This window comes from Citrobacter sp. GW821-FHT07H02 (assembly GCF_059418505.1).
On sequence record NZ_JBWKPZ010000018.1, the window covers coordinates 57,672 to 106,119 of the forward strand.

The 48,448-nt window shown below is 51.6% G+C and carries 52 protein-coding genes, 5 tRNA genes and 5 pseudogenes (1 of these 62 running past the window's edge); 30 read left to right on the top strand and 32 right to left on the bottom strand.

Features of this window, described 5'->3' with window-relative positions:
* The 8 genes from AC07NP_RS16895 to uvrY form a co-directional block, all read right to left on the bottom strand.
* Positions 1-345, bottom strand: partial view of a restriction endonuclease subunit S gene (locus tag AC07NP_RS16895; RefSeq protein WP_494661161.1) — the 5' portion only. Its footprint begins 903 nt before the window's first position; only the first 345 of its 1,248 coding nucleotides appear in the window; the start codon lies at positions 343-345; its stop codon lies beyond the left edge, outside the window.
* Positions 335-1,858 carry a type I restriction-modification system subunit M gene (locus AC07NP_RS16900; RefSeq protein ID WP_494661162.1) on the bottom strand — a complete coding sequence of 508 codons (1,524 nt, stop codon included), beginning with the start codon at positions 1,856-1,858 and terminating at the stop codon, positions 335-337. The genes AC07NP_RS16895 and AC07NP_RS16900 overlap by 11 nt, the downstream gene beginning before the upstream one ends.
* A 263-nt stretch (positions 1,859-2,121) precedes the next feature.
* Positions 2,122-2,208 (bottom strand) — tRNA-Leu (locus tag AC07NP_RS16905).
* Positions 2,209-2,220: 12 nt separating this feature from the next.
* Positions 2,221-2,294, bottom strand: a tRNA-Cys gene (locus tag AC07NP_RS16910).
* A gap of 52 nt (positions 2,295-2,346) precedes the next feature.
* A tRNA-Gly gene (locus AC07NP_RS16915) sits at positions 2,347-2,422 on the bottom strand.
* A gap of 151 nt (positions 2,423-2,573) precedes the next feature.
* Entirely contained in the window at positions 2,574-3,122 is a 549-nt protein-coding gene (gene pgsA, locus AC07NP_RS16920) for a CDP-diacylglycerol--glycerol-3-phosphate 3-phosphatidyltransferase (protein ID WP_192612565.1), read from the bottom strand.
* 56 nt (positions 3,123-3,178) lie between these two features.
* The gene (gene uvrC, locus AC07NP_RS16925) at positions 3,179-5,011 is read right to left on the bottom strand and encodes an excinuclease ABC subunit UvrC (protein WP_494661163.1); all 1,833 of its coding nucleotides are present in this window, start codon (positions 5,009-5,011) and stop codon (positions 3,179-3,181) included.
* Positions 5,008-5,664: a UvrY/SirA/GacA family response regulator transcription factor gene (uvrY, locus tag AC07NP_RS16930; protein WP_203360851.1), complete on the bottom strand. Its 657-nt coding sequence runs from the start codon at positions 5,662-5,664 to the stop codon at positions 5,008-5,010. The genes uvrC and uvrY overlap by 4 nt, the downstream gene beginning before the upstream one ends.
* Positions 5,665-6,019: 355 nt before the next feature.
* Between uvrY and yecU the strand changes: the two are divergent.
* Positions 6,020-6,139: pseudogene (gene yecU / locus AC07NP_RS16935) on the top strand (protein YecU); the annotation flags it as partial.
* A complete protein-coding gene (locus AC07NP_RS16940) occupies positions 6,126-6,350 on the top strand; it encodes a DUF2594 family protein (protein ID WP_203360850.1) in 225 nt (74 codons plus the stop codon). The pseudogene yecU and the gene AC07NP_RS16940, both read left to right, overlap by 14 nt.
* Positions 6,351-6,411: 61 nt before the next feature.
* Here the strand turns inward: AC07NP_RS16940 and sdiA are convergent, their stop codons facing one another.
* The 8 genes from sdiA to AC07NP_RS16980 form a co-directional block, all read right to left on the bottom strand.
* A complete protein-coding gene (gene sdiA, locus AC07NP_RS16945; protein WP_203360849.1) occupies positions 6,412-7,134 on the bottom strand; it encodes a quorum-sensing transcriptional regulator SdiA in 723 nt (240 codons plus the stop codon).
* Positions 7,135-7,368: 234 nt separating this feature from the next.
* The gene (gene tcyN, locus AC07NP_RS16950) at positions 7,369-8,121 is read right to left on the bottom strand and encodes an L-cystine ABC transporter ATP-binding protein TcyN (protein ID WP_203360848.1); all 753 of its coding nucleotides are present in this window, start codon (positions 8,119-8,121) and stop codon (positions 7,369-7,371) included.
* Entirely contained in the window at positions 8,118-8,786 is a 669-nt protein-coding gene (tcyL, locus tag AC07NP_RS16955) for a cystine ABC transporter permease (protein ID WP_192612571.1), read from the bottom strand. The genes tcyN and tcyL overlap by 4 nt, the downstream gene beginning before the upstream one ends.
* Before the next feature lie 21 nt (positions 8,787-8,807).
* Positions 8,808-9,794 carry a D-cysteine desulfhydrase gene (gene dcyD / locus AC07NP_RS16960; protein WP_203360847.1) on the bottom strand — a complete coding sequence of 329 codons (987 nt, stop codon included), beginning with the start codon at positions 9,792-9,794 and terminating at the stop codon, positions 8,808-8,810.
* A 110-nt stretch (positions 9,795-9,904) separates the two neighbouring features.
* Positions 9,905-10,705 carry a cystine ABC transporter substrate-binding protein gene (gene tcyJ / locus AC07NP_RS16965; protein WP_192612573.1) on the bottom strand — a complete coding sequence of 267 codons (801 nt, stop codon included), beginning with the start codon at positions 10,703-10,705 and terminating at the stop codon, positions 9,905-9,907.
* Positions 10,706-10,792: 87 nt separating this feature from the next.
* A complete protein-coding gene (gene fliZ / locus AC07NP_RS16970; protein ID WP_203360846.1) occupies positions 10,793-11,344 on the bottom strand; it encodes a flagella biosynthesis regulatory protein FliZ in 552 nt (183 codons plus the stop codon).
* A gap of 59 nt (positions 11,345-11,403) precedes the next feature.
* Positions 11,404-12,123: an RNA polymerase sigma factor FliA gene (locus AC07NP_RS16975; RefSeq protein WP_192612575.1), complete on the bottom strand. Its 720-nt coding sequence runs from the start codon at positions 12,121-12,123 to the stop codon at positions 11,404-11,406.
* Between the two features lie 163 nt (positions 12,124-12,286).
* A complete protein-coding gene (locus AC07NP_RS16980) occupies positions 12,287-13,804 on the bottom strand; it encodes a flagellin N-terminal helical domain-containing protein (protein ID WP_494661164.1) in 1,518 nt (505 codons plus the stop codon).
* Positions 13,805-14,064: 260 nt separating this feature from the next.
* Here AC07NP_RS16980 and fliD point away from each other — a divergent pair, with 260 nt between their 5' ends.
* The 4 genes from fliD to amyA all read left to right on the top strand — a co-directional run bounded on the left by fliD (position 14,065) and on the right by amyA (position 17,821).
* Entirely contained in the window at positions 14,065-15,471 is a 1,407-nt protein-coding gene (gene fliD / locus AC07NP_RS16985) for a flagellar filament capping protein FliD (protein ID WP_494661165.1), read from the top strand.
* A 15-nt stretch (positions 15,472-15,486) separates the two neighbouring features.
* Positions 15,487-15,894 (top strand): flagellar export chaperone FliS, encoded by a 408-nt coding sequence (fliS, locus tag AC07NP_RS16990; RefSeq protein WP_192612578.1) that lies wholly within the window; start codon positions 15,487-15,489, stop codon positions 15,892-15,894.
* Entirely contained in the window at positions 15,894-16,265 is a 372-nt protein-coding gene (fliT, locus tag AC07NP_RS16995) for a flagella biosynthesis regulatory protein FliT (protein WP_203360843.1), read from the top strand. Before fliS ends, fliT begins: the two co-directional genes overlap by 1 nt.
* A 68-nt stretch (positions 16,266-16,333) precedes the next feature.
* Positions 16,334-17,821 (top strand): alpha-amylase, encoded by a 1,488-nt coding sequence (gene amyA / locus AC07NP_RS17000; protein WP_494661166.1) that lies wholly within the window; start codon positions 16,334-16,336, stop codon positions 17,819-17,821.
* Positions 17,822-17,861: 40 nt separating this feature from the next.
* On the opposite strand, the gene yedD is transcribed toward amyA, so the two are convergent.
* Positions 17,862-18,275, bottom strand: coding sequence for a lipoprotein YedD (yedD, locus tag AC07NP_RS17005; protein ID WP_494661167.1), 414 nt, complete (start codon positions 18,273-18,275; stop codon positions 17,862-17,864).
* 184 nt (positions 18,276-18,459) lie between these two features.
* Between yedD and yedE the strand changes: the two genes are divergently transcribed.
* Positions 18,460-19,665, top strand: a complete 1,206-nt coding sequence (yedE, locus tag AC07NP_RS17010) for a selenium metabolism membrane protein YedE/FdhT (RefSeq protein WP_494661168.1) — start codon at positions 18,460-18,462, stop codon at positions 19,663-19,665.
* Positions 19,662-19,895 (top strand): sulfurtransferase-like selenium metabolism protein YedF, encoded by a 234-nt coding sequence (yedF, locus tag AC07NP_RS17015; RefSeq protein ID WP_203360840.1) that lies wholly within the window; start codon positions 19,662-19,664, stop codon positions 19,893-19,895. Before yedE ends, yedF begins: the two co-directional genes overlap by 4 nt.
* 47 nt (positions 19,896-19,942) lie before the next feature.
* Here the strand turns inward: yedF and AC07NP_RS17020 are convergent, their stop codons facing one another.
* The 3 genes from AC07NP_RS17020 to fliE all read right to left on the bottom strand — a co-directional run bounded on the left by AC07NP_RS17020 (position 19,943) and on the right by fliE (position 22,190).
* Positions 19,943-20,644 (bottom strand): methyltransferase family protein, encoded by a 702-nt coding sequence (locus AC07NP_RS17020; protein WP_494661169.1) that lies wholly within the window; start codon positions 20,642-20,644, stop codon positions 19,943-19,945.
* Positions 20,641-21,363 carry a carboxy-S-adenosyl-L-methionine synthase CmoA gene (gene cmoA / locus AC07NP_RS17025; RefSeq protein WP_494661170.1) on the bottom strand — a complete coding sequence of 241 codons (723 nt, stop codon included), beginning with the start codon at positions 21,361-21,363 and terminating at the stop codon, positions 20,641-20,643. The genes AC07NP_RS17020 and cmoA overlap by 4 nt, the downstream gene beginning before the upstream one ends.
* A gap of 512 nt (positions 21,364-21,875) precedes the next feature.
* Positions 21,876-22,190 carry a flagellar hook-basal body complex protein FliE gene (gene fliE / locus AC07NP_RS17030; protein ID WP_494661171.1) on the bottom strand — a complete coding sequence of 105 codons (315 nt, stop codon included), beginning with the start codon at positions 22,188-22,190 and terminating at the stop codon, positions 21,876-21,878.
* A gap of 216 nt (positions 22,191-22,406) precedes the next feature.
* Between fliE and fliF the strand changes: the two genes are divergently transcribed.
* The 14 genes and pseudogenes from fliF to rcsA all read left to right on the top strand — a co-directional run bounded on the left by fliF (position 22,407) and on the right by rcsA (position 33,915).
* On the top strand, positions 22,407-24,080 hold the full coding sequence (fliF, locus tag AC07NP_RS17035) for a flagellar basal-body MS-ring/collar protein FliF (protein WP_494661172.1): 1,674 nt from the start codon (positions 22,407-22,409) through the stop codon (positions 24,078-24,080).
* Positions 24,073-25,071, top strand: a complete 999-nt coding sequence (gene fliG / locus AC07NP_RS17040; protein WP_203360835.1) for a flagellar motor switch protein FliG — start codon at positions 24,073-24,075, stop codon at positions 25,069-25,071. The genes fliF and fliG overlap by 8 nt, the downstream gene beginning before the upstream one ends.
* Positions 25,064-25,774, top strand: a complete 711-nt coding sequence (gene fliH, locus AC07NP_RS17045; protein WP_203360834.1) for a flagellar assembly protein FliH — start codon at positions 25,064-25,066, stop codon at positions 25,772-25,774. Before fliG ends, fliH begins: the two co-directional genes overlap by 8 nt.
* Positions 25,774-27,144, top strand: coding sequence for a flagellar protein export ATPase FliI (gene fliI, locus AC07NP_RS17050; RefSeq protein ID WP_494661173.1), 1,371 nt, complete (start codon positions 25,774-25,776; stop codon positions 27,142-27,144). The genes fliH and fliI overlap by 1 nt, the downstream gene beginning before the upstream one ends.
* 21 nt (positions 27,145-27,165) lie before the next feature.
* Complete coding sequence (gene fliJ / locus AC07NP_RS17055) at positions 27,166-27,609, top strand: flagellar export protein FliJ (protein ID WP_192612591.1); 444 nt, start codon at positions 27,166-27,168, stop codon at positions 27,607-27,609.
* Positions 27,606-28,823 carry a flagellar hook length control protein FliK gene (fliK, locus tag AC07NP_RS17060; RefSeq protein ID WP_494661174.1) on the top strand — a complete coding sequence of 406 codons (1,218 nt, stop codon included), beginning with the start codon at positions 27,606-27,608 and terminating at the stop codon, positions 28,821-28,823. Before fliJ ends, fliK begins: the two co-directional genes overlap by 4 nt.
* 104 nt (positions 28,824-28,927) lie before the next feature.
* A complete protein-coding gene (fliL, locus tag AC07NP_RS17065; protein WP_494661175.1) occupies positions 28,928-29,395 on the top strand; it encodes a flagellar basal body-associated protein FliL in 468 nt (155 codons plus the stop codon).
* Positions 29,396-29,399: 4 nt separating this feature from the next.
* Complete coding sequence (gene fliM / locus AC07NP_RS17070) at positions 29,400-30,404, top strand: flagellar motor switch protein FliM (protein WP_494661176.1); 1,005 nt, start codon at positions 29,400-29,402, stop codon at positions 30,402-30,404.
* Positions 30,401-30,814 (top strand): flagellar motor switch protein FliN, encoded by a 414-nt coding sequence (fliN, locus tag AC07NP_RS17075; RefSeq protein WP_192612595.1) that lies wholly within the window; start codon positions 30,401-30,403, stop codon positions 30,812-30,814. The genes fliM and fliN overlap by 4 nt, the downstream gene beginning before the upstream one ends.
* Positions 30,814-31,191, top strand: coding sequence for a flagellar biosynthetic protein FliO (gene fliO / locus AC07NP_RS17080; protein ID WP_494661191.1), 378 nt, complete (start codon positions 30,814-30,816; stop codon positions 31,189-31,191). Before fliN ends, fliO begins: the two co-directional genes overlap by 1 nt.
* Positions 31,191-31,928: a flagellar type III secretion system pore protein FliP gene (gene fliP / locus AC07NP_RS17085; protein ID WP_494661177.1), complete on the top strand. Its 738-nt coding sequence runs from the start codon at positions 31,191-31,193 to the stop codon at positions 31,926-31,928. The genes fliO and fliP overlap by 1 nt, the downstream gene beginning before the upstream one ends.
* A gap of 8 nt (positions 31,929-31,936) precedes the next feature.
* On the top strand, positions 31,937-32,206 hold the full coding sequence (gene fliQ, locus AC07NP_RS17090) for a flagellar biosynthesis protein FliQ (RefSeq protein WP_162383191.1): 270 nt from the start codon (positions 31,937-31,939) through the stop codon (positions 32,204-32,206).
* 8 nt (positions 32,207-32,214) lie between these two features.
* Positions 32,215-32,991: pseudogene (gene fliR / locus AC07NP_RS17095) on the top strand (flagellar biosynthetic protein FliR); the annotation flags it as partial.
* A gap of 300 nt (positions 32,992-33,291) precedes the next feature.
* Positions 33,292-33,915 (top strand): transcriptional regulator RcsA, encoded by a 624-nt coding sequence (rcsA, locus tag AC07NP_RS17100; protein ID WP_203360828.1) that lies wholly within the window; start codon positions 33,292-33,294, stop codon positions 33,913-33,915.
* Between the two features lie 57 nt (positions 33,916-33,972).
* On the opposite strand, the gene dsrB is transcribed toward rcsA, so the two are convergent.
* Positions 33,973-34,161, bottom strand: a complete 189-nt coding sequence (gene dsrB, locus AC07NP_RS17105; protein ID WP_176167543.1) for a protein DsrB — start codon at positions 34,159-34,161, stop codon at positions 33,973-33,975.
* A 129-nt stretch (positions 34,162-34,290) separates the two neighbouring features.
* On the opposite strand from dsrB, the gene yodD reads away from it, so the two are divergent.
* Positions 34,291-34,518 carry a YodD family peroxide/acid resistance protein gene (gene yodD / locus AC07NP_RS17110; protein WP_494661178.1) on the top strand — a complete coding sequence of 76 codons (228 nt, stop codon included), beginning with the start codon at positions 34,291-34,293 and terminating at the stop codon, positions 34,516-34,518.
* 311 nt (positions 34,519-34,829) lie between these two features.
* The gene (locus AC07NP_RS17115; protein WP_494661179.1) at positions 34,830-35,645 is read left to right on the top strand and encodes a mannosyl-3-phosphoglycerate phosphatase-related protein; all 816 of its coding nucleotides are present in this window, start codon (positions 34,830-34,832) and stop codon (positions 35,643-35,645) included.
* Here AC07NP_RS17115 and dgcQ read toward each other — a convergent pair.
* From dgcQ to AC07NP_RS17130, 3 genes are all read right to left on the bottom strand, one after another.
* The gene (gene dgcQ, locus AC07NP_RS17120) at positions 35,624-37,336 is read right to left on the bottom strand and encodes a cellulose biosynthesis regulator diguanylate cyclase DgcQ (RefSeq protein ID WP_494661180.1); all 1,713 of its coding nucleotides are present in this window, start codon (positions 37,334-37,336) and stop codon (positions 35,624-35,626) included. The genes AC07NP_RS17115 and dgcQ overlap by 22 nt on opposite strands.
* A 124-nt stretch (positions 37,337-37,460) precedes the next feature.
* Positions 37,461-37,643, bottom strand: coding sequence for a YodC family protein (locus AC07NP_RS17125; protein WP_203360824.1), 183 nt, complete (start codon positions 37,641-37,643; stop codon positions 37,461-37,463).
* Between the two features lie 76 nt (positions 37,644-37,719).
* Positions 37,720-38,637, bottom strand: a complete 918-nt coding sequence (locus AC07NP_RS17130) for a DUF808 domain-containing protein (RefSeq protein WP_494661192.1) — start codon at positions 38,635-38,637, stop codon at positions 37,720-37,722.
* Positions 38,638-38,808: 171 nt separating this feature from the next.
* Between AC07NP_RS17130 and yedA the strand changes: the two genes are divergently transcribed.
* Positions 38,809-39,729 carry a drug/metabolite exporter YedA gene (yedA, locus tag AC07NP_RS17135; protein ID WP_494661181.1) on the top strand — a complete coding sequence of 307 codons (921 nt, stop codon included), beginning with the start codon at positions 38,809-38,811 and terminating at the stop codon, positions 39,727-39,729.
* Here yedA and AC07NP_RS17140 read toward each other — a convergent pair.
* From AC07NP_RS17140 to drpB, 4 genes are all read right to left on the bottom strand, one after another.
* On the bottom strand, positions 39,721-40,188 hold the full coding sequence (locus AC07NP_RS17140) for a very short patch repair endonuclease (RefSeq protein WP_494661182.1): 468 nt from the start codon (positions 40,186-40,188) through the stop codon (positions 39,721-39,723). The two genes, yedA and AC07NP_RS17140, sit on opposite strands and share 9 nt — an antisense overlap.
* Positions 40,169-41,599 carry a DNA cytosine methyltransferase gene (locus AC07NP_RS17145; RefSeq protein WP_494661183.1) on the bottom strand — a complete coding sequence of 477 codons (1,431 nt, stop codon included), beginning with the start codon at positions 41,597-41,599 and terminating at the stop codon, positions 40,169-40,171. Before AC07NP_RS17145 ends, AC07NP_RS17140 begins: the two co-directional genes overlap by 20 nt.
* A gap of 76 nt (positions 41,600-41,675) precedes the next feature.
* Positions 41,676-42,368, bottom strand: a complete 693-nt coding sequence (locus AC07NP_RS17150; protein WP_494661184.1) for a phosphohydrolase — start codon at positions 42,366-42,368, stop codon at positions 41,676-41,678.
* 29 nt (positions 42,369-42,397) lie between these two features.
* Complete coding sequence (gene drpB, locus AC07NP_RS17155) at positions 42,398-42,688, bottom strand: cell division protein DrpB (RefSeq protein ID WP_494661193.1); 291 nt, start codon at positions 42,686-42,688, stop codon at positions 42,398-42,400.
* A 637-nt stretch (positions 42,689-43,325) separates the two neighbouring features.
* On the opposite strand from drpB, the gene ompC reads away from it, so the two are divergent.
* Positions 43,326-44,504, top strand: coding sequence for a porin OmpC (ompC, locus tag AC07NP_RS17160; protein WP_494661185.1), 1,179 nt, complete (start codon positions 43,326-43,328; stop codon positions 44,502-44,504).
* A gap of 205 nt (positions 44,505-44,709) precedes the next feature.
* On the opposite strand, the pseudogene AC07NP_RS17165 reads toward ompC, so the two are convergent.
* Positions 44,710-45,012, bottom strand: a pseudogene (locus AC07NP_RS17165) (DNA cytosine methyltransferase); the annotation flags it as partial.
* A 112-nt stretch (positions 45,013-45,124) separates the two neighbouring features.
* Between AC07NP_RS17165 and AC07NP_RS17170 the strand changes: the two are divergent.
* Positions 45,125-45,385: a YdgH/BhsA/McbA-like domain containing protein gene (locus tag AC07NP_RS17170; protein WP_203360818.1), complete on the top strand. Its 261-nt coding sequence runs from the start codon at positions 45,125-45,127 to the stop codon at positions 45,383-45,385.
* 106 nt (positions 45,386-45,491) lie between these two features.
* Here AC07NP_RS17170 and AC07NP_RS17175 read toward each other — a convergent pair whose 3' ends face one another.
* Positions 45,492-45,623, bottom strand: a complete 132-nt coding sequence (locus AC07NP_RS17175; RefSeq protein WP_301697522.1) for a hypothetical protein — start codon at positions 45,621-45,623, stop codon at positions 45,492-45,494.
* Positions 45,624-45,709: 86 nt separating this feature from the next.
* Between AC07NP_RS17175 and AC07NP_RS17180 the strand changes: the two are divergent.
* Positions 45,710-46,168, top strand: a pseudogene (locus AC07NP_RS17180) (tyrosine-type recombinase/integrase); the annotation flags it as partial.
* Positions 46,169-46,234: 66 nt separating this feature from the next.
* On the opposite strand, the gene AC07NP_RS17185 reads toward AC07NP_RS17180, so the two are convergent.
* Positions 46,235-46,324 (bottom strand) — tRNA-Ser (locus AC07NP_RS17185).
* Between the two features lie 93 nt (positions 46,325-46,417).
* On the opposite strand from AC07NP_RS17185, the gene mtfA reads away from it, so the two are divergent.
* Together mtfA and AC07NP_RS17195 are read left to right on the top strand one after the other, a co-directional pair.
* The gene (gene mtfA / locus AC07NP_RS17190) at positions 46,418-47,215 is read left to right on the top strand and encodes a DgsA anti-repressor MtfA (protein ID WP_494661186.1); all 798 of its coding nucleotides are present in this window, start codon (positions 46,418-46,420) and stop codon (positions 47,213-47,215) included.
* Positions 47,216-47,315: 100 nt separating this feature from the next.
* Positions 47,316-47,391: transfer RNA gene (locus AC07NP_RS17195), tRNA-Asn, on the top strand.
* A gap of 470 nt (positions 47,392-47,861) precedes the next feature.
* Here the strand turns inward: AC07NP_RS17195 and AC07NP_RS17200 are convergent.
* Positions 47,862-48,135, bottom strand: a pseudogene (locus tag AC07NP_RS17200) (hypothetical protein).
* Positions 48,136-48,448 lie beyond the last annotated feature (313 nt).

The window sequence follows — 48,448 nt, forward strand, 5'->3', positions numbered from 1 at the left end:
AAAAGAAAGAAAAAGCCCATCAATGTTTTTATTGGGTACCAACGCTTTTAGGTCTTGGTTAAATGCAACCTCTCTAATAGCGAAACCTACAGGAAAATCTTTGAGCAAAGTCATTCCTCGCACAAGAATAAGTGATGCTCCTGCAGGTGCACGTTTAGCGATTTGGAAGCCTTCATCTGTCAGAGTATCAATACTCGTTTCAATAAAGTGTGTTTTTAAGTCTTTACCTGATATCCACGGCTTATCCCCCCCCCAGAAATTTGCATTCTGTTTGCTTGGAGTTCCCCCAGAGGAAAATTTTGCGATATCGCCAATCTGTGTGGCGACCCACCCCTTAGGCACCATAACCCAGCTCCTTCAAATACCCTGCCATCTCCGTTTCCAACTTCGCTAGTTCCGCTTTCAATTCCTCCCGCTCAGCGCGAACGGCCAGCAAATCGATTTCTTCCTCTTCTTCAAAGGTATCGACATAGCGCGGAATATTAAGGTTGTAATCGTTGTCCTGAATCTCTTTCAGGCTGGCAAGGTAGGCATATTTCTCGACGTTATCGCCTTCTTGATAGGTTTTAACGATCTTCTGGATATTTTCTGCGCTGAGCTGGTTCTGGTTTTTACCCGTCTTAAATTCACGACTGGCATCGATAAACAGCACCTTGTCATCCACTTTCTGTTTTTTGAAAATCAGAATCGCTGCTGGAATACCCGTACCGTAGAACAGTTTTTCAGGCAGGCCAATCACCGCATCCAGCAGGTTTTCATCAATCAGCTTCTGGCGAATTTTGCCTTCGCTTGAGCCACGGAACAGCACACCGTGTGGCACCACTACGCCCATACGACCCGTCCCCGGTTTCAGGGTTTCGATCATATGCGAGATAAAGGCGTAATCTCCTTTAGTCTTCGGCGGTACACCGCGACGGAAACGACCAAACTTATCGTTCTCGGCCTCGTCATGGCCCCACTTATCCAGGCTGAACGGCGGGTTAGCGGTCACGATATCAAACAGCATCAGGTCGCCATTTTTATCGAGCAGCTTCGGGTTACGAATAGTATCGCCCCACTCGATTTTGTGGTTGTCTTCGCCGTGCAGGAACATGTTCATTTTGGCCAGCGACCAGGTAGAGCCAATGGCTTCCTGACCAAACAACGCATAGTTGCGGCTGTCATGCCCGGAGACAATTTTACGTCCGCACTTCATTAGCAACGAACCGGAACCACAGGCCGGATCGCAGATGGTATCACCCGGTTGCGGATCGAGCAGTTCAGCGATCAGGTCTGAAACTTCTGGTGGGGTATAGAATTCCCCGGCTTTCTGCCCACCGCTGGCAGCAAAGTTTTTGATCAGATATTCGTAGGCATTACCGATAACGTCCAGCGTACCTACACGGCTCGGCTTCAGGTTGAGATCTTCACCAGCAAAGTCTTCCAGCAACTGACGCAGGATGGTGTTCTTCTGTTTTTCTTCGCCCAGACGGTCAGTGTTAAACGAGATATCCTGGAAGACACTTTTCCCGGCATCTTTCAGTTTGGTGCCGTTGGCTTCTTCAATGGAATGCAATGCCTGATCGATACGTTCACCGTTGCCCGGCTCATGACGGCGCTCATACAGCGCATAGAAACTGGCGCTTTTCGGCAGCACAAAACGTTCATTCGCCATCATCGCTTCAATCAGCTCGGGCGTATCGCCATATTGTTCCTTATATTCGTCATAGTGATCCTGCCAGACATCCGAAATGTACTTAAGGAACAGCATGGTAAGGATAAAGTCTTTATAGGTATCAGCACTAATGGTGCCACGGAAGGTGTCACACGCGGCCCACAGGGCTTTGTTGATCGTGTCCTGACTGATTTTGTCGTTCATGAATCATCCTGGTATAAAGAAAACCAATCTGGTCTTTTAGAGAATACGGGGAAAATAGAGTTGCAATGATACCCGAAAATAGGCTTTCGGACACGTCATGGCGTTGCGCATTAACTCAATAGAAGCATCATGACGGGTGACTTTTAATCGGAAATGAAAGGGGAAAGATTTTTAAGGTTGGTATTAAATCGCAGGCACAAAAAAACCACCCGTAGGTGGTTTCACGACACTGCTTATTGCTTTGATTATACTTGTCTTTCCCATGGTGCCCGGAGCGAGACTTGAACTCGCACAGCGCGTACGCCGAGGGATTTTAAATCCCTTGTGTCTACCGATTCCACCATCCGGGCTCGGGAAGAAAGTGGAGGCGCGTTCCGGAGTCGAACCGGACTAGACGGATTTGCAATCCGCTACATAACCGCTTTGCTAACGCGCCAAATTCTTCAGGCTTTTCAGCCAGACACCCGCAATTGCCGATGTCTTTAAACTGGAGCGGGAAACGAGACTCGAACTCGCGACCCCGACCTTGGCAAGGTCGTGCTCTACCAACTGAGCTATTCCCGCATCACCAAGTAACTTTGTTAATCACTTGATTTTGTTATCGTCTGGCAATCTGTGCTGCCGTTCGATGCGTTGCATTCTACTTACCTGACGCACTGAGTCAACGATATTTTTCGTCACTCACGATCGTTTGCTGAAATTTGCGGCGAAACGATCACTGATCAAGCAAATCCCCGCGTGCAGCGCTCAAATACTGCAGCATCGACCACAGCGTCAGTATGGCTGCGACAAAGAATAACGCGATCCCGGCATACTCCACCCAAATGTTTGGACGCCATAATAACCATGCCAGTGCCGCCATTTGTGATGTTGTTTTGACTTTCCCGATCCAGGAGACGGCCACGCTGCTGCGTTTACCGAGTTCCGCCATCCATTCGCGCAATGCGGAAATAATGATTTCACGGGCGATCATCGTTGCGGCGGGTAATGTCACCCACCAGCTATGGTAGTGTTCTGTCACCAGGACCATTGCGATAGCGACCAGCACTTTATCTGCCACCGGGTCAAGAAACGCGCCAAAGCGGGTACTTTGATTCCAGCGACGCGCCAGATAACCATCAAACCAGTCAGTTACGGCTGCAATACAGAAGATGAGCGCACACACAAACGGTGCCCAACTGAATGGCAGATAAAACGCCAGTACAAAGAAGGGAATCAGTATGACGCGAAACAGCGTGAGCAATGTAGGAATATTAAATTGCATAGTGACGGGTAACTATCTGTTGTCAGAGAATTTACCCCTATGTTGCTACAGAGACCTCAATGTTTCAACGAGTAGAAGATCTTTTCTGCCAGACCTTGCGAAATACCCGGCACTTTTGCAATTTCCTCTACGCTGGCGTTACGTAATCCTTGCAAACCACCCATATATTTCAACAGCATTTGCCGACGTTTAGGGCCAACGCCTTCAATGGTTTCCAGCGTGCTGGTGTTTTTGACTTTCGCCCGTTTTTTACGGTGCCCGCCGATCGCATGGTCGTGAGACTCATCGCGGATATGCTGGATAACGTGTAACACCGGAGAATCCGGGGGCAAACTGAACCCCTCACCTTCCGGTTCGAAGAACAGTGTTTCCAGACCCGCCTTACGATCGGCGCCCTTCGCCACCCCGAGTAGCAATGGATGCTGTTTGTCCCAGGGAACATCCAGTTCAGCAAAGACCGCTTTAGCCTGCCCAAGCTGCCCTTTTCCGCCATCTATCAGAATAACGTCCGGGATCTTACTTTCTTCAATCGCTTTGCCATAACGTCGACGCAGCACCTGATTCATCGCAGCATAATCATCGCCAGGCGTAATGCCGGTGATGTTGTAACGACGATATTCAGCACGCAGTGGTCCGTTGGCGTCAAAGACCACGCAGGAGGCGACCGTCTGTTCACCCATAGTGTGACTAATATCGAAACATTCCATGCGTTTTACCGCCGGCAGTTTCAACACCGTCGCCAGCGCCGTCAAACGTTGGGTAATGGTGGACTGTTGAGAAAGCTTCGTCGTCAGCGCTGTCGCAGCATTGGTTCGCGCCAGCTTGAGATACCTTGCGCGATCGCCGCGTGGTTTCGTCTGCACATTGACCCGACGTCCGGCCAGTTCCGACAGCGAGTCCGCCAACAACGTTTTGTCACTCAGATTAAAATCCAGCAGGATTTCACCCGGCAGCGTTCGCATCTGACTGCCTTGCAAATAGAACTGCCCGACAAATGTCTCCACGACTTCGCCCATTTCGGTCCCACCGGGCACCTTAGGGAAATAGCTGCGGCTGCCCAGCACTTTGCCCTGGCGTATAAAAAGCACGTGCAGACAGGCCATTCCTGCGTCGAAAGCTACCCCGATAACATCAAGATCGTCGCCTGTGTTCGACACAAACTGTTTTTCGGTGACACGACGCACAGCCTGTATTTGATCGCGAATGCGCGCGGCTTCTTCAAATTCCAGATTGCGGCTGGCGTTTTCCATCCGCGCGATCAACTGCGTCAAAACCTGATCGTCTTTCCCGGATAAAAACAGGCGTACATACTCGACCTGCTGGGCATATTCTTCCTCGCTGACCAGGCCCGCCACGCAGGGACCAAGGCAACGTCCAATCTGATATTGCAGACAGGGGCGCGAGCGGTTGCGGTAAACGCTGTTTTCACACTGACGAATCGGAAAGATTTTTTGCAGTAGCGCCAGCGTTTCGCGCACGGCATAGCCGTTTGGGAACGGGCCGAAATACTCGCCTTTGGCATGTTTGGCGCCACGGTGCATCGCCAGACGCGGATGCGTATCGCCACTCAGAAAAATAAAAGGATAGGATTTGTCGTCACGCAACAGCACGTTATAACGGGGCTGATACAGCTTGATGTAGTTATGCTCAAGCAGTAACGCCTCGGTTTCCGTATGGGTGACCGTCACATCAATTTGCTGAATGTGCGCGACCAACGCTTCGGTCTTCCGCGAAGCAAGGTTGCTGCGGAAATAACTGGAAAGCCGTTTTTTCAGGTCCTTCGCTTTACCGACATAAATAACCGTACCACCAGCATCATACATACGATAAACGCCGGGCTGGCTGGTAACGGTTTTTAAAAACGCTTTCGCGTCAAACTGAAGGCTCACTGACTTGTTAACGTCTCCGCATTACACAGGCCATGACGAATTGCCAGGTGAGTCAGCTCTACATCACCATGAATGTTTAGTTTACTGAACATTCGATAGCGATAACTGTTCACCGTTTTAGGACTGAGATTCAGCTGTTCTGAGATCTCATTCACCTTCTGGCCTTTGGTGATCATCAGCATAATCTGCAACTCGCGTTCAGACAAACTGGCAAACGGGGTTTCCGTTTTTTCTGGCTCGATCTGGCTAAGGGCCATCTGCTGTGCAATGTCGGAAGCAATATAACGTTGCCCGGAGAACACGGAACGAATCGCACTCACCACTTCCTGCGGAGCCGCACCTTTGCTCAGATACCCTGCTGCACCCGCCTGCATGACTTTGGCGGGCAACGGATTTTCCGTATGGACCGTCAACATGATCACTTTAATGTCAGCCGTTGAACGCGCAATTTTACGCGTCGCTTCAAGACCGCCAATTCCGGGCATGTTCATGTCCATCAACACGACGTCAGCGGTATTTGTGCGACACCATTTAACAGCATCCTCACCGCAACATGCTTCGCCGACGACTTTTATGCCCTTTATATCTTCCAGAATGCGTCGTATCCCTGCGCGCACCAGTTCGTGGTCATCAACAAGAAGAACGTTGATCAAAGGAATATCTCCAGAATAGGGATAACGCTACTGATAGTTACTCGGCCATATATTAGCGGGTTTTATCTCAACTTTGAAACGCAAAAAACACCGCCCCTTAGATTTTGTTCTCGTTTTTGGAAATTAGATTGTACGGAATGTGGAAACTTTCCCCGAAAAACAGCCATTCCCATCGACTATATCTCTCTTGAAGTTTCAGAATAGTGACAAAAAATTCACGCCCTTCGGCTTAAATGATAAATAGGAAGCAACTTTGTAACAATAATTAACGAGTAAAATACGCGTCATAAACAATGGGTGAAGAAAATATATCCACTGCAAGACGTTGTTTATTTTAATGGCTCAGGCTGAAGTTTCGACGAAAAAACAACCACTGCTATTTTTAGCGCGGCTTATGGTATACTCCGCCGCCTTAACATTTGCCATCGCACTTTTTCACTGTAACAGAACGAGGAAAATAAATGAGTACGCCTGATTTTTCCACTGCCGAGAATAATCAAGAACTGGCTAACGAAGTCACCTGCCTGAAAGCCATGTTAACGCTGATGCTGCAGGCAGTGGGACAAGCCGACGCAGGGCGCGTGATTCTTAAAATGGAAAAACAGATCGCGCTGATTGAAGACAAATCACAAGCAGCGGTATTTTCCAACACTGTTAAGCAAATTAAACAAGCTTACCGACAATAAGATGAAACCGGCTGAGAGCAGCGCTTTCGGCCGGTTTTGCGTCAGAACACAAAAATTACATTTAAATCAAACCGATAGCCGCTGCATAGCAGGCAATCTGCGTCTTGTTTGGTGCGTTAAACTTCTTTTGCATATTCTTCTGATGAAAATTGACGGTGTTCTCCGAAATCGACAGGATCATGGCGATTTCAGACGACGTTTTCCCTTCAGCCGTCCACTTTAAGATTTCCTTTTCTCGCTTGCTAAAACGCATCTCCGGCGTCGTGACCATGTCATTTTCCAGCCGCGTAAGCACGGAGAGGCTCTCACGCACCAGTAGTTGCAGTTTCAGCTCGACTTCATCAGAGGCAAAGGGCACATTGCGTACGTTCGACCGTGAGACGGAAAGGAACCCCAGCGCACGATTTGGTAGCATACAGCACTGGGTGATCCCCTTTCGCAATCCGTGGGAGCGTGCCGCATCCCACAGTGTCTGGGTATCACTGAATAATGCGTCATTCCAGGGTAAATGTCCCTGTTTGAAGTTTTCCGGTTTCAGCACCGGATCAATAGCAAAATAGTTTTCAGACTGATAGTGGGTAATCCACGCCTGAGGATATGTCGTTTGAAGAGAGATTTTTGGTCGTGTAAACGGGACCGGATGACGAACGCATAATGCGTAATAATCGAACTCCAGTTGACACGTCTGGTGCTGTAATTCCCGATAAACATCTTCTGCCGTCGCCATTTCCTGAAAGCGTATCAGCATACTCCGTCGCCAGGTGAAGAAATCATTTTCCTGCATATCAGGGGATACCACCTCTGAGATTGATTATCATTTTAAATGAGTAAACACGCTACCACATAAATGGAGTTTATATGAATAAAATATCGGTCAGGAAGAGGATTACTTGAACTTTATTTCAATATACCCATCAATATTAGGGTGAAAATGCATTAACCAGGCGGGATGGCGTCATATTTATTCAAATATACTCGCCCAGAAGAGGATTATTTCGGGCGAGTATCGCAAGACCATTTATTTCATCAGAAACTTCTCAAGAAACTGGCGAGTGCGTGGGTGCTGCGGATGGCTAAATAACGATTTTGCAGGACCCTGTTCCACAATTCGTCCCTGATCCATGAATATCGCCCGGTCAGCAACGTCGCGAGCAAAACTCATCTCGTGCGTCACAATCACCATGGTCCGTTTTTCCTGTGCCAGCTGGCGGATAGTATTGAGTACCTCCCCCACCAGCTCAGGATCGAGCGCAGAGGTCGGTTCATCAAACAAAATGACCTCCGGGCGCATGGCCAGCGCACGCGCGATCGCCACACGTTGCTGCTGCCCGCCGGATAAGCGCCGCGGGTAGCTGGTCTCCTTCCCGGTCAGCCCTACCTTTGCCAGCAGCTCATGCGCACGGGCCGTTGCTTCCGCTTTTGATTCACCTTTGACAATCACCGGGCCTTCAATGATGTTCTCCACCACCGTACGATGCGGAAACAAATTGAAGTTCTGGAATACAAAACCCACATGCTGACGCAACTGGCGAATCAATCCCTTCTGCTGATTTAAAGAGCGGGCGGTATCAATGGTGATATCCCCCACTTTGATCGTGCCGGCTTCCGGCACTTCCAGAAGATTGATGCTGCGCAGTAAGGTGGTTTTGCCCGAACCGCTCGGCCCAATAATGGCGACAACCTCACCCGGTTTGACCTCGAGATCGATGCCGTGCAGCACCGTCTGCCCATGGAATTTTTTCACCAGGTTTTTGACTTCGATGGCACTCATTTCGGATCTTTCTCCTGGCGGTTAAGCTGGTCTTCAAAGTAGTTCTGCAATGCCGATAGCACCGTCGCCATCACCCAGTAGATCAACGAGGCGGCCAGATACATGGTGAAGACTTCCAGCGTACGCGACGTGATCAACTGCGCCTGACGGAACAGTTCTGGCACCTGAATCGTCGCCGCCAGCGAGGTATCTTTCACCAGGCTGATAAAACTGTTGCTCAGCGGCGGCAAAGCCACACGGGCAGCCTGTGGTAAGATGGCGCGGCGCAGCGTTTGCCACGGCGTCATGCCGATACTCGCCGCCGCCTCCCACTGACCTTTGTCAATGGAGGAGATCGCCGCACGCAGCGTTTCAGAGGTGTACGCAGCCGTATTGAGCGACAAACCGATCATCGCCGCCGGGATGGGGTCCAGCTCAATACCAAACTGCGGCAGACCGTAGTAGATCATAAACAGTTGGGCGATCAGCGGCGTCCCCCGGAAAATAGAGATATAAAAGCGTGCCAGCCACCGGACAGGCAACAGCGGCGACATACGCATCAGCGCCAGAATAAATCCCAGCAGCAGACCAAAAAACATCCCGCCAATACTCAGTTGCAGCGTGAACACCGCCCCTTTGAGCAGATACGGCAGAGAATCAATCACCAGTTGGATACTTTCTTGCATTCGCGTTTTTCGACCTGGTTGTTATACGTGAGGATGGTAGGCAAACAACGCAGGTGCGCCACCGGTATGAATAAACAGAATTGGCCCTTCGTCTTTGAAGCGTTTCTGGCTGATGCCATCAATCAGGCCCGCCATCGCTTTCCCCGTATAAACAGGGTCCAGCAAAATGCCCTCCAGACGCGCCAGCAGTTTCACCGCCTCCATCCCCTCATCATTCGGCATACCGTAGCCCGGCGCAAAATAGTCATCCCACAGCAGGATCTCCGCCGACGCGGTCAGCTCTAATTCTTTGGCAATCGCCTGTTGCAGGGCGACCACTTTAGGCTGCTGGTCGGCAACTTTACGCGAAACGGTCACCCCTACCAGGTCAACCTCCGGCATCAGTTGTTCCAGCCCCACCGCCAGCCCCGCATGCGTCCCGGCGCTGCCTGACGCCACCACCACGGAAGAAAGTTGTACCGCGCCTTCACACTGCTGGGCAATTTCCAGTGCGCTTTCCACATAACCCAATGCGCCCAGGGCGTTGGAGCCGCCAACCGGTATCACATAAGGGCGAAATCCTTGTGCTTCAACGCGGGTTGCCAGCTCATGGAGTTGTGCTTCCGGGTCGTTCAAGGCGGCGCACATTTCGATTTGAACATTGAACAGATCGAGCAGCAGGCGGTTACCGTTAGTCAGATAATTTTCCGCCGTGGTGCCAATGGGATTTTCCAGCAACGCAATGCAGTGCAATCCCAGTTTTGCCGCCACCGCCGCCGTCTGGCGGACATGGTTAGACTGAATCGCACCTGCCGTGATCAGCGTATCCGCCCCTTCGCGAAGCGCATCCGCCGCCAGGAACTCCAGCTTACGCAGTTTATTGCCGCCCATCGCCATTGGCGTGACGTCATCCCGTTTGATGAAAATATCGCGACCCAGATAGTCAGAAAAACGCGGCAGGTATTCGAGCGGCGTTGGCGCGCCGATAAATTCCAGGCGAGGAAAGCGCGTTAAATTATGCAGTGGCATGTAGCCTCCGATGTTTATTGTGTTGTGATGTTCTTTTTATTATGCACGTTCATTCGGATGAAATAAAAAAGGCGCCCGTGAAAGCGCCTTTTTTTTTGCATTGTTGACGATTATTTCGTCACATCTGCACCAAACCATTTTTCAGACAGCGCTTTCAGCGAACCATCTTTCTGCATATCGGCAATCGCCGCGTCCACCGCTTTCAGCAAATCGTCGTTACCTTTACGCAGCGCAACGCCCGATTCCTGACGGGAGAACGCTTCACCGGTCACCGCCAGCGTGTCTTTGGTTTTCTTCACCAGATCCAGCGCCGCCAGACGATCCACCAGGATAGCGTCGATACGCCCCACGCGCAGATCCTGATATTTGGTCGGGTCATCATCGTAAGTGCGAATATCGACACCTTCAACGTTCTGGCGCAACCACTCTTCGTAGTTGGTTCCCAGACCCACACCCACTTTCTTACCTTTCAGATCCGCAGCGGTTTTAATGCTGCCTTCATTGCCTTTTTTCACCAGCGCCTGGATACCCGAAACGGTATACGGGGTAGAGAAGTCGTATTTCTTCTTACGTTCGTCGGAGATGGTCACCTGATTAATGACGACATCAATACGTTTGGAATCCAGCGATGCCAGCATACCGTCCCATTTGGTCGGTTTCAGCTCAGCTTTAACCCCCAGATGTTTCGCCAACTCCTGCGCAAACTCTACTTCAAAACCGGTCAACTTACCGTCATCGCCCTGAAAACTGAACGGAGGATATGTCCCTTCCAGTCCCACCAGCAGCGTACCGCGCTCTTTCACTTTATTTAACAGACCTTCATCTGCAAAAGTCTTCACGCTCATTCCGGCAACGAGTGCAACAGCCATCACACCCATCAGAGCCTGACGTCCCAGAAGTGCTAATTTCATAGTTACCCCGAAAGTTGTTATTTATCACGGTAGTGTAGAGGGTTTGCCGTTAATCACAAAAACGACTCCGCTACATCTTATGCTTTTTTAATATATATCAGAAGTCGCGGAACAGCAGGAATTCTGCATCTGTCCAGGGACGGCATGCGCTTTGTATTGTTCATACTTGCGCAGTGCGATCCGATAGTTATTGGTGCTGGTTTCGGGTAACCATGGGGACAGGCTTTCATCAAGAAAACCGTCCTGCACCACATCGTGGGTGATGTTTTGTTCCGTGAGATGATTGCCGAGTCGGCGCAGGCGGACGACGTATTCGCGCACCGTGCCATGACTCATTTCGGTCTGCTCAAACAAAAATTGTTTAAAGCCGATGATGTCGAAAAAGTCGCTCTGCTCTTTGCAATGCAGATCACCGCAAAAACGGCACAGGGCGACCCACTCTTTTTGCTCCTGCTGCCAGGCGGCATCATCAAACAGCGAATCCAGTCTGGAAATGGCAATTTTGTTCACAATCTGCCCACGACGGACCAGCGTGATCCTGTCGAGCAGTTTGTGGCAATGCGCGCAATGCGTCTGGCTGTGTTTAAAATCTTTGAGGTAGCGGCTTAGTGGCCGTCTTTTAGATTGCTGCACCGTCATGAGAACTCCTGGTAGTCAATTCGTTGTGCGGCATTTTTCGGCGGCGCTAAGACCGCCGCCTATAACTTACCCAGCTTGGTGCGTAGACGTTTGATCGCCTGACTGTGCAACTGGCTCACCCGTGACTCGCCAACCTCCAGGACAGCGCCAATCTCTTTGAGATTGAGCTCTTCCTGGTAATAGAGCGTCAACACCAGTTGTTCACGTTCCGGCAGTGCCTCAATGGCATCCATCACGCGCTGGCGTAAATTGCTTTCAAGAAGCTGTTGTAACGGGTTTTCCTGCTGATGTTCTTCAGTCACCAGCTCGACGCTATCGCCATGCTCTTCCCGCCACTCGTCATAGGAGAAGAGCTGGCTATTATTGGTATCGAGCAACATCTGACGATACTCTTGCACAGGAATCGCCAGACGCTCCGCCACTTCAGTTTCCGTCGCGTTACGCCCTAATTCCTGTTCCAGTTGCCCCATCGCCTGCGCCACTTCGCGAGCATTGCGTCGGACGCTACGCGGCACCCAATCCCGGCTGCGTAGTTCATCCAGCATCGCTCCACGAATACGCTGCACTGCGTAAGTGGTAAATGCCGTTCCTTGCAGAGCATCATATCGGTCAACTGCATTTAATAACCCGATGCCGCCCGCCTGTAGCAGGTCGTCCAGTTCCACGCTCGCGGGCAATCGCACCTGAAGGCGCAATGCTTCGTGACGCACCAGCGGTACATAACGCTGCCACAGCGAGTGTTTATCCATTACACCTTCAGCGGTATACAGTGAATTCACGATAAACAGCCCTGCGTTAAATGAGTTATCGGCATGATTATCCGTTTCTGCAGGGGTTTTAATCGGATGAATAGTGGGTGAAATGAGGGGTTATTTAGGGGTTACGGGTAAATGACAGGCGTAAAAAACCCCGCCGAAGCGGGGTTTGCGCGAAAAGTGTGAATTAACGCAGCAGAGACAGAACGTTCTGCGGAACCTGGTTGGCCTGTGCCAGAACAGAGGTACCCGCCTGTTGCAGGATCTGCGCTTTGGACATGTTGGACACTTCGGTCGCGTAGTCAGCATCTTCGATACGGCTACGAGCAGAGGTCAGGTTGTTGACGGTGTTGCCCAGGTTGGTGATGGTAGAATCGAAACGGTTCTGTACCGCACCGAGGTCAGAACGCAGTGCGTCAACCTGTGCCAGCGCATTGTCAATGACAGCCAGCGGATCTTCAGTGCTGGTGCTGGCTTTCGCAACGTCTTCGTTAACCAGTTTAGCGCTACCGTTGGTGCCGGTAGTGATGTACATGGTTTTCTTGTTGGCACCTGCACCAGTGGTTACGTTGCCATCAACATCAACATCATAGGTAGCTCCGCTTGCTTTCAGGGTGCTACCGGTTTTGGTTGCATTAGCGTTCTGCAGGTCAGTGACAGTCGCAGCTTTGTTCGCGGTCGTTGCAGCAGTAGTCAGAGTACCGTTCTGGCTTGCATACAGATCAACGTCAGTGCTGACTTTTGCCCCAGTGCCCGCAGCAGCGGTTGAAGAGTCGACGGTAAAGGTTACTGTTTTACCATCAACCTTAGCCGTATAACTACCGTTACCAAACTCTGGATCAGTGCCATCCGCGGTTTTGGTAAATTCCATACCGTCAAAACTGAATTTATCACCGACTTTCGCACTCGCACCCAGCGCCGCCATGCTCGTTGCAGAACCGTTAGCCGTTGCAGTAGTGGTATAGGCAGCAGAAGCCGTATTCGGGGTGGTCGCTGTAGTCACCAGACTACCATCGGCCGCGCTGACATAAAGTGCATTACCACCAGAAGTGACATTCTGAGACTTAACGTCAACATTTACAGTTGCAGCAGCACCACCAACAGTAGCGCTGTAGTTATCAGTACCAGTCGCGCCAAATTTGGAGATCAGGTCGCTGGCGGTCGCTTTCTGCGCGCCGTTCACACGGAAGTCAGCCACACCCAGGCTCTGGGTATCGATTTTTTTCAGATCGATATCGATGGTTTCGCCATCGTTCGCGCCAACCTGGATTTTCAGGGTGTTGTCCTGAGCCAGGACTTTCACGCCGTTGAACTGAGTCTGACCGGATACGCGGTCGATTTCGCTCAGACGCTGGGTGATTTCGTTCTGGATGGAGGTCAGGTCGCTGTCGGAGTTAGTTCCGTTAGTTGCCTGAACAGTCAGTTCACGTACACGCTGCAGGTTGTTGTTGATTTCGTTCAGCGCGCCTTCGGTGGTCTGCGCAATGGAGATACCGTCGTTAGCGTTACGGGAAGCCTGAGTCAGACCTTTGATGTTAGAGGTGAAACGGTTAGCGATCGCCTGGCCAGCCGCATCGTCTTTCGCGCTGTTGATACGCAGACCGGAAGACAGACGCTCAATAGCGGAGCTCAGAGTAGACTGAGATTTGTTCAGGTTATTCTGGGTCAACAGCGACAGGCTGTTTGTATTAATGACTTGTGCCATGATCTTTTCCTTATCAATTACAACTTGATGTTTATTGGGCTGTTCTGTTGCCCACGGTTTCTTACCGTAACCCTTGTATCGGCACCTTAAATTCGAACTTTAGAAAATTTTTAATTTCTGCCCTCTTTTTTTTAGTCCACGAAATACCCTCTTTATTCACCATTATTCCGCGCATTATTTTCCTAAAACTATTATTAAACTTTGCCAACAGATTGCCGATAACGCGGTTAACTACTGTTTGCAATCACAAGGAATAAGGCATGGCTTCGATTTCATCACTGGGCGTCGGCTCAAATTTACCGCTGGATGCATTGTTGACGAACCTGACCACTGCAGAAAAAGGACGTTTAACGCCGATCACGCAACAGCAGAGCGCTAACACTGCGCGCCTGACGGCCTATGGCACGCTGAAAAGCGCGCTGGAAAAATTCCAGACAGCCAATACCACGCTGAATAATGCCGATCTGTTTAAGAGCACCACCGTGACCAGTAGCACCGAAGACCTGACCGCCACCACCACCGCAGGCGCAGCACCTGGCATCTATACCATCAGCGTCAATAAACTGGCGCAGGCGCAATCGTTAAGTACCAATATTGATATCAGTTCAACTAAAGATACGCTGGGCGATACTTCCGCAGAAAGCCGCACCCTCAAAATTGAACAAAAAGGCCGCAAAGAGCCGCTGGAAATTAAACTCACGAAAGACCAGACCTCTTTGGAAGGTATTCGTGATGCGATTAACGATGCCGACAGCGGTGTTTCCGCGAGCATCGTTAAAGTAAAAGAAGGTGATTATCAGCTGGTGCTGACGTCCGACACCGGTACCGAGAATCAAATGACTGTTTCGGTAGAAGGCGACAGCAAGCTCAACGATTTGCTGGCCTACGACAGCACAACGGGCACCGGCAATATGAAACAGCTGGTCAGCGCGCAGAATGCGCAATTGACCGTTAACGGCATCGATATTGAACGCCCGAGCAACACCATTACCGACGCGCCGCAGGGCGTCACGCTCAATCTGACCAAAGAGGTGACCGACGCACGCCTTACCGTCACCAAAAGTAATGACAAAGCGACAGAAGCGATTAAAGGTTGGGTGGATGCGTACAACTCGCTGATGGATACCTTTACCTCCCTGACGAAATACACCGAAGTGGATCCGGGCGCGGAAACGCAGGATCAGAGCAACGGCGCGCTGATCGGCGACAGCGTGGTACGTACAATCCAGACCGGTATTCGCGCGCAGTTTACCAACAGCGGCAGCGACGGCCCGTTCAAAACCTTAAGTGAAATCGGCATTACCACTGACGGGACAACCGGCAAGCTGAAGATTGACGACGAGAAGCTGGACAAAGCGCTGAAAGAGAATACGACGGCAACGCGCCAGTTGCTGGTCGGTGACGGTAAAGAAACCGGCATTACCACCAAAATTGCCACCGAAGTGAAAGCCTACCTCGCCGATGACGGCATTATCGACAGCGCCGAGGACAGTATTAATGCGACATTGAAAAAGCTGACCAAACAGTATCTTGCGGTAAGCGCCAGTATCGACGACACCGTCGCCCGTTATAAGGCGCAGTTTACGCAGCTGGATACCATGATGAGCAAACTCAATGGCACAAGTAGCTACCTGAGCCAGCAGTTTTCTGCCATGAGCAGCTCCTGATAACACGAGGTAACCATGTATACCGCCAGCGGTACAAAAGCCTATGCACAAATCGGCGTGGAAAGCGCCGTAATGAGTGCCAGCCCGCATCAGCTGATCGAAATGTTGTTTGACGGCGCCAACAGCGCCCTGGTGCGTGCGCGCTTGTTTATGCAACAGGGCGACACTGTCGCTAAAGGCCAGGCGTTAAGCAAAGCCATCAACATTATCGACAATGGACTTAAAGCCGGGCTGGATGAGGAGAACGGCGGTGACGTCGCCACCAATTTGTCGTCACTGTACGACTATATGATCCGCCGTTTGCTGCAAGCAAACTTACGTAATGACAGTCAGGCCATTGAAGAAGTGGAAGGGTTACTCGGCAATATTGCAGAAGCCTGGAAGCAGATCTCACCGAAAGTATCTTCCCAGGAGTCTCGTTAATGACCTTAGCCGTGGAGTTTATCAACCGTTGGCAGCGCATTGCGCTGCTCAGTCAATCGCTGCTGGAACTTGCGCAGCGGGGTGAATGGGATCTGTTACTGGAACAGGAAGTTTCCTATCTACAAAGCATTGAAACGGTTGTGGAAACACAAACTCCACCGGGGATTACGCGAAGTGTGCAGGAGCTGATTGCGGGCTATATCAAACAGACGCTGGATAACGAACAGCGTCTGAAAGTCCTGCTGCAACAGCGCCTGGATGAGCTGAGCAACCTGATCGGCCAGTCGACGCGCCAGCAATCGCTCAACCATGCCTATGGTCGTCTCTCAGGCATGCTGCTGGTTCCCGACGCCCCTGCCGCGCCACAATAAAATCCCGCTTAGTATCAATTATCTTCCATACTCCAGAAGTCGGCTAAACGACTTCTGGAGCACGGAAGATGAAAAACCCCACGTTATTGCAGTACTTCCACTGGTATTACCCTGAGGGCGGCAAGCTGTGGCTTGAACTGGCCGAACGCGCGGGCGGACTCAACGATATCGGTATCAATATGGTCTGGCTGCCCCCGGCCTACAAAGGCGCTTCTGGCGGTTATTCCGTGGGTTATGACTCCTACGACATGTTCGATCTCGGTGAGTTTGATCAGAAAGGCACCATTGCCACCAAATACGGCGACAAAGCCCAGCTTTTGGGCGCGATTGATGCGCTAAAGCACAATGACATTGCCGTCCTGCTGGATGTGGTGGTCAACCACAAAATGGGGGCGGATGAGAAAGAAGCCATCCGCGTACAGCGCGTCAACGAGCAAGACCGCACGCAGATTGATGACGAGATCATCGAATGTGAAGGCTGGACGCGCTACACCTTCCCTGCCCGCGCCGGTCAATATTCGCAGTTCATCTGGGACTTCAAATGTTTTAGCGGCATCGACCATATCGAAAACCCCACCGAAGACGGCATTTTTAAAATCGTCAACGACTACACCGGCGAAGGCTGGAACGACCAGGTCGATGACGAACTGGGTAACTTCGACTATCTGATGGGCGAAAATATCGACTTTCGCAATCACGCGGTAACAGAAGAGATCAAATACTGGGCGCGCTGGGTGATGGAACAAACCCATTGCGATGGCTTCCGCCTGGACGCCGTCAAACACATTCCCGCCTGGTTTTACAAAGAGTGGATCGAGCACGTCCAGGAAGTGGCGCCAAAACCGCTTTTTATCGTCGCGGAATACTGGTCCCATGAGGTGGACAAACTGCAAACCTATATCAACCAGGTTGACGGGAAAACTATGCTGTTCGACGCCCCTTTGCAGATGAAGTTTCACGAAGCGTCGCGTCAGGGGCGCGAGTACGACATGAGCCAGATTTTTACCGGAACGTTGGTCGAAGCCGATCCGTTTCATGCCGTGACGCTGGTCGCCAACCACGACACTCAACCCTTGCAGGCGCTGGAAGCCCCCGTCGAACCGTGGTTTAAGCCGCTGGCCTATGCGCTGATCCTGCTACGGGAAAACGGCGTACCGTCTGTTTTCTATCCAGACTTATACGGTGCCCATTATGAAGATACCGGCGGCGACGGGGAAACTTACCCCATTGATATGCCGGTCATTGAACAACTCGATGAGCTAATTCTGGCCCGCCAGCGTTTCGCCCACGGCATCCAGACACTCTGGTTTGATCACCCTAACTGTATCGCGTTCAGCCGTAGCGGAACCCAGGAAGACCCGGGATGCGTGGTAGTGCTCTCGAATGGCGACGACGGCGAGAAGACGATTACCTTAGGCGCGAATTACGGCAATAAAACCTGGCGAGATTTTCTCGGAAACCGCGAGGAAAGTGTGCTCACCGATGAAAACGGCGAAGCGACGTTTTACTGCAACGGGGGAAGCGTCAGCGTGTGGGTGATTGAAGAGGCCATATAAAATACCACCCCGGCAGCACGATACCGCCGGGGTTGGCCTGTCAGGGCAACGGCGTCGCCAGTGGCGATTTTTGTAATTCCTCGGCGCACTCAGCGGTCGGACGATCCACACGTTGCAGCGTCATGCCATCATACGTCAGCGTGCTCCCGGTACGTTCAATCCGGTAGATCTCACGTTTGCTCGTCACGTTGGTTAGCTCGCCCGAAAACATAGTCAGTTTCCCCGGCACGGCAATCACACGCTGCCACTGGCGGCAATCCAGCGTATCGCCCTGTTTTGTTACCACCAGGCTGGCAATGGCTTCCGGGCTCATCATCTTGCGCTGCGGTCCCTTCGACTGCCAGTAGCCTTCCAGACCGGCTGGCGCTGGCGTCTTCACCACATCGTTATAATTTTCCACCTCGGCACACCCGGCAAGAACCAGTAGTGCACCAACGATTGCTAATTTTTTCATCATTCATCCTGCATGCGAAGAAAATGGGATTGTGGCATTAAAGCCCTGATGTCGCCAGCCTTTCTGGGTACACGCTGTACTTTGATCTCGTCGGTATTACTTCTTTTTAGTCGTGGGAAAAAAAACTGATCGGTGTACTATCCGCACTTCTTTATATTCCTTCTGAGTTCAGAGGCTAAAAAGTATGTCCTGGCACCACTTCAAACAAACTTATCTGATTAAATTCTGGGCCCCGGCCCCTGCGGTCATCGCGGCAGGTATTCTCTCCACCTATTATTTCGGCATCACTGGCACCTTCTGGGCGGTGACGGGAGAATTTACCCGTTGGGGCGGTCAAGTCCTGCAACTGTTTGGTGTTCACGCCGAAGAGTGGGGTTACTACAAAATCATTCATCTGGAAGGCTCTCCCCTGACCCGCATCGACGGCATGATGATCCTCGGCATGTTCGGCGGCTGTTTTGCCGCAGCGCTGTGGGCCAACAACGTCAAATTGCGCATGCCCCGCAGCCGTATTCGCATCATGCAAGCAATTATAGGCGGAATCATCGCCGGCTTCGGCGCCCGTCTGGCAATGGGCTGTAACCTGGCCGCATTCTTCACGGGCATTCCGCAGTTTTCCCTCCATGCCTGGTTCTTTGCACTGGCTACGGCGATAGGCTCCTGGTTCGGCGCCCGCTTCACCCTGCTGCCCATTTTTCGTATCCCGGTGAAAATGCAGAAAGTCTCTGCGGCCTCTCCGTTGACGCAAAAGCCGGATCAGGCCCGTCGCCGCTTCCGTCTGGGCATGTTGATCTTTATCGGGATGATCGGATGGGCGCTGCTGACGGCAATGGATAAACCGAAACTGGGGCTGGCGATGCTGTTTGGCGTCGGATTCGGTCTGCTGATTGAACGCGCGCAAATCTGTTTCACTTCGGCGTTTCGCGATCTGTGGATCACCGGACGTACCCATATGGCGAAAGCGATCATCTTCGGTATGGCAGTGAGCGCCATCGGCATCTTCAGCTACGTGCAGTTAGGCGTAGAGGCGAAGATCATGTGGGCGGGTCCGAACGCAGTGATCGGTGGTCTGCTGTTTGGCTTTGGCATCGTACTGGCGGGCGGTTGCGAAACCGGCTGGATGTACCGTGCGGTCGAAGGCCAGGTCCACTACTGGTGGGTTGGATTAGGCAACGTGATAGGTTCCACCCTGCTGGCATATTACTGGGATGATTTCGCTCCCGCGCTGGCTACCAGCTGGGATAAAGTGAACTTACTCAACACCTTTGGTCCGTTGGGCGGATTGTTGGTCACTTACCTGCTGCTGTTTGCCGCCCTGATGCTGATCATTGGCTGGGAAAAACGTTTCTTCCGTCGTGCCGGGCTGACGCCTGCTAAGGAATCTGTATGAAAGAGATCGTACCGGATTATCGCCTCGATATGGTCGGCGAACCGTGTCCTTATCCGGCAGTTGCCACGCTGGAAGCCATGCCGCAACTGAAAAAAGGGGAAATACTGGAAGTGGTCAGCGATTGCCCGCAATCCATTAATAACATTCCATTAGATGCGCGCAACCACGGCTATACGGTGCTGGATATTCAGCAGGATGGCCCAACGATTCGTTATTTGATTCAGAAGTAACAACATTCTCCCGTTGCGCCGTGCAACGGGAGTCTCTCTGTCACCCGTCAGCGCGCAGAACTCGCGCTGAGTTTCCCGGATTTTTTCAGCATGCGAACCCCTAAACAGGCCAACAGCACGGCCAGCGCAAGCGCCCCTGAAATCATCCAGTCCTGCTGATCCGTGTTCAGCCCCCGGGCGCTCAGCGCCACCAGCATTAGTAATGTAATGCACAGCGTGCTGTATTCTTTCACAATCACCCGACGCCAGTGAAAAGAAAAGGTGCGCAACGTCTGGGGCAGCCCTGTCAGACGTGGCAACAAGCGCGGCGTCCGGGCGCAATACTGCCGATATGTTTCACCGAAACGCCCCTCAAGGTAGCGTTCTTCTGCGGCAATAATACAGGCGTACGCCAGGAAGAGGACCGGCATCGTGATAGTCAGATACCACAGGTTATTGGCCATCACGCCAAACCCAATGATTAACAAAAGATTACCCAGGTACAATGGGTTGCGACAGTGCGCAAATAATCCGCTCTGCACCAGATTATCGGCATACACCTGGCGATTACGCCCCCCGCGCACAATGTAATCCAGTCCCACGGTCAGAATGCGTATTCCTTGTCCGGTCAAAACAATCAGTCCGCCGATAACCAGCATCACGGTGGGTGCGTCAACGGCGCTCGTATGACCAAGAAACAGCGTTAAATATAAAAAAGGAAATAACGTGTTGCGGGTGCGAAATAGAAAATTACCAACCGATACCCTCATTTAATGGCCACCATTCCGCAAAAGTTATACCAGCGAAAAAATACCTCGACGCTACTAAATCCGGCGTCGTGCAGCATTTGTCGATTTTCTGCTTCAGTAAAGGGGATGAGGACATTTTCCAGCGCTTCGCGTTTCTGGCTAATTTCCAGTTCGCTGTAACCGTGGCGACGTTTCATGTTGTAGTAATAATTGATGTACTGGCGATTAAGCTCAGGTGATTCACAAACCACTTTTTCGACCAGAATTAATGCGCCGCCTGAATTCATTCCCTGACAAATGGAGGAGAGCAGCATTTTGCGGTGCAGAGGGCGGACAAACATCAACGTCAACAGCAGGGTCACCACAGAAGCGTTATTCAGCGCCGACATCTCTCTGAGGTCATGACAGAGAAAGCGCGCATCGCGGGAAGATCCCAGTTGCTCAAATTTATCCCGGCATTTGTCCAGCATCTCTGGCGAGTTATCAATCCCGGTAAAGGAGACGCTGTTCGGCAGCAGATTGTCCAGCAACGCCAGCGTAGTGCCAGTCGCACAGCCCAGGTCATACAGTTGGGTTCCCGGCACGGCATAGCTTGCCGCCATCTCCCCGGTCATTCGCTGGATCTCCTGATAAAATGGCACAGAGCGATCGACCATATTGTCAAACACACCCGCCACCTGGCCATCAAAGCAAAAATCGCCGGCCACTTTTTCTTCCGCAAACAATTTATCCAAATTCATAGTTATTCCGCTAAACAGAGGTATAGCCGCCCCGAAACAGACAGGGACGTAAATTCGTTTAGGATATGTTTAACGCGCTTATATTAAGATAACATTAGGAAGTAGGACTAAATCGAAAGTTCTAATTAATTTGAAAATAATGAACTTTACTTTGGCGTATTCCACAACATCACTAATACACGCCTCAAACTCACCTTTATCATTTTGTCTCTTTAGTAGCAAAATCATCACGCTTTACTCCATTGAGCTCATAAAAGAGACTTTACTTATTTTGATAATATTTCACCAAAGCATAACCTTAATGAATATTAAATAATAAAAGCATACGCTATACACGGGGAAAATTAATGCGGTGAATGCGAAATATCAAATTAAAGAATGACGTGGCATGACATCTCTGCAACCTGAAGAGGCGGAAGCGTCGGCATCAGTCCATCAAGACCGAACGACGCTACAGTTAGTGCGCTTAAAAACAATGTCACTGTAAAGAGAGGGATAATAGCGTCGCTGCGCTACACCTGCATACTCATCACTTCCTGATACGCCGACACCAGTTTGTTGCGCACCTGGATCCCCATCTGCATAGAGACGGATGCTTTTTGCATATCGGCCATCACATCGTTCAGCGCAATCCCGGGTTCACCCAGCGTGAATTTTTCTGCCTGCGTGCGGGCAGCTGTCGATGTATCACTGATACGATCCAACGCCGCATGTAACTGACCGGCAAAACTCACAGTCGACTGTGGGAGCGCATCTTGCGCTTTCGCGGACATCGCCGTTGCCTGTAACTGGCTAATGACCCCTTCAATCCCCTGTATTGCTGACATTCTGTTCCCCTGGATGATTTTTTACGCAGCAGAGATTAACAGCTTGTCAATAAGATAAAGGCGTTAAATAACGATAAAAAACCTCGGTTTTTGAGGCATAGAAAAATTCGAAACCGCAAATAATGAGACCGTCAATTTTTCGAGTTTGCTGACCCGGGAGTGAGTCTTGTTCCACTTTGCAAAAAACGCCGTCCACGATCAGTCACGAGGTGCGAGATGAGTGCGACTGCATCGACTGCAACCCTACCTAAACCTCTCGAGTGGCTTAACCGTCTACGCGCGAATCCCAGAATCCCCCTGATTGTGGCGGGAGCTGCCGCTATTGCCATTGTGGTTGCGATGGTGTTGTGGGCAAAAGCGCCCGATTACCGCACGCTGTTCAGCAATCTGTCCGATCAGGATGGCGGCGCTATCGTCACGCAACTGACCCAGATGAACATCCCCTACCGTTTTACGGAAGGCAGCGGTGCGATTGAAGTTCCCGCCGATAAAGTGCATGAACTGCGTCTGCGCCTGGCTCAGCAAGGATTACCGAAAGGTGGTTCTGTCGGCTTCGAGCTGCTGGACCAGGAGAAGTTCGGTATCAGCCAGTTTAGCGAGCAGGTCAACTATCAACGTGCTCTGGAGGGCGAACTGGCCCGGACCATCGAAACGCTGGGACCGGTGAAACACGCGCGCGTTCATCTTGCGATGCCTAAGCCATCGCTGTTTGTGCGCGAACAGAAATCCCCGTCGGCCTCCGTCACGGTAAATCTGGAGCCGGGACGCGCGCTGGATGAAGGGCAAATTAGCGCCGTGGTGCATCTGGTTTCCAGTGCCGTCGCTGGTCTGCCGCCAGGGAATGTCACGCTGGTCGATCAGGCGGGTCATCTGTTAACCCAGTCAAATACCAGCAGCCGCGATCTCAACGACGCACAGCTGAAATACGCCAGCGATGTGGAAGGCCGCGTGCAGCGCCGTATCGAATCGATCCTCGCGCCTATCGTCGGTAACGGCAACGTACATGCGCAGGTCACGGCACAACTGGACTTCGCCAACAAAGAGCAGACGGAAGAACAGTACCGTCCGAATGGCGATGATTCGCAAGCGGTGCTGCGTTCGCGCCAGCTTAACCTCAGTGAGCAGGTCGGTTCCGGGTATCCCGGCGGCGTTCCAGGCGCACTGTCTAATCAGCCGGCGCCAGCCAACTCAGGGCCGATCAGCACGCCACCTGCCAATCCGCAAAATGGTCAAAACGCCCAGCAGACCAGCAATAGCAGCTCGGCAGGGCCGCGCAGTACGCAGCGTAATGAAACCAGCAACTATGAAGTAGACCGCACCATTCGCCACACGAAAATGAACGTCGGTGATGTCCAGCGTCTCTCAGTCGCGGTGGTGGTCAACTATAAAACGTTGCCCGACGGTAAGCCGTTGCCGCTGACAGCCGATCAGATGAAACAGATTGAGGCGTTAACCCGTGAAGCGATGGGATTCTCCGACAAGCGTGGCGATACGCTGAATGTGGTGAACTCGCCGTTTAGCGCGACGGATGAAAACGCGGGCGAACTGCCATTCTGGAAACAGCAGGCCTTTATCGAACAACTGATCTCTGGCGGTCGCTGGCTGTTGGTGCTGTTGGTTGCCTGGATTCTGTGGCGTAAAGCGGTGCGTCCGCAACTGACCCGCCGTGCTGAAGAAGCGAAAGCGGCGCAGGAACAGGCGCTGGTTCGTCAGGAAACCGAAGAAGCGGTCGAGGTTCGCCTCAGCAAAGACGAGCAAACGCAGCAGCGTCGGGCGAATCAACGTCTGGGCGCCGAAGTGATGAGCCAGCGTATTCGCGAAATGTCAGACAACGATCCGCGCGTCGTGGCGCTGGTCATTCGCCAGTGGATGAATAACGATCATGAGTAATAACCTTTCCGGCACCGATAAAAGCGTCATTTTGCTGATGACCATTGGCGAAGATCGCGCGGCGGAGGTGTTCAAACACCTCTCCCAACGCGAGGTACAAACCCTGAGTGCGGCAATGGCGAATGTCCGCCAGATCTCCAACAAACAGCTGACGGACGTACTGGCGGAGTTTGAGCAGGAAGCCGAACAGTTTGCGGCGCTGAATATCAACGCTAATGAATACCTGCGTTCGGTGCTGGTAAAAGCGCTGGGCGAAGAACGTGCCGCCAGCCTGCTGGAAGATATTCTCGAAACCCGCGATACCGCCAGCGGCATTGAAACGCTCAACTTTATGGAACCACAGAGCGCCGCCGACCTCATCCGCGACGAACACCCACAAATTATCGCCACCATCCTGGTGCATCTCAAACGCGGCCAGGCGGCGGATATTCTGGCGTTGTTCGACGAACGCTTGCGCCACGATGTGATGCTGCGTATCGCCACCTTCGGCGGCGTACAGCCTGCGGCACTCGCGGAGCTGACGGAAGTGCTGAACGGCCTGCTCGACGGTCAGAATCTCAAGCGCAGCAAAATGGGCGGCGTGAGAACGGCGGCAGAAATCATCAACCTGATGAAAACCCAGCAGGAAGAAGCGGTTATTACTGCGGTACGCGAATTCGACGGCGAGCTGGCGCAGAAGATTATCGACGAAATGTTCCTGTTCGAAAATCTGGTGGATGTCGACGACCGCAGCATCCAGCGTTTGCTGCAGGAAGTGGATTCCGAGTCGTTGCTGATCGCCCTGAAAGGTGCAGAACAGCCGCTGCGCGAGAAGTTCCTGCGCAATATGTCGCAACGTGCGGCAGACATCCTGCGCGACGACCTCGCCAACCGGGGTCCGGTACGCCTGTCTCAGGTCGAGAACGAACAAAAAGCGATTCTGCTGATTGTGCGCCGTCTGGCGGAAACCGGCGAGATGGTGATTGGCAGCGGCGAGGATACCTATGTCTAACGAACTGCCGTGGAAGATCTGGACTCCGGACGATCTCGCCCCGCCGCTTGCGGAATTTGTCCCTGCACAGCAGGACGACGATGCGCTCTCTGCTGATGTCGAGGACGAACCCGCGCTGAGCGCCGAACAGCAGCTCGAGCAACAGCTGGCGCAGTTGAAAATCCAGGCCCATGAGCAGGGTTACAATGCCGGTCTGGCGGAAGGTCGGACGTCCGGCCACCAGCAGGGATACCAGGAAGGTATGGCGCAGGGTCTGGAACAGGGCCAGGCGCAGGCGCGTTCCCAGCAGGCGCCGATTCACGCCCGCATGCAGCAACTGGTCAGCGAGTTTCAGAACACGCTGGATGCGCTGGACAGCGTTATAGCTTCACGCCTGATGCAGATGGCGCTGGAAGCGGCGCGTCAGGTGATTGGTCAGACGCCGGTGGTGGATAATGCCGCGTTGATTAAGCAGATCCAACAGCTGTTACAACAGGAGCCGCTGTTCAGCGGTAAGCCTCAGTTGCGCGTTCATCCCGATGATTTACAACGCGTGGAAGAGATGCTCGGCGCAACTCTCAGTCTGCACGGCTGGCGTCTGCGCGGCGATCCCACTCTGCATCATGGCGGATGTAAAGTCTCTGCGGATGAAGGCGATCTTGACGCCAGCGTCGCCACGCGCTGGCAAGAACTCTGCCGTCTGGCAGCGCCCGGAGTCGTCTGATGACCACCCGCCTGACCCGCTGGCTGAACACGCTGGACAACTTCGAAGCCAAAATGACGCAACTGCCTGCGGTGCGTCGCTACGGTCGGCTGACCCGCGCCACCGGACTGGTGCTGGAGGCAACCGGACTGCAACTCCCGCTCGGCGCAACCTGCATTATTGAGCGCCAGGATGGGGCTGAAACCAACGAAGTCGAGTGCGAAGTTGTCGGCTTTAACGGCCAGCGTCTGTTTTTAATGCCGCTGGAAGAGGTCGAAGGCATTCTGCCGGGCGCCCGCGTTTATGCCAGAAATGGTCACGGCGACGGACTGCAAAGTGGTAAGCAATTGCCGCTGGGCCCGGCGCTGCTTGGGCGCGTACTGGACGGTGCTGGTAAGCCGCTGGACGGCCTCCCCTCCCCGGAAACCACCGAAACGGGCGCGCTCATTACCCCGCCATTTAACCCACTCCAGCGTACAGCGATTGAGCATGTGCTGGACACCGGCGTGCGTCCGATCAACGCCCTGTTAACCGTCGGCCGCGGTCAACGTATGGGACTATTTGCCGGTTCCGGGGTCGGGAAAAGCGTCCTGCTCGGCATGATGGCGCGCTATACCCGCGCAGACGTGATCGTCGTGGGTCTGATTGGCGAACGTGGCCGCGAAGTAAAAGATTTTATCGAAAATATTCTTGGCACCGACGGACGAGCGCGCTCAGTGGTGATCGCCGCGCCTGCGGATGTGTCGCCGCTGCTGCGGATGCAAGGGGCTGCCTACGCCACCCGTATCGCAGAGGATTTTCGCGATCGCGGACAGCACGTGCTGCTGATTATGGATTCATTAACCCGCTATGCGATGGCGCAGCGTGAAATCGCGCTGGCGATCGGTGAACCGCCCGCGACGAAAGGCTACCCCCCTTCCGTCTTTGCCAAATTGCCGGCGCTGGTCGAACGCGCCGGCAACGGTATTCACGGCGGCGGTTCTATCACCGCGTTTTATACCGTCCTGACCGAAGGCGACGACCAGCAGGATCCTATTGCTGACTCCGCGCGCGCGATCCTTGATGGCCACATCGTGTTATCCCGTCGACTTGCCGAGGCCGGGCACTATCCGGCCATTGATATTGAGGCGTCGATCAGTCGTGCAATGACTGCGCTCATTACCGAGAAACACTACGCGCGGGTACGCAATTTCAAACAGCTGCTGTCCAGCTTCCAGCGTAACCGCGATCTGGTCAGCGTTGGCGCCTATGCCAAAGGCAGCGATCCGATGCTGGATAAAGCCATTGCGTTGTGGCCCCAGCTCGAGGCGTTTCTGCAACAAGGTATTTTTGAACGGGCGGACTGGGAAGATTCCCTTCAGGCTCTGGATCTGATTTTCCCGACGGTGTGATAAAGCAGGAGGGTAAACGTCATGGCACAACACGGCGCACTGGCAACGCTGAAAGATTTGGCTGAAAAGGAGGTGGATGATGCCGCACTCCTGTTGGGTGAAATGCGGCGCGGATTTCAGCAGGCAGAAGAACAGCTGAAGATGCTGATCGATTATCAGCATGAATACCGAACCAACCTCAATACCGATATGGGACAAGGGATTGCCAGCAACCGTTGGATCAATTACCAGCAATTTATCCAGACACTGGAAAAGGCCATTGAGCAGCATCGCCATCAACTCAACCAGTGGACGCAAAAAGTCGACGTTGCGCTGAATAGCTGGCGTGAAAAGAGGCAGCGGCTACAGGCCTGGCAAACCTTACAGGACCGACAAACTGCGGCAGCCTTACTGGCTGAAAACCGCCTGGATCAGAAAAAGATGGATGAATTTGCTCAGCGTGCAGCCATGAGGAAACCTGAATGATCACATTGCCCCCACTGGTAACGACGGAGACAGACGTAACCGGCGGCTCAAAAGCCGGAACAACAGGCGACGCCGCGCAGGATTTCCTGGCGCTGCTGGCAGGCGCGTTAGGCGCGGACGACACGCCGGGGAAAGCGACGCCGTTGTCGTTTGCCGACATACAAACCGCAGGCAACCCGCGGCAAAAAGGCCTGTTGTCTCAACATGGCGAGGCCTCTCCTGCCGAAAAACTGGCCGACCTGCTGGCGCGCCCGGACCTGGCGACCGACGAAACCTTAACCACCTTGAGCGACGCGCAGCAGTGGCTTTCCACGCTCACGCCGACGATGAAAAACAGCGCGCTGACGGCACTGAACAAATCCGCGCAAGCGGACGAAAAAACACCGCACCTCAGCGACGAAGACCTCGCCAATCTGAGTGCCTTGTTTGCCATGCTGCCCGGACAACAAAACGTAACGCCAGTAGTCAGCAGCGCTGCGACCCAAAGCGGTGCCTCGCTGACCGCAACGTTGCGTGGCGAGACGCGTCAGACAGCTCAGGATCTCGCCTTTACGTTCCCCTCTGACGAGGGGAAAAAAGGGAAGACGGATACCGCAATCCACAGCACTGGCGTAGAGACCGGTCAGCCACAGCCGTTGACGCCGCTGGTCGTCGCAGCCACCGCTAAAGCCGATCTCGAAAGCAGTCCTTCCCCGGTGACGCCGGGCCTGGCAATGACGGCGGTCAGCAGTCCGGCAGCACAGCCGCAGCCACTTCCGACGGTGGCCGCGCCGGTGCTCAGCGCGCCGTTGGGCAGCCATGAATGGCAGCAATCGCTTAGCCAGCACATTACGTTGTTCACCCGTCAGGGGCAGCAGAGTGCCGAACTGCGTCTGCACCCGGAAGATCTGGGTCAGGTGCAAATCTCGCTGAAGCTTGATGACAACCAGGCGCACTTGCAGATGGTGTCGGCGCATAGCCACGTCCGCGCCGCGCTGGAGGCGGCATTACCGGTCTTACGTACGCAGCTGGCGGAAAGCGGGATCCAACTGGGTCAAAGCAGTATCAGTAGCGAAAGTTTTAGCGGGCAGCAGCAGGCACCGTCCCAGCAACAACAGACCGCCCGGTCGCAGGGGCAAGAGTCCCCGCTCGCCGACGATGACGGCAATCTGGCCGTGCCGGCCTCATTGCAGAACGCGTCCCGCGGCAATGGCGCGGTGGATATCTTCGCCTAACGCCAGAGGTAGCATGATTATCCGTGTCTTTTCCACGCTTTGACGGGAACAGGACACGGGATAATCAGCCAATAAGCTGTACCGAAACAGGAAGCCCGTATCAGATGACTGACTCCGCGATGAACAGAAAGAGCAAACGCTCTATTTGGATCCCTTTGCTGGTGCTAATTACCCTCGCCGCCTGCGCGACCGCGGGTTATAGCTACTGGCGTATGCAGACGCATCCGTCTGTCAGCGCAGCCGCACAACCGGCTCCGCCAGCCGCCCCCGTGTTTTTCGCGCTGGATACGTTTACCGTGAATCTGGGCGATGCGGACCGCGTGCTGTATATCGGCGTGACGCTACGACTGAAAGATGAAGTGACCCGCTCGCGCCTCAGTGAATATCTGCCTGAAGTGCGCAGCCGTTTGCTGTTGCTGTTTTCCCGTCAGGATGCCTCCGCGCTCTCCACGGAAGACGGCAAACAAAAACTGATTGACGCCATTAAAGAGACGCTCTCTACTCCGCTCGTTGCTGGACAACCGAAACAGGAAGTCACCGACGTTCTTTATACAGCTTTTATTCTGCGGTAAAGACATGGGCGATAGTATTCTTTCTCAGGCTGAAATCGATGCGCTGCTCAACGGCGACAGCGAGACCAAAGACGAACCGACGACGGGCATCGTAAGCGAAAACGATATTCGTCCCTATGATCCCAACACTCAGCGCCGCGTGGTACGTGAGCGTCTGCAAGCGCTGGAGATCATTAACGAACGTTTCGCACGCCAGTTCCGTATGGGGCTGTTTAACCTGCTACGTCGCAGCCCGGATATCACCGTTGGCGCTATCCGTATTCAGCCGTACCACGAATTTGCGCGCAACTTACCGGTGCCGACGAACCTGAACCTGATCCACCTGAAACCGCTGCGCGGTACGGGTCTGGTGGTGTTCTCCCCGAGCCTGGTGTTTATTGCCGTGGATAACCTGTTCGGCGGCGACGGTCGTTTCCCGACCAAAGTTGAAGGTCGGGAATTTACGCACACCGAGCAGCGCGTCATCAACCGCATGCTGAAACTGGCGCTGGAAGGCTATAGCGACGCCTGGAAAGCCATTAATCCACTGGAAGTGGAGTATGTGCGTTCTGAGATGCAGGTGAAATTTACCAATATCACCACCTCTCCGAACGACATTGTGGTCAATACCCCTTTCCACGTTGAGATTGGCAACCTGACCGGCGAGTTCAATATCTGTCTCCCCTTCAGCATGATTGAACCGCTGCGGGAACTGCTGGTTAACCCACCGCTGGAAAACTCACGCCATGAGGATCAGAACTGGCGCGACAATCTTGTGCGTCAGGTTCAGCACTCAGAACTGGAGCTGGTAGCGAACTTTGCCGACGTTCCGCTGCGTCTTTCCCAGATATTGAAACTCAAACCCGGCGACGTACTGCCGATTGAAAAACCCGACCGCATTATTGCTCATGTGGACGGCGTACCTGTGCTGACCAGTCAATATGGCACCGTGAACGGTCAGTATGCGTTACGTGTAGAACATCTGATCAACCCGATTTTGAATTCGCTGAATGAGGAACAGCCCAAATGAGTGACATGAATAATCCGTCCGATGACAACAATGGCGCATTGGACGATCTGTGGGCTGACGCGTTAAACGAGCAAAAAACACCGACAGGCAAAAGTGCAGCCGATGCCGTGTTCCAGCAACTGGGCGGCGGCGATGTGAGCGGTACATTGCAGGATATCGACCTGATCATGGATATTCCGGTCAAACTGACGGTTGAACTGGGCCGTACCCGCATGACGATCAAAGAGCTGCTGCGTCTGACGCAAGGCTCCGTTGTCGCACTTGACGGTTTGGCCGGAGAGCCGCTGGATATTCTGATCAACGGCTATCTGATCGCGCAAGGTGAAGTCGTGGTGGTCGCCGACAAATACGGTGTACGCATCACTGACATCATTACGCCGTCTGAGCGTATGCGTCGCCTGAGCCGTTAATCATGAAAACCCAGGCCATTGTCTCACAACCTGCGGCCGTTCCCGGTTCGCCGCTTGCTCAGGTCAGCGGCGCATTGCTGGGGATTATTGTGCTGATACTGGCCGCCGCCTGGGTGATTAAACGCCTGGGGTTCGCGCCCAGGGGAAACAAGGCCCGCGGGCTTAACGTGTCTGCCAGCGCCTCGCTCGGCCCACGTGAACGGGTGGTGATTGTGGAGGTTGACGATGCGCGTTTAGTGCTTGGCGTCACGGCGTCCTCTGTCAATTTACTCCACACCCTGCCTGCCGCCGTAGGGTGTGCAGACGAAGAACCGGCCTCTCCTGCTGATTTTCAGGCCATGATGAAGAACTTGCTAAAGCGTCCCGGGAGATCCTGATGCGTCGTTTGTTATCCCTCACGCTCATGGGTGTATGGCTTTTCTCCCCCGCTGCACTTGCTCAGTTACCGGGCCTGGTCAGTCAGCCATTACCCGGCGGCGGACAAAGCTGGACGCTTCCCGTGCAAACGCTGGTGTTCATCACCTCGCTGACCTTCCTGCCCGCGATCCTGCTGATGATGACCAGTTTTACCCGCATCATCATTGTGTTTGGCCTGCTGCGTAACGCGCTGGGAACACCGTCTGCGCCGCCAAACCAGGTATTGCTAGGACTGGCGCTGTTCTTAACGTTTTTCATCATGTCGCCGGTGATTGATAAGATCTACGTCGATGCGTATCAGCCGTTCAGCGAAGAGAAGATTTCCATGCAGGAGGCGATGGAGAAAGGCGCGCAGCCGCTGCGCGAATTTATGCTACGCCAGACCCGCGAGGCTGACCTGGCGCTGTTTGCGCGTCTGGCGAATAGCGGGCCGCTACAAGGCCCGGAAGCGGTTCCGATGCGCATCCTGCTCCCGGCTTTTGTGACCAGCGAGCTGAAAACCGCCTTCCAGATCGGCTTTACCATATTCATTCCTTTTTTGATAATCGACCTGGTGATTGCCAGCGTGTTGATGGCGCTCGGGATGATGATGGTTCCCCCTGCCACCATTGCGTTGCCGTTCAAGCTGATGCTTTTTGTCCTGGTTGACGGCTGGCAACTGCTGGTTGGCTCACTCGCACAAAGCTTTTACAGCTAGGGGACGAAATGACACCTGAATCGGTCATGATGATGGGCACCGAGGCGATGAAAGTCGCCCTCGCGCTTGCCGCCCCCCTCCTGCTTGTCGCTCTGGTCACGGGTCTGATTATCAGCATTTTGCAGGCGGCAACCCAGATCAACGAAATGACGCTGTCTTTCATTCCGAAAATAGTGGCGGTATTTATTGCCATTATCGTTGCCGGTCCGTGGATGCTTAACCTGTTGCTGGATTACGTGCGGACGTTATTCAACAATTTACCCTACATCATCGGGTAACACGCGCGATGTTGCAGGTAACGAGCGAACAGTGGCTATACTGGCTTAATCTTTATTTCTGGCCGCTGCTGCGCGTGCTGGCGCTCATTTCGACGGCACCGATACTCAGTGAGCGCGCGGTACCTAAACGGGTAAAGCTGGGACTGGGGATGATGATCACCTTTGTGATTGCCCCTTCGCTTCCCGCCACCGAGGTGCCAATTTTCTCCGCCAGCGCATTGTGGCTGGCAATGCAGCAAATCATGGTAGGCATAGCTCTGGGATTTACCATGCAATTTGCCTTTGCCGCCGTGCGTACCGCCGGTGAACTGATGGGATTACAGATGGGGCTTTCTTTCGCCACCTTTGTTGACCCTGCCAGCCACCTCAATATGCCCGTGCTTGCACGAATCATCGACATGCTCGCGATGCTGCTTTTCCTGACCTTTAACGGGCATTTATGGCTGATTTCGCTGCTGGTCGATACTTTTCATACCCTTCCTGTCGGCGACAACCCGGTTAACAGTAATGCGTTTCTGGCGCTCGCCCGGGCAGGCGGCATGATCTTCATCAACGGGCTTATGCTGGCCTTGCCGGTGATCACCGTGCTATTGACGCTCAACCTGGCGCTGGGGCTGTTAAATCGTATGGCACCGCAGTTGTCGATCTTTGTGATTGGTTTCCCATTAACATTAACCATCGGTATTTCGTTAATGGCTGCCCTCATGCCATTAATTGCGCCTTTTTGCGAACACTTATTCAGCGAAGTTTTCAATTTATTGGCTGATGTGGTGAGCGAACTTCCGCGAAATAAATAACCCACAGTATTTATCCTGTTTTGCTAAGGATTATCCGAAATTTAAATTTCAAAAACATCTACCAGGATATATCTGCCGCCTGTTATTTGTTTTTATCTCACTCACATAACGCAACATTTACTTTACTTTAAGATAATTCCAGGCAAATTATACGTAACTTTACGGGATAGTAAGTCCGCCTGAAAAATCGCAGAACTGTCATATTGAACCACTATTATTGTTCAGTTGGGTTACTAAAAGATATTCAGGTAAGGGGAATTATCGTTACGCATTGAGTGAGGGTATGCCATGTCAACGATTATTATGGATCTATGCAGTTACACCCGGCTAGGGTTAACCGGGTATCTGGTAAGCAGAGGGGTGAAGAAAAGGGAAATCAACGACATTGAAACCGTTGACGAACTCGCCATCGCTTGTGATTCACACCAGCCATCTGTGGTGTTTATTAATGAGGACTGTTTTATCCATGATCCATCTAACAGTCAGCAAATAAAGCAAATCATTAATCAACATCCCAATACGTTATTTATCGTTTTTATGGCAATTGCCAATGTGCATTTCGATGAGTATTTGGTAGTCAGAAAAAATTTATTGATCAGTTCTAAATCAATCAAGCCAGATTCACTGGATGATATCCTTGGCGATATTCTTAAAAAAGAGACAGATATTTCCGAAGGTGTTAATTTACCGACGTTATCTTTAAGCCGGACTGAATCCAGTATGTTACGCATGTGGATGGCCGGTCAGGGAACCATTCAGATTTCAGATCAAATGAATATCAAAGCGAAGACCGTGTCATCCCATAAGGGGAATATTAAACGAAAGATAAAAACGCATAATAAGCAGGTTATCTATCACGTGGTACGTCTGACAGATAATGTCACAAACGGTATTTTTGTTAACATGCGCTGAAGCATCCGGACTGGTGGGGTTGCCACCAGTCCGGGTAAAACGTGCTGACGTTACGCGTTACTCTGCTTTTTCCACAAAGATGCCATCCTGATGGCCCGATTCATTAAAGAACCAGATACCGAGCGGGTAGTCTTCCAGCGAAACCAGGTACATTGTGCCTTCACTAAACTCTTCTACCGCCAGTACCACGCCAGGCCGGCGAGGACCGCCGTCCGTTTTGACTGTCACCCGATCATTCACCTTCATCGTAATCCTCCTGTGGCTTTGTGCCAGTGTAGAACAATTTCGTTTTACTGGCAGTGTCTGCTCCGCGCGATTGCTGGTTTTCTCTACGGTCTATACTTATAAGTGCCACGGTTGAATGAGGTATCGAAGATGAAAACCGCGAAAGAGTTCAGCGATATGGCCAATCGCGATGTCACTATCGATGTTGACGCCCTGCTGGCGGCAATTAATGAAATCAGCGAGAGCGAAATTCATCGAAGCGAGAACGACCCTGATAGAGCCAGCGTCGATGGCCGTGATGACCATACATGGCATGAATTAGCCGACGCCTTCGAGCTCGATATTCATGACTTCAGCGTAACGGAAGTCAATCGCTGACTTTAGGCGAAAAAAATCCCGGTCCTGAGGACCGGGATCAAGCTTGCTTATGCAAGAAGCACTTGAAAATTCGTTACACCAGGAAATCTGATGTGCTCCAAACCTTATCTGCAATTTTTTTGCAAGACAAGCAAATATTTTTATCATGAATGATTATTCTTATTAATGATTGTGGCTGAATTGAGAAATCCCCTACGTACCGTCAGGGTATGCCGGGAGCGTTCCCTGTCTGGTAGTCTCTACAAAGGTATTGAGTTTTAAGATTTATCCTGGTCGTAAGGCTGTGGTCTTACAGGTGTCGAGGTATAAAAATGCTATCACTCCATAATCCCCTGCTGATTTTTACCGATCTGGATGGCACCTTACTGGATAGTCATACTTATGAATGGCAGCCTGCAGCGGACTGGCTGACCGCCCTGCGCGAACATCATATTCCGGTGATCCTGTGTAGCAGCAAAACCGCCGCAGAGATGTTGTATCTCCAAAAAACGCTGGATCTGCAAGGGTTACCGTTCATCGCGGAAAATGGCGCCGTCATTCAGTTAGACACCCACTGGCAGACCCACCCTGATTATCCTCGTCAAATCGCCGGTACATCCCACGCAGACATCAGCATGGTGCTGAACAAACTTCGCGACAAAGGGCGCTATAAATTTACGACATTCGACGATGTTGATGAGCTGGTCATTGCCGAATGGACCGGGCTTAGCCGCACCCAGTCGGCACTGACGCGTCTGCATGAAGCTTCCGTTTCGCTTATCTGGCGTGACAGTGACGAACGAATGGCGCAGTTTGCCGCAAAGCTCAACGAGCTTGGCCTGCAATTTCTTCACGGCGCGCGCTTTTGGCATGTACTGGATACTTCCGTTGGCAAAGATCTGGCGGCAAACTGGCTGACAGGTGAGTATCAGCGGCAATGGAAGAAACACCCCATCACCCTGGGTCTGGGAGATGGGCCGAATGATGCCCCGCTTCTGGATGTTATGGACTATGCGGTGATCGTGAAAGGGCTAAACCGCGAAGGCGTCAGGTTAAAGGCGGATACCCCGCAACGGGTATACCATACGCAACAGGAAGGCCCGGAGGGCTGGCGCGAAGGGATGGATTATTTCATCGCCATGCTCTGATCGGCATCACTGGCGCACACGCGGTTACGTCCGGTCTGTTTGGCCCAGTAAAGCCGCTGGTCTGCCAGCGACTGTAGCTGTTCAATGTCATAATCGCCCGTTTCCTGCGAACTGCTGACGCCAAACGAGGCGCTAATCCAGATAGTGGTGCTGTTCGCGACCAGGATCTCTTTGCCATTGATCCGACGGCGAATACGCTCCGCAATCCGCTCAGCCTGGGAGAGTGTTGCCCCCGGCAGAATAATGCAGAACTCCTCACCACCGACACGCCCGGCAAGATCATGTGCGCGCAGCGTTCCGCTGATTAATCCTGCCGCATGCGAAAGCACCCGATCGCCAGCCTGATGCCCAAAACGGTCATTCACACTCTTAAAGTGATCCAGATCGAGCTGAATCACCGAGAAAGGCTGTCTCCCCTCCAGGCTGCGTTTAGCCTGGATGCGCGCCTTTTCAAACAGTCCACCCCGGTTATACAGCCGGGTCAGGGTGTCATGCCAGGCCTGCCATTGCAGCGAGTTTTGCATCACAAACATGTTGCTGACCATATGCCGGATAACACCCCACGAAATCAGTAACATGCCCGTAAAAAGCACCCACAACAGGCCCAATGCGATACTGATACTGCCAAAGTCCCCTCTCAGCCCTTCCTTTAAGGTATGCACACGCACCAGCACGCCATCGAAATTGTCCAGTCGTTCCCAACTGATGTAGCGACTTCCTACATGCTTACCGCCTACGGTGTCTTTCGCAATGTCTTCGACGAGCATGGCTTGTTCACGCTCATCAAACACATTGACCTTGCGCTTCTCGGAGGTTGAGGTGGTCAGCAAACGGAGTTGGCTGTCGTAGAGTTGGTACTCACCTTCCACGTCTTTTACGATGGCGTCTTCCAGAAAACGCTTTATGGATAAAACAGGGATGTCCATGGCCAGCACGCCATACCAGTAGTTTTCATGATCCAACGGCACACTGACCGTGACCATTTGCTGCCCTTCACGGGCCGGGTTCGCCGGGGACGTAAACCAGCGGACGCCGCGCTGCGGATTCAGTCGTTGAGTCTGTTCCTTAAACCACGGCTGGGTCACATAGTCATAATAGCGGGTAAGAATATCCGCGCCGTGCGTGGTGGGTTGTGTTGCGACATAGAATCCAGAGCGCGAGACATACATCGCCTGATGTGCCATTGGGGCAGTTGAATGGGCCAGACGCATCAGATAACCGGCCTCCAGTGCGGCCGTCAGCTCATTCGCCAGATTCGCGTTATCACGGGTGAGCAGAATGCCCTGCTCGACAAGCGCATCAGAAACACCATTAAGCGACAGGGTGCGACGACGGTCGAGCTCTAACTGCCAGAAACGCTGCTTTCGCAGTTGCTCAAATTGGGTGACGGCGCCATGTAATATCGCAAAATCGAGCGGCGTAAGCAGCGCGTCATGCATACCGTTTCGCAAAAAAATCAGTTTATCGACATTGAATTGCAGTTGTCGGTCGAGGACGTTCGCGACGCTATCCAGGTGATTTTGCTGGCTGGAAATATAGGCGTCTTCAAGTACAACGACTTCACGCCAGGTGAGCAAGGTAGAGAAGATCATCACCGCCACAAAACAGAGATTTACGACGTGTCCTGGCCTGAAACGTCGAAGGGACCTTTTCAGCCAGCTCCTGCTTTCCATCGTTGTCTCGTGCGGCACTCTGACGACTCCCTGGTAGTTGAATGTCCTTATCCTGACATAACCCGGCCGCCATGTGTTGCATTACAACCGTATTTTTGTTTACTAAAAATAAAACGCCCGGCATTCACCGGGCGTTTCTTCATCAGGCTTCTTCCCGAATTCGCCTTCCGTCACCGGGAACGAGTTCATTCTCATGGAATGCTTCCCGTTTTACGCCAAAACCGTCATACCAACGGCACTCGACCATTCCACTGGAATAACCGGTGACAATCATACGAGGTCCGCCATCTTTCATGGTCACTTCCTCGCTGACAACAAACACCATACCTGCCTCCTCTTCAGGTGAAACTGTTTCACCTTAGACGACGATGGCCTTTTTTGCGTACTTTGCCAGGGTGCAATTAGTGCGATACGCCCCGAACGCGCGCAATCGCTTTTACCAGGGCAACAACAATGGCACCCACGATAAAGCCCAGCACGAGGTTAAGCAGCGTCGGCAGGATGAGTGCAATAAACGCGGTTTGCTGCTGGGCAAAATGTTCGATGGCATGGTGCAACGGCGCGATACCGTGTACCACAATTCCGCCCCCGACCAAAAACATCGCTAGCGTCCCTACAATGGACAATGCTTTCATCAGCCAGGGGGCAACGACTAACAAGCCTTTCCCCACGAACTGCGCCACCACACTGGTTTTTTCCACCAGCCAGAACCCCATATCGTCCAGTTTTACGATGATCCCCACCAGTCCGTAAACGCCGACGGTGACGACCAGAGCAACCCCCGACAACACCAGTACCTGATTCAGCAATGGCGACTGCGCAACAATCCCCAGGGTAATGGCCACAATTTCGGCGGAGAGAATAAAATCAGTCCGAATTGCCCCTTTAATTTTGTCTTTTTCGAAGGTGAGAGGATCCTGCGCGGCGATGGCCTCCAGACGTTGCTGACGGTCTGCCGGACTTTCTTTGTGTTTTCGCGCCTCTAAAGTGTGGAGCACTTTTTCCACGCCTTCGAAGCAGAGAAATGCCCCGCCAATCATCAGTAACGGGGTGATAGCCCAGGGAATAAAAGCGCTGATGAGCAGCGCCAGAGGCACCAGGATCACTTTGTTTACCAGCGAGCCTTTGGCCACACTCCAGACCACAGGAAGCTCACGGTTAGCCCGCACCCCAGAGACCTGCTGCGCGTTAAGCGATAAATCATCGCCCAACACACCGGCCGTTTTTTTCGCAGCCAGTTTTCCCATCATAGAGACATCGTCCAACAAGGTGGCGATGTCGTCGAGCAACGTTAATAAGCTACTTCCTGCCAAAATAATTCCCTCTGTGTTTTTCTTTTTGACACTGCAAGTATGAAGTAAAACCGGTAAAGCTGAAATAGACCACAATGGCAACATTTTTCTAACAATACAGAGTAATTATAAATCTCGCCAGACACATAGTTTTGCAGTTTACTATGTTGCTCCTTTTTATTTCCACCGTGAGGATTTATGCGCTTCAGGCAGTTGTTACCACTTTTTAGCGCGCTTTTCGCGCTGTACATTATTTGGGGTTCCACGTACTTCGTGATTCGTATTGGGGTGGAAAGTTGGCCGCCGCTGATGATGGCTGGCGTGCGTTTTCTATCTGCGGGTATCCTCCTGACTGCATTTTTACTCCTTCGCGGGCACAAGCTCCCTCCCCTGCGCCCACTTCTTAACGCGGCGCTGATTGGCATCCTGCTGCTGGCGGTCGGGAATGGGCTGGTCACTGTCGCGGAACATCAGAACGTGCCTTCCGGTATCGCCGCCGTCGTGGTCGCTACCGTTCCGCTCTTTACCCTCTGCTTTAGCTGTTTTTTTGGTATTCAAACGCGAAAATTAGAGTGGGCAGGAATAGCTATAGGCCTTGCGGGGATCATCATGCTTAACAGCGGTGGGAACTTAAGCGGAAATCCCTGGGGTGCAGTATTGATTCTGATTGGTTCAATGAGTTGGGCATTTGGTTCGGTATACGGTTCACGTATTGCGTTACCTGTCGGGATGATGGCGGGCGCCATTGAGATGCTTGCCGCAGGGGTTGTGCTTATGTGCGCCTCTTTTATCTCGGGCGAGAAACTCACCGCCACACCGACGCTTTCCGGCTTTTTAGCCGTGGGCTATCTTGCGCTCTTTGGATCCATCATCGCGATCAACGCATACATGTATCTGATACGCAATGTCAGTCCGGCTCTTGCAACCAGTTATGCTTATGTTAACCCGGTTGTCGCGGTATTGCTGGGAACAGGGCTTGGCGGTGAAAGCCTCGCGTTTATCGAATGGCTGGCGCTGGGAGTGATTGTTTTTGCGGTGGTACTGGTCACGCTAGGGAAATATCTGTTTCCGGCAAAACCGGTTATCGTCGCGGCTGAATCCGGGAAGTCATTACAGTAAGTGAATACCCTGAGAGTCGATCTGCGCAGCGGCCCCACCCCCGCAGATCCACTCCTCAATCCGCTCAGATAACGCCGCGTCATCGAGTTTCTCCCGCCCGCGCAAGGCGCATTCCCACAGGACCAATACACGCCACCCCAGCGCCTGGAGTTGCAGAAGATCCCGGCTGTCCCGTTCGACGTTTTTGCCAATTTTCTCCAGCCAGAATTCGGTGCGGGTGGCAGGCATTTTGAACAGGTAGCAATCGTGGTGATGCCAGAAACACCCGTGGGTGAAAATGACGCAGCGGTACTCGTCGACGACAAAATCCGGACGTCCGGGAAGGGTGGCATCCTGCACGCGAAATGCAATTCCCTGTTCAGTCAGCAGGCTGGCGAGGCGCCGTTCGATCGCCGTATCGCGGGTCGCTATCGCCCGCATATTTTTACTGCGCGTCGCCTTATCGTGTACGTCCGCCATGCTGACTCTCTTGCTGGCGCAGCGCAACGGCCTGTTTAATTTTCGGTTCCAGCAATTTGGCCACGGCGGCAAATGCGGGAACCACAACAGAGTTGCCAAACTGACGATACGCCTGGGTGTCTGACACCGGGATACGGAACTGATAACCCTGCGGCGTCTCAAAACCCATTAACCGGGCGCACTCTCTGGGCGTTAATCTGCGTGGACGATACTGTTGGTTCTGCGGATCGTCAAAATCACGCTCGCCCAGGGCCATATCCCAGCCGCGATCGATCAAGATTTCTGCGCCATCTTTGTAATAACGCGCAGACAGCGTTCTCGTCACGCTATCAGGGTTTGAGGGATAGACCATCCCGTAACCAAATCCATTTCCCCGCGCCTGGTGTTTTTTCGCATAGCGGTACAGATACTTCCACAGGACCGGCGTCAGAACGTATTTTGCTTCAACGGCGGGTTCCAGCAGTTCAGCAAGCGTGACACGACGCTGCGGATAGCGCGTCACAATATCCCGCAATGTAAAATCGGCTTTCAGGTTCAGATCTCGCCGAAACCCTACCAGGACGATACGTTCGCGATGCTGGGGCAAGAAATGCCGCCCATCGATGATCTTCGGATCATCAGGACCATTATCGGCGGCATCCGCCACGTCGTAGCCCAGTTCATCAAGCGTCTGCATAATAATACGGAACGTTTTGCCCTGATCGTGACTCTTCAGGTTCTTCACGTTCTCAAGCACGAAAATCGCGGGACGACAGGCATCAATGATCCGCACCACATCAAAGAACAGCGTGCCCTGCGTATCACAGGCAAAACCATGCGCACGGCCCATCGCATTTTTCTTTGATACCCCGGCGAGTGAAAACGGCTGACAAGGAAACCCCGCCAACAGAACATCGTGCTGCGGTATATGCTGGCGAATATGTTCGGCGGCCTGCTGGTCCGTCACGCCATCATGATGACTCAGGGTAATATCACGAATATCTTCATTGAAGTGATGCGTCTGGGGATCGCAGTAACAGTTTGCTTTATACGTTCGCACTGCGTGTTTATTCCATTCGCTGGTAAACACGCATTGCCCGCCTATCGCTTCAAATCCACGGCGTATTCCGCCTATTCCGGCGAAAAGATCGATAAAGCGAAAAGCATAATGGGGATGATGCGCCGGCGGCGTCGGTAGCAACGTTTTAAGATGGGCAAATTCGTTATCACTCAACCGATGCCATGCGGCATTCGCCACGACGCGTTTTAAAATGGCCGGGCTCCAGTGATTCTCCCCAACGCTATTAAGGTGCGCCACCAGCGTTTTCACATCGTAGATTTCCAGCAATTTATCCAGCATCGCCTGAACCGCGATGCCGGTATTGTCTGTCATCAGATCCTGAACGCCTGTAACTGAAAGATTATCCTGCATACATTTGACCGGCCAAAATTGATATTCGACAGGTTAACATAAAATGAAGGTATTTACGTTTCGGGTGTGAACGCTATCAGTCAGCGCTAAAAGACTGAATAACGGTGTGATCCAGCGATTCATACTCACCGTTCAGCTCTGCGCTCAGTTTCGCCATATACGCCACCAGGAAATCGGCGTTGTGCTTCGCCAGCGCTTTTCCTTTGGCTGTTTGCATGGTTTTCGGCAGCACCAGTAATTTGCTCTGGAAATGGTCGAGCGCAAACTGTTTATCGTTGAGGGAACGGTTCTGGGCAAAAGGATCCTCGGCATCAAACAATGCCACGCCCAGCGCCCCCGATACCGCAAATACGCGGGCCAGGCCAATGGCACCGAGGGCTTCCAACCGGTCGGCATCCTGCACGATTTTCGCCTCGAGCGTGGTTGGTACAATTTTTGCGCTAAAACTGTGGGCCTCGATCGCATGAACGACCGCGGGTATCCGTGATGGGGGGAATGACGGGAAATCATTCATTAATATACGGCTGGCCTCTTTCGCCGCTAACACGGACGAACGGTGGCGTTCAGGATGGTTTTTAGGGAGGCTGATAATGTCATGAAAGTAACATGCCGTCAGCACCACTAATCCGTCTACCGTTTCATGAGCAGACAGTTTTTGCGCTGTCGCCCAGACACGACGAAAATGAAAAATATCATGGGCAGCGTCCTGCTCCCGATGATGATCGCTAAGCCAACTCTCAAACTCTCGTTGCCACTGTTGCAGACTCATGTCGCCTCTCCTCGTGTAAAGGCTTCACGTTAGCAACTTTCTCTGCCACCTTCACGCCGAATATCACGAGGTCTTGTGTACCATGCAATTCCCCCCAGGATGACGCCCACCAGGCTCAACACAACAAATCCCAGCAAAGCTCCCAGCCACTTGCCTGCCGTTGACCCCAGATCACTCTCCATGCCAGGAACAGGCACTGACTGAAGGTTGCTCATCACCCAGATATACCGCGCCATGGCCCAGACAAAATAGCTGCAAAAAGCATAAAAAACCCACAACGCCAGTTTTCCGCCCAGACTGCGGTTTGCTTTTTCTTCCATATTGGTCAATTTATACTCCGCTTTCGTGATGTAACTAAAACGACGAAATTTACACAACTTTGTGATTATAATCACATTCAACTGTGAAGTAAGGCGCTATACGAGCTTTGGTTATTTATTTTACATATACATTGATCTCAGGCAATTTTAGTTAAGGCTTCGAAAGCCTTGTCAGTCCAGACAAGAAACAAAAAGTGTCAACAGCAGAGATTTAAATTATTAATCTCATGAATGAAATTAACAACAGCGCATCATTTTAATTTTATGCCAGAATAGCCCGTTATTATCCATTTACTATTCACTTTAGCAATACTTCATTGCCGGCATCTCTGCCGTTTTTTCCTGAACCAAATACCACAGACAAACATTATTAATACACTCAATATTATTAATTCAGATAATTTTAGTGAGACAAATCATAACCAAATGAAAGTTAAACATAATTACAGACAATAAAAACAAACTGAGCCATATTTAATTATTTATAATAAAGTCTTCAGAAACAATTTGAATTATTTTAAATAGATTTGTTACATGTTATTTTTAAAAAACAATGAACTTCATAGAATAGTATCTCAATGTACTCCCCCGGATAGAGTACATATTCATACGAATTATTATCATAAGGATATATATAATGAAAAGAAAAGTTCTGGCATTGCTTGTCCCGGCATTATTAGCGGCAGGCGCAGCAAATGCGGCTGAAGTATATAATAAAGACGGCAATAAACTCGATCTATACGGAAAGGTTGATGGTCTGCACTACTTCTCTGACGATACCGGCAGTGACGGTGACATGACTTATGTCCGTTTCGGTTTCAAAGGTGAAACGCAGATCGCAGATCAGTTCACTGGTTACGGTCAGTGGGAATATAACATTCAGGCAAATGGTACTGAAGGTGACAAAGGCGACTCCTGGACTCGTCTGGGCTTTGCGGGTTTAGGTTTTGGCCAGAATGGCACCTTTGATTATGGTCGTAATTATGGCGTAGTTTACGACGTAGAGGCATGGACTGATATGCTGCCAGAGTATGGTGGCGATACCTACACTCAGACTGATGTGTTCATGTTAGGTCGTGCTAACGGCGTTGCTACTTATCGTAATAATGGGTTCTTCGGCCAGGTAGACGGTTTGAACTTTGCATTACAGTATCAGGGTAATAATGAAGGCAGCAGTGCTGGCCAGGAAGGTTCTGGTAACAGCCAGGGCCGTAAATTAGCCAAAGAAAACGGTGATGGTTTCGGTATGTCTACCTCCTATGACTTTGACTTTGGTTTAAGTCTGGGTGCTGCATATTCTGCCTCAGACCGTACTGATGATCAGGTGACTCGTGGTTACGGGGATCGTTCTCATGCTAACAGCTATGCCGGTGGCGAAACGGCAGAAGCCTGGACCGTTGGCGCTAAATATGATGCTAATAACATTTATCTGGCAACAATGTATGCAGAAACTCGCAACATGACGTACTACGGCAGTGGTGATGGTAGTGAAGGTGGCATCGCCAATAAAACAAAGAACTTTGAAGCCGTTGCACAGTACCAGTTCGACTTTGGTCTGCGTCCTTCTCTGGCCTACCTGCAATCTAAAGGCTCAGATTTAGGTGGTTGGGATCACGATAGTAAAGGCAACCCTCGTTACACCGACAAAGATTTGGTCAAATACGTTGAAGTTGGTGCGACCTACTACTTCAACAAAAACATGTCCACCTATGTTGATTATAAAATCAACCTGTTGGATGAAGATGACGAGTTTTATGCTGACAACGGCATCGCAACAGATGACATCGTTGCTGTTGGTCTGGTTTACCAGTTCTAACTTCCCGTCTTCCCAGGCCCGCGTTGCGCGGGCTTTTTTATCCCCCCGCCTTTCACCTATCACCGTGATAAATAATCACCACCGATATCGTCCAGTGAATAAAGTCATTATCCAGACTACGCTCTGTCTTAAGCACAAACTGTTAGTTCATGTCAGCATTGATGAAAAATAACCCGCCGTAGCGGGTTGAATTAACTGTGTTTTATTAAGCGGCAATCTCTTTATGCTGACAAAGCTCAGGTAAATTAGCTCGCACTAATGCCTCTGCAAATGGCGGCGGAACAGCGTTACCACATCGCGCTACCTGCTTGTCCTTCGCGTATTTCTGACCCCGATAATCCTGATCGATGATGTACCACTCCAGGAAGCCTTGAGCGCGGTAGAGTTCATGCGGCTGCAACATGCGCATGCCAATATCTACAATGCGCTTCATAACGCTATCTACTTCCACAAATTCGAAAGCATCTTCACCACAATATTCACGAAGAAAATCACGTACTGACTCGGCGTGTGGGGAGTAGAGAAGAATTATCCCATTTAATCTTGACATTTTTCTGTGTCATTTCACCTATAATTTATGAGGTGATTATGTTTAATCACTCATAAGCTAGGAGGATGTAATGATGAAAAATTTACTTCACTTTTCAATAGCTGTGATCCTGATAGCTCTTCCGATAACGACTTTTGCTGTTGATTCTCTTACCAATGGGAACTCTGCCAGTCACATGAGCGGCACCCTCACTGCAAAGGGAAACAGTGTTGAAGATGTTGAAAGCACCCTTAAATCGGAAGCAATTAACAGCGGTGCATCAGCATATACGATTACTACTGAGAGTAATGATGCTGGGCAGGTCTACGGTGAAGCAACCCTCTATAAATAAATGTTGATCAACAGGAAGAATGTATCATCCGAAAAATTAACGGCTCCCTCAATAGAGCCGCTATACCCAGATAAAACTAAGCCCCGTATTAGTGGAGCTGATTGAGTTACACCTTAAACCGGTGCGTGGTGGTGCGCGCACCTGGCGCCATTTCTTGCTTGATGGCTTCACGCTTGCGTTCGAACTCATCCGGCACCGTCACAGCCTGTAATGGTGGTGCTGCGTAGAGTGCCTGCATTTCATGCCCCTTTGCTATATCCCATTGAAGGCCTGCATCAACATAACCCCAGCCACCAACGTAATTTTCAGAGCGGTATCGAGCACGCCAGGCTATCCGATGTTCTTTCTCTCAAATGGTCGCAAATAAGCGAGGAAGGCATTTTTATCCAGCAAGGGAAGACAGGGACAAAACAAATTAAAGTCTGGACTGAGAGGCTTCATAACGCCATAGAACTTGCAAAGACTCTGGGCGGACGGGAAATCGTTATCAGTAGCAGTAAGAAAACTAAGTATTTGAAAAGTGGGTTTAACGATCTGTGGTAAACGGCAAGAGAAGCGGCAGGAAAAAAACTTGATAGAAAACTGCCATGTACTTTTCACGATCTTAAAGCCAAGGGAATCTCTGACTACGAAGGTTCGAGTAAAGACAAGCAATTATTCTCAGGTCACAAAACTGAAAGCCAGGTTGTGGTTTATGACAGAAAAGTGAAAATTTCTCCCACATTGGATCTTCCAGTATTAGGCAAATCAGAAGATGATGATGGCGAGTTTTATACCAAGTGAATATACCAACACTATACCAAGTGTGACATGAGTCGTTGAATGGGATTGAACTAAGTGCTTGAATAGTGGCGGAGAGAGGGGGATTTGAACCCCCGGTAGAGTTGCCCCTACTCTAGTTTTCGAGACTAGTCCGTTCAGCCGCTCCGGCATCTCTCCGTTCTGGTGGTTGCAATGATGCCAGGTAATTTGGCATTTTAACAGACCCTGCCCGTTCAATTTTGTTCAAGTGACGAGTTTGCGAGCAAAACGATGATTAAGTGGCCCTGGAAAGTACAAGAAACAGCGCAGAATGAAGTCCTGCCGTGGGAAAACGCCCTTGCCATTCCTCTGCTGGTGACGCTCTCTGCACAAGAACAAGCCAGATTGATTGCGCTGGCAGAGCGTTTTTTACAGCAAAAAAGGCTGGTCGCGCTTCAGGGTTTTGAGCTGGACTCGCTAAAAAGTGCCCGCATCGCGCTCCTTTTTTGTCTACCGGTTCTCGAGTTAGGCATCGAATGGCTGGACGGTTTTCATGAAGTGCTAATCTACCCTGCCCCGTTTGTGGTGGATGATGAATGGGAAGACGACATTGGGTTAGTACATAACCAACGTGTCGTTCAGTCCGGACAAAGCTGGCAGCAAGGGCCTATTATTCTCAACTGGCTCGACATCCATGACTCCTTCGATGCCTCCGGATTTAATCTGATCATTCACGAAGTGGCGCATAAACTGGATATGCGTAATGGCGATCGCGCAAGCGGCATTCCTTTAATCCCGTTGCGGGATGTTGCCAGCTGGGAGCATGACCTGCACGCTGCCATGAACAATATTCAGGACGAGATTGATTTAGTGGGAGAAACGGCATCCAGTATTGATGCCTATGCCGCTGTCGACCCTGCTGAATGTTTTGCCGTCTTGTCAGAATACTTTTTCAGTGCGCCAGAACTGTTTGCACCACGATTCCCGGCACTGTGGCAACGCTTTTGCCAGTTCTACCGCCAGGATCCGTTACAGCGTTTACGCGATAGCGACAATGACGACGAGCAGCGGGCTTCATATGTACATTAATTCTCTGATTTGAGGATTAATTAACCAATTGAAATAGCGTGCGAATTTTACTGTTGACACCGTGTGGTGTGGTCAGTATTATTCGCCTCGTTCAAACGATTCCTCTGTAGTTCAGTCGGTAGAACGGCGGACTGTTAATCCGTATGTCACTGGTTCGAGTCCAGTCAGAGGAGCCAAATTCTAGTTTTGAGACATTCCTATGAGTCTTGAGATTAAAAAAAGAACTTATTTTTACCCGGTTGACTCGAGAGAGGCTACCGGTTTTTTGATCCCCAATTTTGAGTATTTAATCTGGGCCACAAGGTTCAGTGAGCAAATGAAGCCCCCGCTATAGCGTTGACAGATGCCGCTATCCGCAAGATGTAATCCTCAGACAAACTCAGAATACGCCACAAAAACCACAAGACTATTGCCGCTACGTACTATCAGCAGCATCCCAGCCTGCACCTTCAAATAACTTACGCGAAGCCGTATTTGAGACCGGACTGGGCGAGACCGTGAAAGATTCGCAGGGGAGTATTGTGCTAATGGCCGATAATAACAAGGTGCGGAAATTACTGAAGGGGCTTTATCAAGCAGAAAGGTGGGTTAAAGGAATGCGGCGGGAGGTGGCTGAGGTGATGAAAGGCAATTAATTAAAAACACTTTACCTTAATCCGTCTGGTTTTATTTCAGGATGTTTTTCATATAACGTATTCATTATTTTAATAAGCATCACACCCATTATCAACCCAACAACTCCCCGATATGCCTCAAATTCACTTTCGTCACAATGAGATTCAACGACAGCAACAGATTCATCAAGCTCCTTACCGAATCTCAACATTAATTCACTAATTAATATGGCTGTATTTTTATCGCTTACCATACACTCTCCCGTAATAAATAACATCATTGATTTTCTTTACATTCATCAACATAATTCAAGAAATCGAATTCGTTGTTTTTGTAGGTAACTAAGTAAATAAACATTTACTAATTCAGTTATTTTCAATCATTTTTCACCTTAACCACTCACCAGGTTCATCTATATCAACACCACAAGCAATAAGGTCAAGAGAATCAATATCTGTACTAGGATTCAGTGGATACGTGTACGGACTCCATCCCTCCTCAGTACAATAGGATCCTGCGTGATATATCTCCCCTGCACCGGTGAAGTGGTTTACTGAATTTGGCCACCTGAACAGAGGTGATATGCTCACCTCAGAACAACACAGGTGCACCAATGAA

Coding starts and splice junctions, on each gene's coding strand:
- AC07NP_RS16900 (WP_494661162.1), bottom strand. CDS start 1,858: ATGAACGACAAAATCAGTCAGGACACGATCAACAAAGCCCTGTGGGCC.
- pgsA (WP_192612565.1), bottom strand. CDS start 3,122: ATGCAATTTAATATTCCTACATTGCTCACGCTGTTTCGCGTCATACTG.
- AC07NP_RS16940 (WP_203360850.1), top strand. CDS start 6,126: ATGAGTACGCCTGATTTTTCCACTGCCGAGAATAATCAAGAACTGGCT.
- sdiA (WP_203360849.1), bottom strand. CDS start 7,134: ATGCAGGAAAATGATTTCTTCACCTGGCGACGGAGTATGCTGATACGC.
- tcyN (WP_203360848.1), bottom strand. CDS start 8,121: ATGAGTGCCATCGAAGTCAAAAACCTGGTGAAAAAATTCCATGGGCAG.
- tcyL (WP_192612571.1), bottom strand. CDS start 8,786: ATGCAAGAAAGTATCCAACTGGTGATTGATTCTCTGCCGTATCTGCTC.
- dcyD (WP_203360847.1), bottom strand. CDS start 9,794: ATGCCACTGCATAATTTAACGCGCTTTCCTCGCCTGGAATTTATCGGC.
- tcyJ (WP_192612573.1), bottom strand. CDS start 10,705: ATGAAATTAGCACTTCTGGGACGTCAGGCTCTGATGGGTGTGATGGCT.
- fliZ (WP_203360846.1), bottom strand. CDS start 11,344: ATGACGGTGCAGCAATCTAAAAGACGGCCACTAAGCCGCTACCTCAAA.
- AC07NP_RS16980 (WP_494661164.1), bottom strand. CDS start 13,804: ATGGCACAAGTCATTAATACAAACAGCCTGTCGCTGTTGACCCAGAAT.
- fliD (WP_494661165.1), top strand. CDS start 14,065: ATGGCTTCGATTTCATCACTGGGCGTCGGCTCAAATTTACCGCTGGAT.
- fliS (WP_192612578.1), top strand. CDS start 15,487: ATGTATACCGCCAGCGGTACAAAAGCCTATGCACAAATCGGCGTGGAA.
- fliT (WP_203360843.1), top strand. CDS start 15,894: ATGACCTTAGCCGTGGAGTTTATCAACCGTTGGCAGCGCATTGCGCTG.
- amyA (WP_494661166.1), top strand. CDS start 16,334: ATGAAAAACCCCACGTTATTGCAGTACTTCCACTGGTATTACCCTGAG.
- yedD (WP_494661167.1), bottom strand. CDS start 18,275: ATGAAAAAATTAGCAATCGTTGGTGCACTACTGGTTCTTGCCGGGTGT.
- yedE (WP_494661168.1), top strand. CDS start 18,460: ATGTCCTGGCACCACTTCAAACAAACTTATCTGATTAAATTCTGGGCC.
- yedF (WP_203360840.1), top strand. CDS start 19,662: ATGAAAGAGATCGTACCGGATTATCGCCTCGATATGGTCGGCGAACCG.
- AC07NP_RS17020 (WP_494661169.1), bottom strand. CDS start 20,644: ATGAGGGTATCGGTTGGTAATTTTCTATTTCGCACCCGCAACACGTTA.
- cmoA (WP_494661170.1), bottom strand. CDS start 21,363: ATGAATTTGGATAAATTGTTTGCGGAAGAAAAAGTGGCCGGCGATTTT.
- fliE (WP_494661171.1), bottom strand. CDS start 22,190: ATGTCAGCAATACAGGGGATTGAAGGGGTCATTAGCCAGTTACAGGCA.
- fliF (WP_494661172.1), top strand. CDS start 22,407: ATGAGTGCGACTGCATCGACTGCAACCCTACCTAAACCTCTCGAGTGG.
- fliG (WP_203360835.1), top strand. CDS start 24,073: ATGAGTAATAACCTTTCCGGCACCGATAAAAGCGTCATTTTGCTGATG.
- fliH (WP_203360834.1), top strand. CDS start 25,064: ATGTCTAACGAACTGCCGTGGAAGATCTGGACTCCGGACGATCTCGCC.
- fliI (WP_494661173.1), top strand. CDS start 25,774: ATGACCACCCGCCTGACCCGCTGGCTGAACACGCTGGACAACTTCGAA.
- fliJ (WP_192612591.1), top strand. CDS start 27,166: ATGGCACAACACGGCGCACTGGCAACGCTGAAAGATTTGGCTGAAAAG.
- fliK (WP_494661174.1), top strand. CDS start 27,606: ATGATCACATTGCCCCCACTGGTAACGACGGAGACAGACGTAACCGGC.
- fliL (WP_494661175.1), top strand. CDS start 28,928: ATGACTGACTCCGCGATGAACAGAAAGAGCAAACGCTCTATTTGGATC.
- fliM (WP_494661176.1), top strand. CDS start 29,400: ATGGGCGATAGTATTCTTTCTCAGGCTGAAATCGATGCGCTGCTCAAC.
- fliN (WP_192612595.1), top strand. CDS start 30,401: ATGAGTGACATGAATAATCCGTCCGATGACAACAATGGCGCATTGGAC.
- fliP (WP_494661177.1), top strand. CDS start 31,191: ATGCGTCGTTTGTTATCCCTCACGCTCATGGGTGTATGGCTTTTCTCC.
- fliQ (WP_162383191.1), top strand. CDS start 31,937: ATGACACCTGAATCGGTCATGATGATGGGCACCGAGGCGATGAAAGTC.
- rcsA (WP_203360828.1), top strand. CDS start 33,292: ATGTCAACGATTATTATGGATCTATGCAGTTACACCCGGCTAGGGTTA.
- dsrB (WP_176167543.1), bottom strand. CDS start 34,161: ATGAAGGTGAATGATCGGGTGACAGTCAAAACGGACGGCGGTCCTCGC.
- yodD (WP_494661178.1), top strand. CDS start 34,291: ATGAAAACCGCGAAAGAGTTCAGCGATATGGCCAATCGCGATGTCACT.
- AC07NP_RS17115 (WP_494661179.1), top strand. CDS start 34,830: ATGCTATCACTCCATAATCCCCTGCTGATTTTTACCGATCTGGATGGC.
- AC07NP_RS17125 (WP_203360824.1), bottom strand. CDS start 37,643: ATGGTGTTTGTTGTCAGCGAGGAAGTGACCATGAAAGATGGCGGACCT.
- yedA (WP_494661181.1), top strand. CDS start 38,809: ATGCGCTTCAGGCAGTTGTTACCACTTTTTAGCGCGCTTTTCGCGCTG.
- AC07NP_RS17140 (WP_494661182.1), bottom strand. CDS start 40,188: ATGGCGGACGTACACGATAAGGCGACGCGCAGTAAAAATATGCGGGCG.
- AC07NP_RS17145 (WP_494661183.1), bottom strand. CDS start 41,599: ATGCAGGATAATCTTTCAGTTACAGGCGTTCAGGATCTGATGACAGAC.
- AC07NP_RS17150 (WP_494661184.1), bottom strand. CDS start 42,368: ATGAGTCTGCAACAGTGGCAACGAGAGTTTGAGAGTTGGCTTAGCGAT.
- drpB (WP_494661193.1), bottom strand. CDS start 42,688: ATGGAAGAAAAAGCAAACCGCAGTCTGGGCGGAAAACTGGCGTTGTGG.
- ompC (WP_494661185.1), top strand. CDS start 43,326: ATGAAAAGAAAAGTTCTGGCATTGCTTGTCCCGGCATTATTAGCGGCA.
- AC07NP_RS17170 (WP_203360818.1), top strand. CDS start 45,125: ATGATGAAAAATTTACTTCACTTTTCAATAGCTGTGATCCTGATAGCT.
- AC07NP_RS17175 (WP_301697522.1), bottom strand. CDS start 45,623: ATGCAGGCACTCTACGCAGCACCACCATTACAGGCTGTGACGGTGCCG.
- mtfA (WP_494661186.1), top strand. CDS start 46,418: ATGATTAAGTGGCCCTGGAAAGTACAAGAAACAGCGCAGAATGAAGTC.